The sequence below is a fragment of the Siphonobacter sp. SORGH_AS_0500 genome (assembly GCF_031453245.1).
GTDB lineage: Bacteria > Bacteroidota > Bacteroidia > Cytophagales > Spirosomataceae > Siphonobacter.
This window is the reverse complement of sequence record NZ_JAVIYT010000001.1, coordinates 3,377,103-3,433,400: the sequence shown is the minus strand read 5'-3', so window position 1 is coordinate 3,433,400 and position 56,298 is coordinate 3,377,103. Positions and strand designations below refer to the sequence as shown.

The following is a 56,298-nucleotide window of genomic DNA, read 5'->3' as shown; positions in this document are numbered from 1 at the left end:
AACGACTGCGGCTTCCAGATTCTGAGTGGCAATTTCATTGTAATAAGCGGGGTTTTTTCCTGCCTGTACGTCAGAGTCCATCCAAGCAAAGGTTCTGTAACGACTAAAGTCCGCTTTTCTACTTTTATCAACGTTGACCGAAGAACAGGCTGATCCAATCCAGATCAGGCTGACTAGTGCGAAGAGATTTATTAATGGAGTTTTCATGGTTTATAGCATAGTGTAGCTATAACCTTTAAAAAACGGTGCCATATGCGACAAAAGAAAAGCCCTGCTTCCGTACGGAAGCAGGGCTTTTCCTGAGCACGCTCAGAAAAATTAGATTTTCTTAACGTTAACGGCGTTCAAGCCACGTTTGCCTTCGATTGTATCGAAAGACACACGGTCATCCTGACGAATGGTAGCTGAACTCAGACCCGTCGCGTGCACGAAAATATCTTGCCCGGAAGCGTCATCAAGAATAAAGCCAAAACCTTTCGTTTCGTTGAAAAATTTTACAGTGCCTGTTTGCATTGTGAACAAAAAAATAAATAAAACAAAAATCTCCTGTACGTCAGGAGTCAACAAAGGTAATCGGATTCTTTAGAGTTTTTCAATACAAAGTACGTATATCGAAAAAAAAATGTGTAAAATATAGCCTGCGGCAAAAAATTAGTAGTTTTTCAGGTAATATTTTCACTGATTTAAGATTATTAAACAGTTTTTAATAATTGCAAGTACTTTTTAAATGCTTTTTAATGCAGTACTTCGAACCAGATCCATTAGATGATAATTCAAGCGGGACTGTTTATCTACGTAAACAGTCCCGCTTCACTGGAGATTCAATCCCTACCGGGGTCGCCCGCCGGGGGCTGTGCTACCTCCTGCCGGAGCACCGCCCTGCATGCCGTCACCACCGCTCTTCACGTCATCGTTGTTAACCGATTTACCTTTCTTACGCGGAGCCTGAGCCGTCATTTTGCCAATTTTATAGGAGAACGTTAGGCGAACACCCCGCATAAAGAGGTGGATGTCAGACACCTGGGTAAACTGGGAATTGGAAAGGTTGGTATGAATGTTAAAGCTTTTGGTAAGGAAGTTTTCTCCAGCCAGACCAATGCTCCCTTTCTTATTTTTAAAGTCTTTCTTCACACCCGCCGAGTAGAAGGCAAATCCGCCCCGGCGACCCTGTAACTGTACCTGAGAACCCTGAATAAAGGCAAAACCCTGAGCTCCCCAGCCGTTTTTAAACTGAATCTGGGAATTAAATCCACCCCCAATGTTTAGACCGGAATTCTCAACGAATTCAGATTTACCGCCGCTAATAGGAGCCATCCCACGCAGGCTATTGTAAATGATATTTGAGAAAATACCAATGTTCCATTTAGAGGTAATGGCAAGGTTACCGAAGAGGTTCGTGCCCACGGCCCGCTCGCTACCAATGTTCTGGTAGGTGGTCAGCACGCCACCGGCCAGCGTATCATTCGCTTGGACTACCTGAGTGATGGTTCCATTGGTAATCCGTCCAAAGAAGGCTGCATTCAGATAAAATTTCTTGAAGTTCTTGCTATAACCTAACTCTGCGTTATCCGTCAGTTCAGGACGAAGCGAAGGATCCCCGATCATGATGTTCTGGGGGTTAGCCGCGTTAATGTTGGGGTTCAATTGCTGAATTCCGGGACGTTGCAGACGACGGTTATATCCCACTTTCCAGGTAGCTCCCTTGATGTTTTTCGAGATGTTTACACTGGGGACCAGGTTTCCGTAATTAGGAATCTCAATGTTACCTCCTTCACGCGTGCTGGCTTCAATAGTGGTGTATTCGTAACGAGTACCGGCCTTGATGGTGTACTTGTTTTTGGTGGTAAGTGTGTAAGAGGTATAGGCTCCGACTACGTTCTGGTTGTAATCCAGGGCTCCAGAAGGTTGCTTGGGGCTCTGAGTAAGGGGATTATTCCCATTACCAAATAAATACTGATAATCACTGTTTACCGTCCGCATGATGCCTTTGCCACCAAATTCAATCATCTGATTTTTCTTGATTGGTGTCTGGTAATCCGTCTGAATGGTAAATTCCTGATTCAGGTTGTGGTTAATATTTTTCTGCCGAAACAAGAGCTCATTTGTGCCAGTACGATCATTAGAGATGAAATCGTTGGTTAAATCATTCCGGCTGTATTGTGTGGAAACGCTCCATTCCTGCTGTGGTTTTTTGTACGTATGAAGGTAATCTACGTTTACGTCAACCGTTCCAGAAAGGTTTTTAGTATCAACATCCCGATAAACCGTTGAATTAATAAGATTATTGATATACGAATCCGTTTTGTAATCCAGAGCATTGAGCATGTTCCGGGCACCGTACCGAACCCCGGCAGTGATCGACTGATTCTGAGCAAGATCATAATCAAAACCCAGGTTATAATTCCCGAAAAGGCCCGAGTTTACACCTGAAAAATCCTGATAGGTACGAGTAGTTGAGCCGTTTGATTCAAAATTAGTCTGATCGGTGAAGCCTTTCAGCTTTACATTGTAGTTGGCCCGACCGAAACCGCCGAGGGTAATACCCATTTTACCTTTGCGATAATTTCCGTTCAGTGACAAGTTCGAACCCCGGTTTCCTACGCCTGAATCTATTGTCAGGTTTAAGCCCTGAAGGCTGTTCTTCTTGGTGATGATGTTGATAATCCCGCCGGAACCTTCGGCATCGTATTTGGCGGAGGGAGAGGTAATCACTTCAACCGTTTTAATCATATCGGCTGGAATTTGTTTCAAAGCATCCGCAACGCTGCTGGCTACGATTGTACTGGGTTTATTATTAATTAAAACCCGCACATTCTGATTCCCACGTAAGGAAAGGTTCCCCTGCAAATCGACGGATAGCATCGGAACTTTACGCAGCACGTCAGAAGCATCGCCTCCTTTAGCCATGATGTCTTTTTCAGCATTGTAAACCAGACGATCCACCTTCTCTTCGATTAAATCCTTCTGTCCGGTTACGGTTACTTCGTCCAGCGTTTTGGTTTTTGAATTAACCTTAATTACGCCCAGATCAATGTCCTGACCTTTTTCGACTTTAATGTTATCAATGGTTTTGTTTTCATACCCAATGAAAGTGACCAGGATTTTATATTCGCCCACGGCCACGCGACTAAGGGTAAATTTGCCTTTATCATCTGCAACGGTACCATCAACGGGCTTGTTGGTAGCTTTGTTATACAAGGCAATGTTCGCAAACTCTACGGCTTTCGTGACCGAAGAATCCACCACAAAACCAGTGATTTTCGAATTGCCTTTGGGTGTATTATCGTCGGCTGTTCCGGGAAGGGCTTTCCGCTGAGGAGTAGCTCCGCCCATAGGAAACTGAGCCTGAGCCGTTTGTATAAGCAGACAACAACTAAAAAGGAGTAGTAATTTTTTCATAAAGAAGGGTGTTCAGTAGCTCGTGTTGATTAAGTGTACGTGGGTTGGAGACAGCCGGCAGGTGTGCCTTACTGATGCCTCAAAATTAAGGGGCTATTGAAGGTGCTAACTTCGAAAATCGGAACAGAGGTAACAGGAATAGATGTGTGGCAATTTTAGCCGTGATGAGCGGAAACGAACGAATAATAAAAATGCTCTGGCTTATCAGACCAGAGCATCGAGTATTCATGAGAAACGGGTTTCAGCCCCACAATCGACATTTACCAGCGTGGCAATGAAAAACAGTCGCCAGAAATGAGTCGGTTAGATACAGTATTTTCTAACTAAATCAGCTTCTAATCCCTTTTTTCGTCCGAGTCTTGCCAGTATTTTAACTAGTGGTGTGGTTACTAGACCGGCTATACCAGTTAGTCGCATGTCACTCATCACGGCACATATTCCCATATGGTAAATATTACTGGGAATATTGGCTTTGGTGTATAATCCGTCTTCAGCTAGGCCACACAGAATCCTTAACGTATTCTCCAAACCTGTAGAACCTGGGACGACCTTATTGGTAAAGGTAATTCGCTGGCCATTCTGATTAAAAAAGCGATGGTTTTCGCCCATTTTAACTAAACAAGATTCGCCGGGCTTTAGCATTACTTTCTTACCACCCTTAAGTTCCAGGCCCAGCTCACCGTCCACTGCCGTAAATAATTCACTATAAGCTTTATGATAGTGCATAGGATTACCCCCACCAGGTTCCAGTGAGATTTCCAACTCAGAGTACGCACCGTCGGTTTCAATCGATGTCTTATTGAAAACGATTGTCTCTTTTAAAGCCGGATTGTAGATGGTTTTTTTCATGTATAGCGTAAAAAGGTGAGGATGAGTAGCAAAGCTACTAGTATCTGACTTTTTTGAGGTACATGGGATAGTAATAATCTTGTGTACTAAGTCAGTTTGCGACAAGTGTAACGGTTAAAGGGAAGAATGATTTCTCCTTCTATGCAAAAACAGAAGGCTAACTGGTTTTGCCCTGATTGGCCCGAACCACCCCTTTTCCCAGAAAATAAACCTGATTTTAAATGCGTCCGGGCCAATACAGGTGCTGAGTGACCAAAGGCTTGATTAACGCCAAACTTTCTTTGGGTAAGGTAGAGACGGAGCGAAGAATGGACATTAAGCCAGGCAAAGAAATGAGGTGAGTGAAAGCTAGGTTCTGCGGCAAATAAATTCGCCATTACCAATCGGAACGGTTACGCAATCGAAACGTTCATCGGCCAAAGCCGCGTCAATCATGGGTTTAATGCCGTCGTATTGATCAATGGCGTTGTCGGCTACCAGTAAGCCATTGGTGACTAATGTTGTAGCGATGAGCTGGAAACAGGGCTCATACAATTCCTTTTCGGCATCTAAAAAACAGAACGAGACCGAGGATACCTCTAATCCGCTTTGCAGAAAGTCGCCGGGAATAATCTCAATATATTCTTCTAGTCCCGCGAGGTGAAAGGTTTCCTGAGCCAGAGCTATCTTTTCGGGATCAATCTCGAAGGTCTTTACTTTCTGTTGGCGTTCGCGGGCTGCCAGAGCCAGCCAAAGCGTAGAATAGCCCGCACTGGTGCCTATTTCAATGAGTTCTCCTGCCGGAGCGTTTACCGCCAGAATGGATAAAAACTCGCCCGTTGCCCGATTAATCTGCCGCAGACGTTTGGAACGGGGCGTGCCATCCGTGCGATCCTGCTGGTCGAGTTTCTCCAGATAGGCCATTCGCTCCAGGGCCTGTGAACTTAGCTTTCGAAACATAGTATGCCTTTAAAAAAGAACTTCCCGAAAGTTTTTACACTTTCGGGAAGTTGTCATGTATTATAAAGCTCCGTTTTTAATCTCATCGACTACTGCGGGATCGAGCAGCGTAGATGTATCGCCTAAATTAGAGATATCTCCTTCGGCAATCTTCCGCAGAATTCGACGCATGATTTTACCCGAGCGAGTTTTAGGTAAGCCCGTTACGAACTGAATTTTATCCGGTTTCGCAATCGGCCCAATCACGCGGGAAACCGTAGCCAGAATGTCCCGACGGGTCAGGTCGGCGTTATCCAGCGGTTCTTCCGTAATGATATAAGCGTAGATGCCTTGGCCTTTGATGTCGTGCGGATAACCCACCACGGCACTTTCCACCACGCCAAGGTGCATGTTAATGGCATTTTCTACCTCAGCCGTTCCGATTCGGTGACCCGATACATTCAGTACGTCATCAACCCGACCCGTAATGCGGTAATAACCGTCTTCATCGCGGAGACAGCCGTCGCCCGTAAAGTATAAATTGGGATACGTGCTGAAATACGTTTGCTTGCAACGTTCGTGGTCGCCGTAAGTAGTTCGGAGAATACCGGGCCAGGGGAATTTAATGCAAAGGTTACCCGAAACGCCGTTCCCTTCAATTTCCTTCCCGTTTTCGTCCACCAGAATCGGTTGCACACCGGGTAAGGGCAAAGTCGCATAAGTTGGCTTTTCGGGGGTAATACCCGCCAGTGGCGAAATCATGATTCCGCCCGTTTCGGTTTGCCACCAGGTATCGGCAATGGGCGTTTTTCCCTTACCAATATGATCGTGGAACCAACGCCAGGCTTCTTCATTAATCGGCTCACCCACGGAACCTAACTTCGTCAGGCTCGAAAGGTCTTTGTCTTCGACATATTGTAAGCCAAAGCCCATCAGCGAACGAATGGCCGTTGGAGCCGTGTAGAGAATGTTAACCTTATGCTTATCAACGATATCCCAGAAACGTCCGGCATCGGGATAGGTCGGTACCCCTTCGAACATTAAGCTCGTGGCACCGCAGCAAAGCGGACCGTAAACAATGTAACTATGTCCGGTAATCCAGCCGATGTCTGCCGTACAGAAATGAATGTCGCCGGGTTGGTACTGAAAGACGTTGGCAAAAGTGTACGAAGCGTACACCATATACCCACCGCAGGTATGCACCACGCCTTTGGGCTTACCCGTAGATCCCGAAGTGTAAAGGATGAACAGGGTGTCTTCAGCGTTCATTTCTTCGGCGGGGCAATCGTTGGTAACGTATTTTTCTTCCTGCTCCCACCAGCGATCCCGGCCTTTCAGCATGAAGACTGGCGTGCGGGTACGGGTCATGACCAATACGGTTTCTACCGAAGGACAGGTTACCAAAGCGTCATCCACGGTAGCTTTCATGGCAATTTCCTTCGAACCCCGGTAGGCCCCATCCGAAGTGACGACCACCTTACACTGAGCATCATTGATACGGTCAGCAATGGATTGGGCCGAGAAACCACCAAAAACGACTGAATGGATGGCTCCGATACGGGCACAGGCCAGAACGGCTACGGCCAGCTCAGGCACCATGGGTAAGTAAATACAAACGCGGTCACCTTTTTGCACGCCCTGTTTTTTCAGGACGTTCGCAAAACGGCAAACCCGCTGATGCAATTGTTTATAGGATATTTTAACCGATTCTTCCTGAGGATCGTTGGGTTCCCAAAGTATGGCCGTCTGATCGCCGCGTTCTACTAAGTGACGATCCAGAGCATTCTCAGTAATATTTAATTTACCACCCGTAAACCACTTAATATCCGGGTCGGAAAAATTCCATTGAAGCGTTTTAACCCAGGGTTTCCGCCAGTAAAAATGGGAAGCAATTTCAGCCCAGAAACCTTCAGGGTCCTCAACTGATTGCTTATACGTTCGTTGATAGTCTTCAAAGCTTTTCAGTTGAAATGGGATGTGACTCATAGCTAACAGCTCGTTTTAGAGGACTTGAAAAATACGTACTTAGTCCGGCTAAAGTACAAGCAATCGCGGAGGTGATCAAAAAAACGCGATTTTTCTAGCTAATTTAATATAGATAAAAGAGTACTATTCCATTGCTTTTTTGACTGGAACGAAGGGAAGAAATATCATTAACAGGCCGTAAGTTCCTGAACTTTGGCCATTAAGTTACGAGTAGAGAAGGGTTTGGTCAGGTAAAGATCAGCTCCGAAGGATAGGCCCTTTTCAATGTCGCTTTCTTTACTCTTGGCACTCAGAAAAATGATTTTGGTTTCCTGTAAGGATTCGGATTCTTTTACCTGTCGGCATACTTCATAGCCATCTACGCTGGGCATCATGATGTCCAGCAGAACCAGGTGTGGCGTTTCCTGGCGAATGATGTCCAGAGCCTCGGCTCCGTCACGGGCAATGTACACCTGGTAACCTTCCTTTTTCATCAGGAATTCCAGCGACATGACTATGCCCGGTTCATCGTCAACAATCAGAATTTTCATAACACACATCAACAAAATCTCAATGGTTGGGTTGAGATTCGGTTCGTTTTATAGAGTCAAGGAGTTACGGATTGAATTCAAATATACGCAAGTTTGTTCACTAACGAGGGGCTTCACCACGCATCTGTACGTTAGGAAAACAGGAAAAGCCCAACAAGGTTCATTCATTCATCCCTGAAAGCAACCTTGCGTAAGTACTCAGGATAATCACTCCGAGCGAACGGGTAACTGCACGATAAATAGGGCTCCGTGACCAGATTCGCTGTGTACTGCAATCGTTCCGCTATGCAATTCTATGATTTTTTTGGTAATGGCTAAGCCCAAACCGCTGCCTTTGGGTTTGCGGATGGTTTGATTTTCAGCCTGATAAAACTTGTCGAATATAAGTTTCTGATAATCCAGAGCAATGCCGGGCCCGTTATCCTGTACCTCAATAGTAATCTTCTTATCAGTGGTGTAGGCCCTGAGTTGGATTACTCCCCGGTGGGCTTCCGTATATTTGATAGCGTTGGAAAGCAGGTTAATGAGTACCTGCATGATTTTATCCCGATCTGCCTGCGTAGTGGGCAAGTTTTCATCCAGCGTCACCTCCAGTTTGACCGACTTATCCAGAGCCAGTTGTTCAACCGTCTCAATGGCTTCCCGAATCACTTCTCGCATCTGAACGCTTTCCGTGCGAAGGGATTGTTTCCCGGATTCGTATTTTTCCAGATCCAGCACCTGACTAATGAGACGGGTTAATCGATCCGACTCCCGAATAATGGTGTTTAGAAAATGATCCCGCTGGTCGGTTTCGAGTTCAGGATTATCCTGTAAAATTTCACTTAGAGCCTTGATTGACGTAATAGGCGTTCGTAATTCGTGGGTAACGGTGGTGAGAAAATCATCTTTCAAACGATCCGTCCGTACCATCTGTTCGTTAGCTTCACGGAGTTGCGTCGTGGCTCGTTCCAGCTCGGTTTGATGCTGGCGAAGCTGGCGGTTGGTGAGGATTAACTCCTGCGACTCCTTCAGAATTTCTACGACCTCATCCACCGAAATTTTCTCTTCCAGCGTTACCGAGGCAACCATTAACCGAGCCGAAGCCGAACCCACCACTCCGGCCAGCAGGTTTTCAGCGTAGTTCACCAATTGGGGCGAAGCCCGTTGCCAGTTGAGGTCAATTTCGTTCTCACTGGCAAAGCGTTCGAGTAACTGAGCCGTTCGTTCTTTACCAAAAAATTGACTCAACAAGCTTTGTAAATCAGGAATATAAGCCGTTCCCCGCCAGATGGTAGAGCTTTCGATTACTTCGGAATATTTGAAAATGTCCACGAATAAAATCGCCTGATTGTGTTCCATGGAGGTTTGTGGAAAGCGAATCGAAAGCAATATATATGCCAGCACATTAACCAGTAAACTCCAGAAAATGGCGTGGGATATTCGGTCGAAACCCTCCAGCCCAAACAGAGCTGAAGGCTTCAGCAATTCCACGCCCCAGGGGCCGTGCGTGTTCAACGAAATGGGGAAGAAACCCGCTTCCGCCAGCATGGGAATCACGAGGGTATAAAACCAAAGGGTAAAGCCCAGAATCAACCCAACGGTGGCTCCGTATCGATTCCCCTGTTTCCAGAAAATACCTCCTAATACAGCCGGAGCCAACTGAGCTACTGCGGTAAAGGACACCTGACCAATGGACACCAAGGGGTAGCGTCCGGCGAGTTTGGAGTAATAGAGATAAGCGGCGACGAGCAAAAACAGAATACTAATCCGGCGGGAGCGGGTCAGGAAGCTTCCCAGATTGGGCCCGATGCGTCGGCGAAGGGTGGGTTGCGTCAAGACATAAGGCATCAACACGCTGTTACTGAGCATCGTACTCAAGGCAATGGTTTCTACAATGACCATCCCCGTAGCCGCCGAAAAACCACCCAGATAAGTAATCAGAGCCAGCCATTCTTTATCAAAATACAGCGGAATAGCTAAGACATAATTATCTGCATTGACGGCCTGATTCTGAAACAGGATCGCTCCGCCAAAAGCGATGGGTAAGACGAAAAGGTTGATAATCAGCATGTAAAGCGGAAACGACCAGATCGCCCGGTTGAGGTGACGCTCGTCCGTATTTTCAACCACGGCTACTTGAAATTGGCGGGGTAACAACAGAATGCTGAGGGTAGAAAGCAACAAATGCCAAAACCAGGAACCATAGCCGCCCTCGGGATCGATGGTAAAGAGCTTTTGAAGTTCGGGTTTGTGAGAAGCCTGCGTGAAAATGTCGCCAAAACCATTAAAAACGCCGAAGGTAACGTAACTGCCTACGAGTAAAAAGGCCAGCATCTTTACCAGCGACTCGGCAGCAATGGCCGTTACCATGCCTTCGTGTTGTTCGGTAGCTTCGATTTTTCGCGTACCGAAAAGGATCACGAACAAGCCTAATCCAACGGCCAGATATAAGGTTAAATTACTGGTAAGTTCTTCTTTTTGAGGGAGTTGTGCTAGTACAGCAAAGCTCGTAGAAATGGCTTTAAGCTGAAGTGAAATGTAAGGGACGATCCCTACCAGACAGCAAAGTGCGACCAGAGCCCCCAAATTGGCGGATTTCCCATACCTGGAAGCCACAAAATCGGCCAGCGTGGCGATGCGTTGTACCTTACAAATGCGGATGATTTTGCGTAAAATAATCCACCACAGGGGGGCCGTCAAGGTAGGGCCTAAATAGGTGGAGAGGAATTCTACGCCGTTGGTGATCACTCGCCCTACGGAGCCATAATAGGCCCAGGCGGAACAGTAAACGCTCAGCGACAGCGAGTAAATCCAGGGATTGGAAACCCAGCGACGGGCGGGTTGAGAACGTTCAGCCCAGTAAGCAATGCCGAAAAGAAGTCCCAGATACATGACCGAGACAATAACTACCCAGCCACTATTCATGATTTCTGCGAGTCCAGTACCAATACATCAAAATTACCAGCCCCAGCCATACGATAAACAGATACCAGTAGAGCAGGGGAATGCCGAGCCAGAGGATGGGTCGGTTAAAAAGCGATAATAAAGGGAAATTGAGAATGAGGGCAAAAAGTAAACTAACGATAATCAGGTACTGACCCCGCAATCTTTCGTTCATGAGCTGCGATTTAAACCGCAAAGGTACGCCAGGATCAGTAAGAGATTGCCGACGAAGGGTAAGGGAAAGATTGATAAAGTTAATCCTTGAACCGTTCCCAGCGAATGAGCATGAATTTATCGCCCAGTTCGGTAACCAGTACGCCAGAGCTTCGCAGGTTTTCGCGGTTGGCAAAGTAATCAGCCAGCTCCTTATGATTGAGGATTTTGTAAGTGGGTTTATACTCAGAATTCTTGGGGATTTTGATCTGGTACTTCTTTACCCAGTTCATCACTGAAACGTGACTGACACCGAGTAGCCGCTCGATTTCTCGGTAGCTAACTCCTTCAATATAAAGTTGCAAGGCCTTAATGACGTAATACGTACTAATCCCTTTTCCTAACTTGTCTACGGTGAAGTGATACTGACAAGCTTTACAAAAAAAACGTTGCCGATCTTTAATAACCCCCGATTTGGTAACGTCCGAAGAATCGCAGCGGGGGCAATCTGGATGTTGCGTTGAATCCATTCGCTTACAATTGAGTAGCAAACATATAGCTAATTAGCAGAGAATGGAGAATAAAATGACATTTTTTCAAGAAAGGTATAAATCATGGAATTAAAACTACGTATGAAAATGCTTTATTAAATCTTAGGTAAGAATGACTGGAGACAATACCGGGTAGTATCATAAGACTTATACTAGGCATCTCTGTGAGATTCACGTCAAAGAAATAGCTCTTAGCAACTGATGACTCTTGCGTAGGTTCTGGGTTGGTCAACTCGCAGACTTTCAGGCAGATAGGATATAGGAGTAACACGATGAATAATTATGTTTAGAGTATATGTACTTATTTTATAGATACATGATTATTAAATTCGTTGGCGATACGAGAAAGAATTTAAGAAAATATACCATTTTTGCGAAAATCTGAACAAGCAACTTACATGGCAACCTTCTTTGATTTATTGATTTCATCAGGAGAATCACGTGCTCTTGAGCCCATTCGTGCGGGTCTTCAACACTGATGCCAGTATATTTATATGGACTACCTTATCTTTGATAAGCGATAGGTCTCTTCCATTATACCGTTTTAGGTTTTCTTGTATAATGTACTGAAAGACAATAGATAACATATCTGTAATGCTTCCATTTAAGTAAATGATAACTACTTGAAAAGGGGATAAAAGCACCTATTATAAACTTTATGACGGAAGTAAAGTCACCGAAACTAGGCAAAAATATCAGTAAGGCTTTAGTCAGTGTCGGATGGATATTTTTTGATCGGATTTTCCGCATGGCGGCAGGCATGGTTATTGGCGTCTGGCTGGCTCGTTACCTGGGACCTGAGCAATTTGGGCAGTTAAACTATGCCATGGTGTTTCCTGCTATTCTTTTACCCCTGGCAAGCTTGGGGCTGACCTCAGTGGTGGTGACAGAGTTAATAAACCCTAAAACTGCCTCCAGACAAGAATTACTGGGCACTGCCTTTGTATTGAAACTGCTGGCTGGGTTGGTTGCGTACCTGCTGGTGGGTGTGGCTGCTTATTACTTTTGTAAAGAGCTCACCCTAGTCTACATGATTCTTTTCTCCGCATCTACGCTGGTTTTTCAAAGTTCAGATGTCATTGATCTGTTTTTTCAGGCCGAGGTGCAGGCCCGCCGCTCCGTATTAGCAAAGTTCATTGCTTTTATTCTTTCAACGTTGCTTCGTACGTACCTATTAGTCTCACAGGCTAACCTTATTGTTTTTTCGGCTTTAATATTTCTGGAGGCTCTATTAGGAGCGTTGTTCTTGTTGTTTTTTTATAGCCGATACCGTTCAGAGTCTTTATTGCAGTGGCGTTTTGATCTTTCTCTGGCCAAACATTTGTTGTTAATGTCCTGGCCCTTGATCGTAAATGAATTTTTTATTTTTATTTACATGCGGGCCGATCAGTTTATGATTGAAAGCCTGGCAGACAGTGCTGAGTTAGGCAGGTATAGTGCTGCCTTACGTTTATCTGAAGTCTGGTATTTTATTGCTACCGCATTAGTATCCTCCTTTTATCCTTCCATTCTTCAACTAAAGAACAGCGACGAGGCCGCTTTCCACAGGGGTTACCAGCAATTACTTACCTTACTCGCTTTCATTAGTATCAGTATATCTGTAGGGACTTGCTTTTTTGCGGATACACTGGTTAATCTATTGTTTGGCAATCAGTATGAAGGCGTAGCTCAAATTTTGATTGTGCATATCTGGGCAGGCGTATTTGTCTTTCTAGGCGTAGGCACTTCCAATTGGTTTATACTATACGGACATCAACGCTTTATGCTTTATAAAACGCTGATAGGAGCTCTTGTAAATGTGATCTTAAATCTGGTCTTGATTCCTACCTATGGAGCAGTAGGAGCTTCTGTAGCCACATTAATCGCCTATATGTTATCAGCTTATTTGCTAAATTATTTCTCTGTACCTGTGCGACTTATCTTTCGTATGCAAACGTTGGCGATAGTGGACACGTTCCGTCTAAAGGCAGTACGCGATCTAGTACAGCGTTTTAAAATAAAAAGTTAAATTCTACGGTCAATAAACCCTCGTTTACTCAATCCCTTACCTTTCTAAAAGCTTGCGAACATGTCGAACTTCAATCAAGTGAAAGTACTTTTTAATTATTTGCCTTTTCTGGACGCCTTACAGATGTCTACTTTTTATTTTTTCAGAAAGCTGTTCAGAAACGACGTATTTTTAAGTTACTCTCAGATGGGAGAGGATCGGATTATTGCCAATATGCTCCCGGAGGTAACTACAGGATTTTATGTAGAGGTAGGTAGTAACGAACCTGTACATTTTTCTAATACGTTTGGCTTTTACTGCAAAGGCTGGCGGGGAATTACCATCGATGCGAATAAAAGCCTCGTAGAAAAACACAGAAATCTTCGCTTAAAGGACATTCCATTATACGCTGCGGTTTCTAATACGGAGACTGAAGTGGTCTTTACCGAGTATAACATGCATGAGCTAAATACGATTGATCAGCGAACGGTAACCGTGTTGGAAAAGGATCAGAAGGTGAAGGTAGTGGCTGAACATCGACTAAAAACCCGTACGCTAACAGATCTTTTGCAGGAAAATTTACCAACAGGGCAAACCATAGATTTTCTTTCTATTGACGTAGAAGGCCATGACTGGGAAGTATTGCAATCCCTGGATTTATCAATTTATCGTCCCAGACTTATCGTCATTGAAATGCATAGTTTTGATCTGGAGAAGTGTGCTGAAAACGCCATATACGCGTATTTGACGGCTAATGGATATGTTTTTAGCGGGTACGCCGTCTGGAATGGGTTCTTCCTTGACCAGCAATACCACAAACGTTCGGACCGTCATTGAAATGATTTTTTCGAAAGCTCCAGCTAACACTAGCCTGGCTAGTGTTGGCTGAAGCTTTCTATGATCGCAAGAGCAGTTGGAAGAGGATCGCTAATGTAGTAGATGATACGCGGGCATGATAGAATACTAATGATGCAGAGATCCGTGGATCAAAAGGAATGTACCTCTTGGCGGACTATTATAAAATTACTTCACTAGAACCATTCAGGTCAATATATACGCATTTAGAAAGCCGACGTTTCTCAGTCATTCATACGCCAGGAGCTATAGGGTTTACAACCGATAGGTATGCTTCTTTGCCAAACATAGATCAATACGGGAGGTCGGATTAAAGCGGATTATTTTAGGTACGCTTTCGTTGTAATGAATGAATAGATAAGAAGATAACATCACTGGAGGAACCACGTTGGCTCAAACTGTAAACTTTACTCGTGGTTATACATACCTGAAAACAGGGAAATGATCACAAGACAGGCCCTATCGAATTCTATCGTTAGTTCCACCCTTATTGCCGGCAACGAATGAAGGCTTTCCTGAGTTTACTAATTTCTTTAATGCCCCTTGCCCTGTGGGCACAGTTGACCATTACCACCACCTCCAGTACCGCGTATAGGAAGGATCGTGGAAATGCTATTTACCCGGCTTTTGTAGACCATTTGCCTTACCAGAGTTGGACGGAAGCGGGCAGTAAGGATTATTTTCAGCTTCGGGCGGAGGGAGGTAAGTACTATTCCTGGATTCTCACGCAGGGCCACCTGCCGGATGGGTTAAGCCTGAGTACAGAGGGCCGGATTCAGGGTACTCCTGAAAAAGAAGGTACGTACACGTTTACGGTACAGGTAACTTCGGGGAACCGATCCGCCTCTAAAAAGCTAACAATGGTAGCGGAACCCTACCGAGCTCAGTGGTATGAACGGGCCAAATTTGGCGTGAATGTGTCTTGTGGGTTTTTATCAGAACCGCGAATCGTGGGTGCCTGGACGATGCCCAAAGACACCATTCAGGCTAAAATAAGAAAATTGGAAGCCCGAATGTCTGCCTTTGATGCTCAAACCTGGGTAAATGAAACGGTTAATTTGGGAGGTAAGTTTTTAAACTATGCCGGACATTCGTTTGATGCCTGGCGAATGTGGCCTTCGACTACGCCCACGAATGGGGAAATGAAAACGACCCGAAATTACGTGGGTGAGCTAATAACTGCCTGCCATAACAAGGGAATTAAGTTCATCAGTTACTTTGCTCCTGATAAGGGAGGCAATCCAGATAATACGGATTATGCCGCCTGGGATCCCAAGATTGCTACTGATTTTGACGCTTGGGGTACAATGAATATAGGTTTGTGCCGGGAACTCGTAGACATGGGGGCGGATGGACTCTGGGTAGATGTGGGAGCAACACCTGAACTATTTACCGTAGACCCTCGCTGGTTTGACTGGCAGAAAATTGTTGCCTATGCTCGGACTAAGAACCCGTACTTTATCTTTCTATCGAACCCTGGTATTCGTGCGTTTGGTTCAGTGGTAAACTACCCTTATAATGATGTAGCTGTTTTTGAGGGAGAAGCACGGATGGAAAGCGTGTTGATTGGCGTCGGGCATCTTCCGGCGGCCAGGAAAAAAATGGCGGCGGAAACGAGTATTTTACTGGATAAGGAATGGGCCTGGAGTCCCAGCCGGGGAACGCCTAACGTTCCGGCTAAAGACCCTGAGGTAATAATCGATTTTATTAAACGAAACTGGGCCAATGGGGCTACCGTATCCCTGAACTGGCCCGTGCGAGTGGATGGTACTTTCATTGTTCCCGAGTACCGAGCAGCCCTTACCAAAATCGGGGCCTTCGTCAGAGCTAATCAGCCCTGGTTGCCCGCTCCCGAGCTGCAAGAAGCGGGAGGTCAGGTGACCCTAAAAGCCGTGGGGGGTACCCGAATTTTTTATACGACAGACGGGAAAACACCCGGAAAGAATAGCCGGATGTTCACGGGTAAGCGCCCTGTCTCAAAAATGATCAGAGCCGTTGCTATTGGTAAAAACGGAAATAGTAGTCGTGAAGCCCAAAGACCAGCCAGGGTAGTCGAAAGTCTGGAAGGATATAGCACCGGATTTGCTTCCTCAAAAGACTATACATCCCGCATCGATACGCTGGGGTATTTTCGGGGAATGCGGGTGGTGGTAGGAGCTTCGGACCTAACTCTGGCCGCAGTTGGACATCCTGATGCTGGGCAGACCAGCCACGAAATACTGATTAAGGAATACGCGACGGATAAGCCTGTGCTGGTCTTTAAAGGATCAGCCGTAGTCAAAGAAGCGGGCTTTAATTATCTGCTAATTCCTGAAACGCGGCTGGAAGCTGGGCATTCTTACCTCATTGCATTTAAAGAGGCCGGCTCCTACAGGGCCCATACCCTTACCGTGGTTCCTCAAAACCCGGATGTACGGATCGTAGAAAAATACATTCTCAACGCCCAGGGGGATCGCATCCCCGTTAAGAAAGATGGCTACGGAGCACTGCTGGCTCTGAAATACAGGCGTGATTCAGAAACCAGTAAAAATCTGGCCTTAGGCAAGCCCGTGGCCTTTCTGTCCAATAAAAATGGAGCTCTTCTGAATCCGAGTGCTGAAATTCTATTTCCTGAAAATGGCGTGGATGGCGATATGAACACAGTAGCGATAGGCGGGGGAGAATATGCCTATACCTACCGGATTGACCTGTTAGAATCGACGGAGATCCGGCAGATAAAGCTGTTTTTTTATCCCGAAAACATCGCTACTGAGCTGGAGATTTATACCTCGCTGGATGGAAGTGATAAGACCAGAAGGCTAAGCATGGACAACGCGAAGTTAAAAACGGAATTATCGTTGCCTTTAGGAGTAGTAAACGCAAGGTATATATACATTAAAGCCCTTAAACCCGATGGACCAGAACAGCCCGGTGCACAGATGAGTATCAGGGAAGTTCAGGTGTTTAAGTAAGTAGGTGTTGTGTAATTCTAGTATGTTTTGAAGGTTTCTGTATTGAAATTTTAGGTAAAAGAGGATAATGGACAAGGACAAGATACTGTAATTGTAGGAGATGAGATTGCAAAATATGGACTTAATATAGCTGGCAGTAGTATGTTGTTCTTGATAGACTTAAGTAATATATAGGAGTCAGGCTAATTGTATTAAACGCTTAGCCTAACTCTTATTGTAAATGTAAACATACTATTTTATCAATGTTAGTCATATACTCAACTAAAGAATCAATATGTCTTAGAAGATCTTGATTGGAAATGTCAGACGCCTCATCATTATGGTGTAGCACTTTGTTTCTTTTATTAACAATATTATTAACGCTTTCCTTTTGAATATTAAAAATATCATTTTTATCCAAATCAATTCCAAATTTTTTAAATAAGGACTTGGTTCTAAAAGGATTGCCTGATATAAATTCATCAAGCTGATTTTTTTATACCTATTTTTAAATTCTCATATTTTATTTCATTTTCTTTTAATTCTTTATCAATTTGAAAATGCCATCTTATAAGATTATGAGGAAGTTTTGCTGTGATTAATCTTGAATTTATTTCATTTATAATGACCATGAGTGAATCTTTTAAATATGATTCTAGGTATGCACACATTGTGACTAAAAATGATTTATTAAAAAAATTAGAGTTTTCGTAAATTAAATCATCAACCGGTTCGCTAATTATTCTTTTATTAATTGAGTTAATTATATGTTTTAGTTGTTGAAGCTGCTTTAGATAGGTATCTAAATAGGGTGTTTTTATCATAGTAGTGTAGATAGTTTTTCTTTCCAAAGTTCTCTTCTTTTTAAAATAGAACTTTTTAGTTGGGTTCCTCCTGATAATGACTTTGTGAATTTTGAATCATTACATAGTTCATTAAATTTAATAATAACTTCACTTTTATTTTTCTTAAGGAATTCTAGATCTAAGTCTTTGAAGCTCCACATTAGTAAATCATAATAGACTAAACTTTGTCGTTTTTTGCTTTTAGTTGTATCTACAAATGGATTGTCTTCAAATACATATAGGCATTTCTCAAGGGTTGAAGTAAAACTCTCTTTTAGTACATCAATATCTTCTTTTGGTAAATTTTGATTGGCTTCCATGTAGTTATCTAGATATTTAGATAACTTATCTTCATAGTCAGATAAATTAGTCTGAAGAGCAAAAAATCTTAATACCATTTCTTCGGGCTCTCGGCTGTCTTTTTCGGTAACCCCAGATACGCCATTTCCGAAAGTATTGACATAATCTATTTTAGATAATTCTGTTAGTAATATATCCAAACTGCCTGGAAATATAGCATGTCTTATTTCTTGAGGTGATAATTGAACAGCACCTTGATTTAATCTAGCAAATATTTCTTTAGTTAGTTCTTTTGGATTTTCCTTTCTTAAAATGATGCATCTAATTGTAGTGCTTTCCAATTCACTTCTAAATTCTCCAAGTTCAGAAAAATACTTGTTATTCAATTCTTTAAATACTGTTAATCCTTCAAGTTTAAATTCATCATTGAAAAACCTTTTTATAGTTGTTATTCTTTGAACTCCATCAATAACATCATGATTACCCTTTTCATTTTCAGCAAAATAGCATGCTGGTAGTGGAATTCTCATTAAACATGATTCTATAAATTTAGATCCTCTTTCATTTCCTTCTTTATCCCATTTGTATTTTCTCTGAAAATCAGGGTTTAATATTAATTTAGGTGGATTAGTATTAGATCTTGAAACTAATGTTTCAAAAGGATAATCAATTGGATACAGATTTAATGTTTTGATATCTGGCATGAATTTCTGAATTAATTTGTTATAGGTGTACTTATTGACAGAATATAGTTTTTTTATAAAACTATCAAGTAGTTCGTGAAATAAAGTTTGTTATGCCTTGTAACATTAAATATACTTGGTCTTTAGTATATTCTGTAAATTTCCCGTGTGCTGCTTTATTTCTTAAGTCAAGCCATGATACTATGCTTTTTTGGTCAAGTTTGGTATATACATTAGTACTTCCAAGTTCGGAATTCATTAGATCCGCTTTTTTATGTATAGGTCTACCATCTTTTACAATTTCTGTTGGGATAGAATTTTTTATACATAGTTGACGAAGATGTTCTTCTAATACACTTCCGGCCATTACTGCGGCTGGATCTTTGTAGTTCTCTTGCAGTAAATATTCGGACATTTCTAAGAAATCTGAAAATATTTCTGCTGATACTAGCTCTTTTACAGTGAACAACCATCCTCCGTATATTTCTTCTCTAGCAGCTCTTAGTATACCTTTACCAACTTCTGTGTAATATAAAGTGGAGTCTCTTACATCATTTTTGAATTCTTCAAAAAAAGGATGCTCTATTCCAAAAACATTTTTTAAAAAAGATAATGAAGATGACCTGAATTCATTGTAGAGTTCAGTAGAAACGGATGATCTGAAATCATCTGAATTTGTAGTAGATAATAGATTATTACCTAAACTAATTAATTCATCAATTCTTAATTTAATACTTTCAATTTTCATATTATAATTATTTAATTCATGATACAGAACTGTTTTCCAAAGATGTGATTCTATTATTTAGGTCATTGGATATTTTATTTAAAACTAATAATAAATAACCTTTGGTATTTTCTAACGTCAAATCATCTGCTAAAGAAAATCCATGATACTCATGAAGGTGCTGCTTTATATCTTCTATCTCATGAGGCTTTAGATTAGAAAAGGGGTTTTCATCTTTGTAGATTGCTAAAGGAGAAAGATGGATAAATGCACAACCTAGTTTATATACAGATTGAGTCCAATAATTTAAGTTATTTGCAAAATCTACCATTTGTTTGTCAGTTATTTTGGCTGAGGAATTAGGTCTAGTCCATCTTTCATTACATAAGGTTTGATTAATATAGTGTTCTCGAGTTTCTGTATCATTATTTGCTATAAAAATAATTCTAACTTGAGAGTCAAGTTCTTGCCTTATGATTGACAATAGTTGACCATATAATTGTCTTTCAAATAGTATCTGACCTGCTTCTCTATTTTCCAACGACCTATCTCTTAAAATTTTGCAGAACTTTTGAATTGATGTCATATTGTTAGTATTATATATATGATTTGGGTTAATTCAACCCTAACTTACTACATTTTCCATTTGATATAGTAATAGTCCCACCCCATTGAGCTGATCCGTTTACAGCCTTTGCTGTAACATTGTATACTCCGGCCGTTTTATTAATAGTTACATTACCATTATCCCCGCAGTCAGGAGTAGAACTGCTGTAATACACGGTAATTCTACCTTCATAGGAACCGCCGATATACACATCTACGGTACCTAAACCATTTCTCGTCAGATATATAATTCCCTGACCAGTTGTAGAAATATTATTGATCTGAACGGTCTTATAACTGGTAGATTGACCGCCAGGGCCTGTTGCCGTTAGCGTAACTGTATAGTTACCATTATTCTTATATGTATGATAGGGGTCTGGTCCTGAACCTATGCTACCATCACCAAAATTCCACTGATAGGTTGTTGAGCTGCCAAACTTGCTTACTAATCTTACTTCTCCATTGGCCATATACTCTACGCCAAAATCAGCACTTGGTTTCGAAATACTAGTAATTGTTACGGTCTTGGTGGCTGTGGATTGACCACCTGGTCCCGTGGCCGTTAGGACGATTGTGAAAGTGCCGTTTGCTTTATAGGTATAATTTATTGTCGAGCCAGAGCCCGTGCCTCCATCACCAAAAGTCCATTGATAAGTAGTAGACGATTCTCCTTTACTACTTACCTTAATTTGGCCTTCGGTTAATTATTGAATGTCGAAATCGGCATTGGGTTTAGAATTTTTAATAGTAATGGTATCTGTAAAAGTCATGGTACCACCTTTTCCAATAGCCGAAAGCGTTACTGCATATTTCCCTCCCTTTGCATAGGCATGACGTGGATTCTTATCAGTAGATTTAATACCATCGCCAAAATCCCATCCAAACTGATCTGCATTTTCAGACTCATTAATAAAGGTTACCTCACAAGGTCCTTCACAGTTGTTATTGGCAAATGTGAATTTGGCGACAGGTGGCTCAGGGTCTTTTTTACAGGAAAAATGAAAGCAAAAGAGAAAAGTAGAAGTAATATATAAATACGCATAGGGTTATCAGATTGAACTTTTAATAATATGTCTGAACAGTGGGAGAGGTTATCAGAAAAAATGAGAATTTTTTAAATACAAAATCGTAATAATAAAACCCTGATAGATCTATCAGGGTCATACCAAGCTAATAGCCTTGTAACAGCAGTTTATCGGTATACAAAGCTGATGTCACCATGATGACCCCAACCCAGGTAGTCAAAATTCTTCCAGACTTTACGACGCTTAATTTTACCTGCTTCGTTTTTGTAGCCGCTTTGATAACTTCCGGTTTTCCAAAGTTCATGATCTGGGTACATTAGGTTTTGTTCCTTGGGAGGAGTGGATGAAGTAGCAATAGCTGTAATTAAGCCTCCCACTCGGATAGAAGAAAAGTGGTGAGGTACGTGCCTGTTCCTGCTCCTTTCTATGCCTTGTAATACTGATAAGCATCCTGAGTGACTGAATTATACAAAGCATTTTGTCTTTGGGTGCGTTATCGCTGAAGTAAGTTACTGGCGGAGCTTCCTGTGGTTTTGCTTCTGTAGAGGTAACTATCTTTCTGCTTTTCAGCGGCGGTAAGGGGCTAATTAACTGGAAAGGGGCAACGCATGGTTTGAATCTAGCACCAGATGAAGCGTTAATGAGTGGATTTTATAGGGCTTCTTTAGCAAACGACGTGCGGACGGGTAAACCTGAATCTCTAACACCTGAAATCTCTCTGGAAGGTGGGAAAACGTGGGTAAATAACGATGAACTAACGGCTAAACAGAACCGTCACCCAATTGTACGAGTTTGCCAAAATGCAAATGGAATGGAACGTTCGTCGTTGGTCAAAATACAATAATGGATGCCAAACCTTTGGATGTGACTTTTAAAGTAAAAGGATTGCAAAATACGATTCGGTTACGCGACCGGGAAATCTATATGGGAAGAGTACAAAAAAACTGATTTTAGTTGATAACCTTCTGAAGAAAAGGCAATTAATCAATGTAAACTAATTATAACATCTTATGTCAAATCGTATCACTCACATCAGAAAGCCAAACGTAGACAGTAGCGTAGAACACATAACTCATGTAAAAGGGACTAATTCAAATGGTGTTTTTGAATATCCTGTATCTACAGTTATCTACTACATAAAGCAAGGCTACGAATTTTATGTACAAGCCGGAAGTGAAAAAGCTATTGTCACTTATCAAAAAAGTGCATATGGAAATGAATATATAAAGACAAAACCTGATTCTACTCGAAGAGACAATTTGCTAAGTCTTCCGCAATTTTAAATAGTTGTACGGAGCTATATTAATCGCGATGTATTATTAAAGTAGAGTGACTAAAGCGTGACCAGAAATGAAAAAAGCCTGATTATCTAATTGATAATCAGGCTTTTAGCAGAGGGTGAGGAGCCCTGAGGGTAACGGTTAATTAACTGAGTAAGACCATATTAGCCACGAAGACTAACGGGGGTGCCTGTAACTATGCCAGTGGGAAGGCCCAAAAAAAAAGGGTTTCCAACTGGTAAGCGGTCAAACAAGACACCCTCAAGCTTTCCCATGTCACCGCTACTAAGTAGCCGCTTTTGCAATTCTACAGTGTATTGCAAAGCTTCGATAGTTTCATTTTGAAGCTTAATTCTTTCCCTTAGTTCAGATTCCAAATCACTGCCGCCGTTAGCCTTAACCGTTACAGGCTTTTGAAACATTTCGCCGGTTCCTTTCATTAACCAAGTCGGGTTAACTTCCGGGTACTTATTTAAAATATCTTCCAGAATTTCAAAACCGGGTTTGCTTCTTCCTTCTGTAACATTTGTAATAGTGGTGCTATTTCTGCCTAAGCTTTTTCCGAACGAATTGTTATTCATTCTCAACGCTTTGACCAATTCGGCGATTCTATCGTTTACTGTCGTCATAATAATTGAAATTGAGACGTTATAAATGCCCTCTATTGGGTAGAAATTCAGTTGAAAAATTAAATAATTAAGTAATTGAAAATCAAAATATTAAAACTTAATTTTAAATATTTGATAAAATAATTCACTTAAAAATTGGAAAATGGTTTTCGTTTGCCCTACATTTGGGTAGAAATCAGGCAGAAAAATAGCTGATTTACGGTTCAAATATAGCTGAAAAGAGGTAGAAATTTCAAGTTTAGAGTAAGTGAATGGCAAATTCAGCGTTTGTCTGGTTTCTACAGCTGACGAAAAAACCCCCTCTAAAGCGGTCCTATGCTGGTTTTTATTAAAAGATGAAGTTTGTAACCTATTGGTCCTGACTTAAAATCAATCATCCTGAATTTTTCCCGTTGGAATGGCTACGTATATACAAAGCCGTTATGAATTATATTTTTATTAATTATGGAAGAAATGGTACAGCGTTTAAACACAATTGCAGCAATCTGGAACGGCGGTCGCATTCCAGATAAGCAGAAAACCCTCATTTTAAGAAAGTACCGGGACAAATTCGGTATCAGTAGGCATACGGCTAACAATACCCTAGTAGGCAACGGAAAGCGTAGCCCTTCAGCCGTGGACCCCAAAGAGCTGCGGTTCTTAGAAAAGGAGCTTTCTAACGTAATAAAGGAGTATAAAGCCATTGAAAAAGAGCCCTCTATACTTGAACCCCTGCTAGACGACTAATGCAAGAAATTGGAGTTCTCGTTTTCGTGGCCTTGTGGGTTTTGTCGTTGCGTGGTGATGCTAAAGCCCCCCTAAAATGAGCCCGGCCTTTTATCTGACCAGCTTTATTTTTATCCTGGTTGTCCTGCCTTACGTTTTCCGTTCCAAACATTCGGATACGTACCGAAAGAATTAAGTTTTAACCCCCTCAAACGTCTTAAAAATGCTTTTCCCCCTCTTTATCGCCCTGCCAGGTGAACAGGTCACTATTTGCCTAAAAAAAAGGAATTACAGCGGCCAGGTAACCCACGCTTCAGCCGTAGACACTACCGGCGACGGTGCAAAAACGCGGTATATCGTCAAGGTCGCCGGGCACGATCTGGAACTAAACGAAAACCAAATTCAACCCAAACTATGAAAGCCTCACATAAAAGAAAACCAGTTCATTACGCCAATATGCAGGGCATGGTTCATAAGATTAATCTAGCCCCTCTATGCCTGGAAGAACTCGAAAAAGTCCTGGATTCTAAAGGTTCAGCTTCATTGACTTACCGCCAAGTCGTAGCAGGAATAGAGCTGATTCAATTGGAAAAAACCAAATACGAGAAAGGTTCTCCTGAGTATGTTAAGTACTCCGTTATGGAGCTTATTCTATCTGGCCGGAAAATGGAAATCATTATTGTAATGCAAAAATTTAACCGACTCCTCCATGCAGCTATCTGAACTAACAAACTTCGTCCAAATTGGAGGCGTTTCTTTACTCACTACGCCTAAGCTTCTGGAAGGCAAAGAATTGGTTAATACCAAAGTCACTTCCTTACAAACCCGCCCAAGCCCTTTAATGGATTTTCAAGCTAATGAGCTTGATTTTCTTATTCGAGTTCTCAACGCGATCCAGCAGGAACTCGATAGCCGTAACCCTTTCCTGCAATAAAGTAATGAGTGAATATCCTTTCAGATTTGAACGTAACAAGAAAAAAGGCACGTGCCCGGCTTGCGGACATAAAGGCGTTTTTAGGCATTACGAAGACTTACAGGGCAACCGCCTAAACGAAGACTGGGGTCGTTGCGACCGCTCCAGCAAGTGTGGGTACCATGCCGCCCCGAGTGGGAAAGTTTTCGAGAAAGCCCCGAACTACGTCCCGCCGCCAGAACCTACTATTATTTACCCAGAAGGCCCGGAGCTGGAACAAATAACTAAAAGTTTAGTAGATTTAAATTCTAACTTTCATCAATTCGCTCGTACCCTTCAGGTTTCAGACGAACACTTAACCAAGTGGCTGGTCGGAACCAACAAAAAGAAAATGACCGGCTTTGTTTTCAAAAATCAAAGCGGCCAGATTATGAATGTGAAGTGGATTCGCTACAACGAAAACGGAAAGCGAGGCCACGGCGAATTCGACGAATACAGCTTAAAACAGCCCAAGGCTGAAGGCTTCCGGTACGCTCAGTGTCTCTATGGTGAGCACTTGTTACCCGAAGACAAAACCGTCCCGGTTATCGTCGTAGAAAGCGAAAAAACCGCCGTTTTAGCGTCGTTCTTTTATCCAGCCTTTGCTTGGGTTGGTTGCGGGTCTGCTAACGGCCTGACAGCGGCGAAAATTACGGTTTTACTAGGTCGGAAAGTGTACTGGCTGGCCGATGCTGACATCGACGGCAGACAGAAAGCCTCAAGCTTAAAAAACCTTTTCAACTTCGCTATTAAACACAAAATCGTCGATCTTTTCCCAGATCGGACGGATGGTTGGGATATTGCCGACGCCCTGGCCGCTGGCGTCCGTCCTGAGTTAGCGGAAGCCTGCGAGGCTGCCGAATGGGTGAGCCTGGTTATTCCTGAGCAAAAGCCCGAACCCAAGCCAGAAGAGCTGGAGGCGGTGGCGGAAATCATCACGGACCCGGAAGAAATGGCTCGTATCACGGCGGAAAAGAAAGCCGCCGCCGCCGCCCTTCAGGAAGAGTTGTACGCAAAAGTTCGGTACAACCTGGACACGTACGAAATTGAAGTAAGGGCGGGGAAATTTTTCGAGACGGTAGCCGAAGACTTTCTCTTATATATCAAGTATAAGACCGAAGACGAGTACGAACAAATTACTTGGATTCTGGAGCTAAAAACGCCCAAAGGAAGCATATTCGTTGAAGTCATTCACGAAGACTTTTGCTCGGCTCGCAAGCTTAAAAATTTAGTGGCCGCCAAACGCCTGAGCCTTAAAATTACCGAGGCACACCTGGACGAACTTCGCAGCTACTTATTCCGTAAAACCGAGTTTTCGTCGGCGGTGAAAGTGTTACGCTATGGCTACCACGTGCCGTCAGGGGCTTACTTCTTTGCAAACATCGCTATTCACAACGGCCAGACCGTACAACCGGACGAGTTCGGTATCATCAAAGCCGGTGACGAGTTTTTGTCGATACCTCAAAGCTCCAAATCAAAAGCCGCCAGGTACCTAACCAGTGATTTAGCTATATCATTTAACCGGTTCTTTTCTAAATATGCTGAAGCTCACCGATTTGAGAACGCATTTTTACCTATATGCTTCTATATTTTTAGCCTGTTTCGCGATCATGCACTCCGTTATAAAAACTTTTCGCCTATTCTATTCCTGAAGGGTGGAGCCGGGACGGGAAAAAGCTCGATGGTTCGCGTTCTTACGTCAGCATTTGGACGAAAACAGGAAGGGGTAAACCTAAAAAATAAGAACACCGACGCTTCCCTAGTTAAAATCATGGGTCAGACGTCTAACATGATTGTATGGTTTGACGAATACCACAACGAGTTAGGCAGTACCGAGGGTTTGCTGCAGGCCGCCTACGATAATGACGGGTACCACCGTTCCAGCGACAACACCACCAATGAAACAAATACGGTAGATATTCACTCAGCCTTGGCTTTAACTTCCAATTACCTGCCGGACAATCCTATTTTCTTTAGTCGTTGCGTTTTTCAGCCCATTACCAGCCAGGACAAAACGGAGGCTCAGCGGATGGCATTCTATCAGCTGGAGGAGTGGCAAGAAAAGGGGCTTAGCTGCCTAACGGTCGAATTACTCCAGCACCGTGGACACCTGGTCGCTAATGACAATTACGGCACCGCTTATGACCGACTTTACACGGCATTTAAAAACCGTTTTCACGGCGAGAACCTGCCGGAACGTCTCTATGCGAATTTGTCGCAGATTATGGCCGCACCGCTTCTTTTTCAATCGCTCGGCCTGATTCAAATACTCGAATTTGAAACCACCGACGAAAACGAAATACTGGAAGCATTCGTCGAGATCGGCACCGCCAGCATTCGCAGACAGCACCGGATTCATTCGGAAAAATCAGAGCTGGCCGCCTTCCTGGAAATCCTGCAAACACTTTACGACTCGGCAGTTCTTCAGGACGAGATCCACTTTAGAATACAGGGCGACGAAATCAGCCTATGGTTCCCGCAATTGTACAATTTGTACGCACCACGCTATCGGCAGATATACATGAAAGCACCCGCTGACAAGGATACACTTCAAAGCGAACTAGCAGCAGCAGTCGGCAAAAGTGAGTGGTCAGAGATTACCAAAAGCATACGATTCCGTAATGATGGCGAGGGAAACTCCGCCGCTCCAACTACTCCAAGAAAGAACTCATGTATAGTGAACTACAGGACTTTACAGGACAAATACGGGTTAGATTTTGAGAGCAGACACCCCCGGTAAATCAAAAAAAACGTCTTGTTAACAGAAAAAAAATTCAAAGAAACTACCTGAAAAAGTGACTACACGACTACAAAAGTACTTAAGTATCTGATTATCAATTAAAATAGTGTAGTAAAAGTGTAGTCAAACTGTAGTCAAAGTGTAGTAATGTAGTTTTTGTAGTCACGGTGACTACAATTTGACTACAAAAAAAATGAGTTAAGTTTCTGAAAATGAGATAATTAAAATTTTGTAGTCGTGTAGTCAGGAAACAAGGGCCAAAACTCAGAAACACATTGAAAAATTAACAACACTTTTTTTATGCAAAACGGAATAGTACAAGAACCCGAAAAGCTGGAATTATCCGAAAATGGCCGCTTAGGTAGCCGCTGGCGGGATGAAAAAGGCAGAATGTTAGTGGTATTCCAGAAAGAAAAAAACTGGGTATCGTCGCCCGTACCATGTTGGCAATGCGTAAACATTACCCTACTGGTTCTGGAGCAGGAAGACTTCGAAAAAATGCCTTTTGAAAGGTTTGTCCACCAGGTCGCAACGGGTAAAATCAAACGCTACATTCCTGAAGCACCACCCAAGCAAATACTCCCTTTTTAATAACTTTTAATTAACCCTTTCACAAGTAACAAAATGGCAGATTCCAATTCAGTAACAGGCAAGTTTTTAGGAGCAGGAACAACCCGCGAAGTAGGTCAAAACGGTTTTTTAGTTCGCTCGTTCTGGGTAGATATTACGACAAACCCAGAGTACCCCAACACCCCCGAGTTTCAGCTGAAGGGAGACAAGGTCGCCCTGGTCGATAATCTCACCAAAGGCCAGCAGATTAAGGTTTCCTATAATCTTAACGGTCGCAAGGTGAAAGGTAGAGACGGGAACGAAATAGTTATTACCAACCTGGATGCCTGGCGTATTGAAGTGATCAACACTACCAGTGCCGCCACGATCAACACACCCAAAGCCGAGCCTGTAGCCGCTGGCGGTGACGATCTACCATTTTAAAAACCCAAGCCCCGCCCGGTTGGGTGGGGCTCCCTTCAGATGAACATCGTAACAAATTGCCTTATACTGGCCGCTCAATTTGCTGGAGTCTGGCTGATACTAAAAAAGCTTTTTACTCTTATTCAGCACACCACACAAGACTAGCTAAATGAATATGTTAACGAGTATCACAAGGGTTTCTTTAGCACTTCTTTTCTGGGGTCCGGTTGCCCTTTTGGTTTCCATTTTTGCCATAGTTGATTTTATCCTTTCACCCGCTAAATACTTCCAAAAATGAACGGAGCAATGATCGCCACCAGCACAAAAGAAAAAGCTTTGGTACGCTGGTTAAATATGCAGGTAGCCCACCGCTTATTGTCAAAATCTGAGCTAAAGGGCAAGCTGGGTCAGGAAGTGGAAGCCGCCCGCAAAAAGGCAATGGCTGGACTAAATGAGGCTGATTTAGGCCCGATTAAGTTAACCAGTACCATACTTGAAACCCTGGCTTTAAAACTCATTCGCTGCAAGGATGTGGCAACACTGGAGCAAGCGGTTTCCTATGCCGAAAGCTTGCTAGTTGGCGAAGTCCTAATCGTTCAGGACGACGACACCTTAAAACAGAATCTCTAATGCCTTTCGACCGGAAGAAATACCACCCGAAATGGTCGCTTATTACTCGGATGGTACGCAGGCGGGCCGCCAATTGTTGCGAAGAATGCCGGGTCAAAAACGACCGCTTTGTCATACGAGGGAAGGGCAAACAGAAAGGAACCTACCGATACGCCACCGGTTGCGAAATAATCGAATTTCAAGGCTTACGACTGGAAGGCGTCGGGTACTGGAAAGCCGCTAAACAGCTAGGAATGGTTCGGGTGGTGCTGACGATATCCCACCTGGACCGGGACCGGAAAAACAACCGTTTCGACAACTTGAAAGCCCTTTGTCAGTATTGCCACCTGAACTACGACCGTCCCGTTAATAATTGGCTAAAAGCCTACGGGAAAAATGAATCTACATTACCACTCTTTAACTAACTCAACTATGTTTTTTGTTGCCCTAGGGGCTCTCGTTACCGTTTTGATGGTAGCAGGCTTGTACGTTGACTTTTCGAAAATTTTAAGAAAGAAAGGAGGTAAAAAATGAAACGTTATAAAGTAGAAGTAACCCGCGTCGATGAGTATGTCATTGAAATTGACGAAACCATAATTAACCAGGAATGGATCTCCGAATTTGAAAAGTTTTTTTGGGACGTTAATGACTTAAAAGACCTGGCCTCACACCTGGCGATAGTGCAGGCAACCGAGGGAAAAAACAGCGGAATGATTGAGGGATTCGGCCACATTACCCGAGATGGTGAGCTGCCGTTTTCGTGTGAAGACTATGATTCTAACGGTGTATTACTGCCCGAGGAAGAACGGCGTAAAGCAGAACCAGGCTTTAATATTAAAATAAGGTATGAGGAAGAAATTGACACCTATATAACCGAACTAAAATGAGAATGATAAGTACCAATGCCCGCCAGCCACAGACTGATTGCTGGTGTGTGGTGTACGTTCCCGGATGGTCAGAAAGTGGTTTCGACGTTGCCGAGTTTCGGAACGGTTTCTGGTTCAATCAAAACGGCCAACTAATCACCATAGGCGTAGAAGCTTGGGTATATTCTGACGACTTTAAAACCCCTTAGTAATATGACTTTAGAGCAGTTTCTCCAGAAAAGAACAAACTTAAATAAGATGAGCGAAGAGTTTGAGAAAACCATGAGTTCAAACCTTCGTGACCTTGAAAATGAATTTATAGAAGCCAATGCCAGGACACAGAAAGGACTGGTGTATGAACTAGCAGATAAGGAAGTACACCCTCATTACTATAAACGTTTTGTAGTTGATAGTTTTACTCTTTACCAAGGCCCAAAACCTACCATATATGTTTCTGGCCGTTGGATGAATGAAGAAGACAAGCCCGCAGAACAAGCCTTCCTGCCTGAATGGTGGTTTACTAATCCTGCAATTTTTAAAATTTCAGACAATCAAACGATTAGAAAAAAGGCACCAATCATACCAAGAAGTAAGTAGTATAAAACGCCCGGCCATGTAAAGGCCGGGCGTTTTTTTCGTCCTATCGGGGGTGAGTACCGGGTATCAGTTTTGCATCGATCAAAACACTGTTATCAATGGCACAAATTCAAAACACAACGGCAAAGGCTGGAGGCGTAGGCTTTTTACCACTTTTATTCCTGGTCTTTTTAGTACTCAAACTTACTAGTGTCATCGACTGGAGCTGGTGGTGGGTTACGGCACCGCTTTGGGGGGTAATGGCTTTGTTAGTTATTGGCTTCTTTCTTTGGTTTTTAATTATGTTCATTCGGGTACTAATCCGAGTAACAAAAAGGGAGGCGAAGAAATGACCGAGCTAGAAAAACAAAACCTAATTGTTAGTCAGATTGAAGTTTTACGAAAGGTCGTAGAATCTTGTCGAACATTAGGGGAACATAATCTTGCCACGCAAGCAATGGACAAAATGCTAACGCTTATTGCTCGTATGAAGTAAAAAAAAGCCGCTCAACTATCACAGCTGAGCGGCTTTTTTTGAGTCCTTCTGGCCGCCAGGCCGATGGCTGAATTTTGGGGTATCAATTTAAATACCCTATAAAAGTGGACCCTATTATTACCAACACTTACCAAATTTTCCATGGCGATTCCCTGGAAGTTCTTCGTTCGATGCCTACCGCTTCCGTCGATGCGATCATCACCGACCCGCCGTATTCCAGCGGTGGTCTGATGCGTTCCGACAAAATGAAAAGTACCACGGCTAAATATCTGGGCAAAAATGGCGGTGGCCGTCCGGCCTTCAGCGGCGACAACCGCGACCAACGTAGCTGGATTATGTGGTGTATTCTTTGGATGAATGAGTGCCGGCGAATCTTAAAGCCAGGCGGTTACTTCCTGGTATTTACCGACTGGCGACAGCTACCTGCTTGTACGGATGCTTACCAGGGGGCCGGGATGATCTGGCGAGGAATAATCAGTTGGGACAAAGGACGGGCCGCCCGTGCCCCGCACAAAGGCTATTTTCGTCACCAGTGCGAGTATGTGATTTGGGGAACCAACGGACCCCTGGCCGTTCCTGAAGCGGACGGCGTACACCCTGGACCGTTCGACGGCAGCTACACCATTCCCGTAGTTCAGTCTGAAAAACTTCACCAGACCGCGAAGCCCGTTTCATTCATGCGTAAACTCGTGAAATGCGTGCCGGCTGGAGGTGTCATCCTAGACCCCTTCATGGGTTCCGCAACTACCGGCGAGGCTGCATTAGAGGAAGGCTGTAAGTTTTGGGGCGTAGAAATGGGGGAGGACTATTTTGATATTTCCGCCTTTCGATTGAAGACCGTAGCTGAAGCCTTAGCCTAACCCCCAAAAGCCCCTTTCTAAGTCCTTTTTGGGGTAGGGGAGGGGCTAAATATTTGCACCATGCTACTAAAAATTATTTCCCTTTTCTCGACAGCCTGGCAATTCATCAAAAGCAACAAAACTCGCTTTTTCGTTGAAATTGCCCTAGCCGTTTGCTCGGCTGGTATTAGTTGGGGAGTAACCAAACTAACCAGCGGCAAAGACCTCAAAGCTTGCCAGGACGAACGCCTGGCGATGCTAGAGGAAGCCCGCCACAACCAGGCCACTATCGAGGCAATCAAGTACGCCGGTATTATTTCCAATCTACAAACCCAAATTACCCAGGCTAATGAAAAAAATTTACTTCAGCGGCAGAAAAACGCTTCTGATACTATTCGCCGTCTGTCTGAGTTGGAGGCTATGCGGGCAATCAACGCACACATTCGACAGCCTTCAGGTAATGAAGGAGTACGCCCGAAACGCTAAGGCCGTCCTGGATTCGCTGAGCCGCTTTGAATTCACGAAAGCCCGGTACGCCAACCTGCTAAACCAGTACGCCCAGGAACAACAGCGGCAGCTCACCCTATTGGTTCGCATTGAACAGCTGGAGCGGCAAAACGAACAGCTGAGCAAAGCCCTAACCAAAACCGAAACCCAACTGGCTGAAGAGATCAAAAAGCGAAAGGGCAAAGGGTGGGAAAACTGGTTTTGGCGAGCCCTGGCCGCTGGCTTCATTTACGAAAGGTCACGCCACTAAAGCGGTCCTTTCTATGGCTATTCAAACCCGCCACTTTTGGCAAAAAGAATGGCAAAAAAGACAATTAAACGGCGGGCTATGTTCGCCGAAATTCACCAGGACACGGTCGGCGATAAGATTCACATCTTTTCGGTTCTGTACCGGAAGAAATCAGACGGTACGCTGGGGTATAAGCCCCGAGTAAGTAAATCACTTCAGCGATTGCCAGGCACTTCCGGTTACCGCCAGAATGTTAATACTAATCACATTTTGTTGCTACATGACCACGACACTAAACGCCCCTTCGAGGTCTTAATCGATTTGCTAGTCGAGTACAACGAAATGATAATCGACCACACAGTTTAACCATGTATCAAATTTCTGAAAATCTATTAATGATCGAGGCCAGGGGCGGCGGGGCACTCGTAGAACTTTCCGGGCGACGAGATGCCGCCTATGGCGTTACATCGTCTTTTCAAGCTAAAAACGACTATCTCGACCACGTCCGGTGGGGAGCTGCCGACAACCAGCCCAACACCATAGCCCACGTGATCGAGCGAAACAACCAGGTACGCGGCCAGCTGGACACCTTACGGGATATGCTCTATGGTACAGGTTTGGGCTTTTTCAAGCGAGTGATCGAGAACGGAAAAGTTAGCTTGGTCCCGTTTACCGACGACCGCCTGGAGGAATGGGCGGACGCTACCAACCTGCAAGCCTACGCAATCGCCAGCATTAACCAATTTGTCCAAAATGCAAACAGTTTTACTCGCCTGGTGTACGACCCGGTAAACACCTGGCATGAGCTGGAGGTTTCGGATTGTTTCGTGACTCGAATTGGTAAGCCAGGGCAATACGGCGTCTTTGAGTATCATACCAACCCTTATTTTGGTGAAGGGACATTTTTCGATAAAAACGCCACCGAAAAAATCCCCGTTTTCGACCCCAAAGCCCTGCCTGGCGAGCAGGCCATTGTGACCATGTACCACGGCAAGGCCGATATGCCCGGCAACCCCTTTTATTCCTATCCAAGCTGGTGGTGTGCGATTGACTGGATAGAACTCGCTAACCTCATTCCCCTTTTTCACAAAAGCGGCTTAAAAAACGGGTACAACATTAAGTACCTTATCAAGATGCCGCAAGACTACTTTAATAAGGAAGGCGAGCGGACCCTGGACGCCAAAGAGGTGAAAAGTAAGTGGAGTAATTGGGGTAATAACCTGAGTAGCTGGATGAGTGGGACGAATAACGTTAATAAGAGCATGATTATTAAGTATCTCCGTGGACAAGACGGAAAAATGCTCGATAACATCGACGTTATACCCATGAAAAACGAAATGAGCGACGACGCCTATTCTAAGGTGTGGGAAATGTCGAACGTTTCTATTTCCAACGCTATGGGCTTAATGCCTACGCTTTCCGGTGTCAATCCGGGCAAGGGCAACGACTCAGGTTCCCAAATACGGGTAATGGCCGATTATCAGCAACACTTCCGCACGGCAGTTCCCCGCCACGTAATTACCAAACCCATTCTTTTGGCGTTGCGGGCAATGGGATACAAAGACGTTGTGCCGGCCTTCAAAGACGTACAAATAACGACGCTAGACGCAAACCCCAACGGCGTAGCAGCTACGGTAAATCACGGTGCCGCATGATCTTAACACAACCCCTATTTAAAGCCCGCTTAGGAGCCGTGCAGACGGCAACCACTTGGGCAACGGTTGAGCCCTTCATTCTTGCCGCTGAGCGTGGTTTTCGGGAGCGAATCGGCAGCCCCTTATTTAACTATTTGGAGGGGCTGTCTGACATCGAGGCGACAGACTACCAGCTGCGAGTACTGGCTGAAGGAGCAATCGCTTGGGCGTCTTTGTTTCGTGCCCTTCCACACCTCAAATTCCGTATTGGTGATCTGGGTTTAATGAAAAACAGCCCGGCCAATACGATAGCCATCACGAAGTGGGAATATATCGACAGTAAAGAAGCCGTTCAGCAAGAAGCCGACGATTGGCTGGAGGATTTTTTCCAGTTGCTCGAATCATTACGGCCTGCCGTTTGGACCGCTTCCATAGGCTACCAACGCCGGCAAGCTCATTTCATTCGTTCGACAGACGAACTCGCCCGGTTCGTTTCGCTCGGAGGTGGCCGAAATGGGCGGTTCTTCGATATGCTGGTGCCCTACATTGCTAAGGTTGAAGAGCTTTACATTTCGCCGGTGTTGACAGATTCCGACTTCGAAGACTTGCTGGAGAAATGGAAAGACCCCGAGGCGAGCTGGAGCAAAGAGGAAACCAAAGCCATTGAATATATTCAAAAGGTCGTCGCCCCAATGTCCTACTATGAGGCTTTTCCTTACCTGCCTTTGCAAGTAGACTACAAAAGTTTTTCAAGCCCCCGCGTGAAGGATGGTCTTGTCGATGAACGGGAACCCGAAGCCAACGACGTAAACACCCTGAAACGCCAGCTTTTTATGGACGCTGAGCTCTATACAGCCAAACTAAAAAAGCACCTGGATAAAGTAGCCAGTTCAACCCTTTTTCCCGGCTATTTCGACGCCTATAAAAAGGCAGCCCCCGTCGAAAAGCCGGACGATTTTACCGATACTCCACACGTAATTATTTAACCCCCTAGATGGAAATTCTAAACGAAAAGCAGCAATTAGAGCGGGAAATGGAAGCAATCAAGGCTCGTCAAAGCCAGATTGCAGAAGAAGAACGCCAGGCCGCTGAAACCAAGCGGAACGAGCAACTCATCATTCACGCGAATTTAAACCAACAGGCCCAAAGCCTGCGAGCAGAAGCCGCCCAGGCACCCGAAGAAAAAACCAAGCTTTTGCTGTATGGTCAGGCCGCCGATATTACCACTGAGGCCAACCGTCTGGCAGTTGAATTAGGTTTACTTAAGGCCGATGAACTGGAAGAAAAGCCCCGTTTTGCCATTTCCAAAAAGGCAAAACCTTTTATTCAGATAGGCGGCCTCCTTACGGTTTTGGCCTGGCTATATCTGCGATTCTATGGCCTGAAGGACGCTATAGACGTTAATAACTTGAAAGTAGAACCTTTCTCACAGGTCCGCCCGTACGGCCTGGATTCGATGCAAAAACTAGTGTATGAAAAATTTGCACTTGGCGTCGACGCCCTGGCCGCCTTTGGTCTGTTAGCTCTGTTTGCCCCGGTAATTTTTTCATACGTCGTGCCCTTTTCCGGCTCCCAAAATGACTTATCAACCGACTTTAAAACCGAGCTAACGGCATGGCAAAGGATTCTTATAAGCGTATCGCTTCTATTGGGCTTGTTTTTGCTTTTGGGGCTTTCGCATTCAGTCAAAGCGTAACCCCAAAACCACCCAAAAACAACGACCCCGAGGAGTTCTGGAGGCAGGCGTGGTTTGATTCAGCTCGGGCGGAAGCTTGGGTACGAGAAAAAACGAACCGGAATGACCACCCGAGAATTAAGGAGTATAACCGCTTTGCCCACGTGCCGCTTAATTCGCCGTATTGTGCTTCAGGCTTGTACTTTACCGCCTATAAAGCGGGTCTTACCCTGGACATCAAAGGCCCGGCAGCCGTGCGTTCCTGGTTCACTAAAAACCGCGTTATTTATGACCACCGGCAGCCGGGCCGCTTTCAGGCTACACCCCGCAGAATGGACGTGATCTGGCTTTTTCAGTCTCATATCGAGGCGATAGCCGACCCCTCAATCCCGCGAGACATTGACGACGACGACGTGATTAATACCGTCGCTTTTAATTCCCGAGGCAGCAACGTAAAAGAGGGCGTTTATCACCCGATGCGTCGGAAGTGGCGGGATGTGAAGCTGGTAGCCAACCACGTAACCCCTTTTGTAAAACGGAAGGAGGAAAAAGAAAAAGAGGCGAAACCCGCCGCAAAATAGCCCCCAATGATTGACTTTATCTTTGAAGGTGAAGCCAAACAGTTTCCACAAAACTGGCAGGAAGTCAAGCCCAGCTTACTGCCAGTTTTATTAAAAAAACTGTTTGTCGAGTCGGAAAGCCCGACCACTTACCACGAGTTACTACGCTTAAATCTGGAGTATTCAACCCGCCAGTGGCGTAGGTTCTGTAAAAAGTATTTTTCCGAAAGCCTCACCGATGAGAAACGGGAAAGAAACGCCGAACTTTTGGCCTTTCTTTTGGGGCGTTTGTCCTGGATGTGGTCAGACCCTTTGAGCGTTCAGCCTTTTGAATGGGTACGCATAGGCGGTAAGCCCTTTTTACTGCCGGATGCTCAGCTTAAAACCATGACTTACGGCGAGCTGACGGATTCCTATATTCACATGAGAGCCTACGTCGATCAGCTGGAAAAAGGCGAAAAGCGGTTGAATTTGTTACTTTCTACGATTTGCCGCCCCGAGGTATCCGCTTTCAATTACAAAGAAGATCCATTCTGGGATGGTGACCCCCGCGAAGCCTACAACGAACACGTCGCCGAAGGCCGGGTCGAATTGTGGGAAGGCGTCGGATTAGAAAAGAAAATTCCTATCCTGCTTTTTTACGTTTCTATCTTAAAAGACCTGGTGGCCGCGTATCAGATATACGAGGAAGACAGCGAACAGCCAGCCATCGAGGAAGAGTACCCCGGCCAAGGCTTTGTCAAGAATACGTATCTGCTCGCTGAAAAAGGAGTCTTTGGGAATGTCAACCAAACCCGCCAGGCTAACGCCCACGCCGTTTTGTTATTCCTGGAAGAGTATAAAAAGGATGAAGAATACAAGGAAAAGTTACGCCAGGAGGCAGAAAGGAAAACCAGATGATGCAAACCCCTACTAAAAGATTCCAGAGCTATTTAACGCCCATTCTCGAAAGTATTCCAGACGTTCAGAAAGTGGGAATGTCAGACGGTGCCCGTATCGATAGATTCCTGGCCGCTAGTGTGAGCGAGGCCGTGTATCCGGGTATCTTTTTTATCCGGCCAAAGTACGTCGGTTATGATGTACGGTCGGGGATTTTATACCACCGTTTCCATACGATTTTATACGTTTTTACGAAAGCAGACCAGAACGACGACGACGGCCAGGATGAAGCCTTCATGAACTCTGAATGGATAGCAACGCAAGCCGTTGAAAAGATTTTTCAAGATTCCTTAACGTACAAATGTTTATTCGATTTTAACGATTACCAGGCCGAACCAATCGACTACGTAACGACTGACGCTGCCTATGGATATGAGGTTAAATTAGTAATCGGGATACAAGTAAACGACATCTATTACCCATGAAAAAGTTAATTTTTTGGATAGTCTGGCTTATCCTGGTTATCCCTGTTTTTCTGTATTATTTATTTTCAGATATTACAAGCCGCTTTCCGCCGTCCTGCCTGTTAAAAACTCAGCTTGTGTATAATAATGTTTTCGGCAGATTTATACTTGGCAAAGCCTAGCAAACCCCGGCCAATTGGTCGGGGTTTTACTTTTGTTACGTCCTTTCTCTCATCATTATACCTGTTCACTTTCGTAAAAAATTCACAAAGTGATCTATGTTCGATTCATCAAAGAAAGATATTGTATTTCTGCCGGTCCGCTTTAGCCGTAATGAGCTTTCACACATTATAGATGCAGCCGACCCGGACCTTACCGACCGGTCAAACCTGAAGTACTTTCTTGAAATTTTAATTCCTAAATTCCCCCTTTCTACCGAGTTTATGGCTTTGCACCGAAGCGAGGGTCGAGAACGCCCGGTGGGTACCAATGGCAGCGTTAGTTTGTACGAGGGGGCGGACTTTACCTATAATGACCGCAAGGGCAAATTAGACGGGCAATTAACCTTAGTAAAGCCCGAATTTCGTCAGACAGCCATGCGGCAAAGCGTGACGCAAACCATGCCTTACAAGTTGCGGGAAATCGTAACGGGTGGGGTTGATACGGATAAGACCGGACCGACGCAGTGGATAGCCAAGGCAGGTGTTTCTCCGGAGCACGTCTACGGCTATGAAAAGGACTTTTTTAGCGAATACCAGCAACGAACCCGAATGTTTCTAACCTGGTCGCCGGACATTCGTACGGTCGGACTGAGTGAAGAGATTTATTTGTCGTTTATGCTGAACGTTTTCCCGGTCCCTCAAACGCTCAAGCTCCGTCTCAAGTGTCTGAGAACGGACGGCAACTATACCGAGACTGTAACGGTTGGGGAGCTGGCCGGCCTGACGCAATACGGTGTTATTACGTGCCCGGTAGGGCCTGCCGTTTTGGATTTGCCCGAAGACTGCGAAAGCTACCAGGTGTGGCTTTCCGACGAAAACGACCTTCGTATTTCTGCTATTCGTACTTATGTACTCGACGATGCCTACCGACCTTTTGAACGGTATATTTTGTTTGCTAACAGTTTGGGCGGCTGGGATACGATTCGTTTCACCGGCGAAAGCATGGAAAAGTTGAAGGTTTCCCAAGTCGCTGCCGAGCGTAACAAGCGGGCTGGTGAGGCCGTGGATTACCCTGAGCGGTTGATTGTATCGACGGAAGCGGAAAGAGAATTAACCGTATCGACGGGCTACTTTGAACGAGGCTCCGAGATGTGGCTACGTTATCTGGATGAGTTAATCCTTTCAGAAGAAATTTACTTAGTTTCGGAACAAGGACACGAACCACTCCAGCGAATCACTAATGAGCTAACCGACTGGCAGGATAACGTATACTTACAGTCGCGAAGTTTTACGTTCGTCAAGCAATCTAAAATTCAAAACTTCAGTCAGCTACCCGCTAAGGTTCCTGAGTCAAGGGCTACAACCTGGCAGGGTCAGGACTATAGGCACGTTTTAGACGCCCAAGGCAAGCGATCTGGCAAAATGACTGCCACCCGTTTACGGAAGGTTTATGCAGATGATAACACGGATGTAAAGCCCTTAACGTTGAAACCAAACATGCCGGGTGATGTGGATTATCAAAAACCCATTTTTTCGCCTGAAGTAGTCGTCGGCTTTACGCCTTACCCGTCTGCCGCCATTTCCAGAAAAACGAGCTTTAACCGGACCACGTGCGGAAATGGGTACTACGGCGGGCCGGCTTTGATAGTCATTGAGGCGGGAGCCTATGGCGGTGAATCCCCTGGAAACGGCGACGCCCTGGCAGAAGCCGAATACCAGCGAAAAAATACGCAGGAGTACACGAATGAATGGGGTGTTTGCGACAACAGCCCACAGAATTACGCTGCCGACGTACCCGTAGGAAACTGGCGGTATCGGTCTAATAAGCCAGATCCAACGCTGGTATGTGATGGGAGTATTAATCCAACCCAGGGGAATGCCTGGTTTCTGAGTGGTAGCAATGCCTATAAATACCCTGCCTGGTCTAATGATCTAAATTTTCCAGCACCAGCGACCGGATGGCGGTTCGGCTTTTATCATGCTGGGCCAATCACGGTAAAAATTTACGTTAACGGCCAGCTCACCGATACAAAAACCCAGAATCCAAATCAAGAAAACTATTCACAGTTTACGTACGCAGGCACCCTGCAAAGTGGCGACCGCTTGTACCTAGAACGTTCCGACGTATAATGAACTACGAAATTCGTATTAACGGCGAGTCGGTGGACCTACCACCAGCCGTGGCCGTCAAACTCGACTATCAAAGCCCGTTTTGGCTTTATGACACGATTCCTGGCAGCCAAGACAATCTGCCGGCATTTCCGCCCACCGATAAAAATAAACGCATTTTTAGTTACTTCCATGAGCCGCAATCGGGCGGCAGGATACGCGAGTATGAGTGTCAGCAGTTCTTCGGCGGCGAGCTGATGAAAGAGGGGTATTTTTTACTGACGGAAGCTGACGAAGTGAACGGATTTAAGGGCGTTTTTTCGGACTTGCTCGGCCTGTTTTGGGGCGATTATCAAAAAGTTCTATTGTCTGAGCTGGAACTAGGCAAGCTACCGCTTTCCGAGCCTGCTAGCGGTGAAGTATACCAGGGCGGCCAGCTGGCCTATGTGCTGCCTACGATCTTAAACGCAGACTTTTACGGCGGTAATAATCCGGCAGGCTTTGAGGGGCGGATGAACGAGTATAAAAATGGGGCTTACGTCAGCACGTCACCCCGCGTTCCTATGTTTATGGTGAGTTTTATACTAAATAAAATTGCACAGCTAACGGGCACAACCCTGGAAGGCGAGTTTTTCCAGCATCCAAGCTGGAGCCGGTTAATTCTTTACAATGCCAGGGCGACCGATGCCGCCAGCGGCGTGCTGGTATCCGGACACCTGCCTGAGTTGACCGTTGAAGGTTTTTTTCTGGAGCTGCGAAAAATCCCTAATCTAGCTTTTGTATTCGACTCGGTGCGAAAACGGCTCAGAATTGATTTTTGGGAAAATAAACTAGGTTTACCCGTCGAGCTGGACTGGAGCAGCAAAGCCGTAAAGGCCGAAAGCAAAACCGCCGAACGCAACGCCCGGCTTCAGTTGGCCTTTGAATTGGATGGAAACGACGCTTTGCAAAAGGATAAGCCCGCCGATGTAGCCGACTATTTCAGCCCCTTGTTAGGTGATGATGGCCGCAACGGTTTAGCAAAAATAACCTGCAAATTTTCGACCCTTTTAGTTGACCCTGATACTGGCCTAGCCATTACCAGGCAAAAGGGAAATACTAGCGTTTACGGCCAGGGTTCCGAAAAGACGAGTCCCCGGCTCCTATTTTGGCACGGCCTAGTCGATGGCCGCCCGCGTGCCCTTCCAAGCCACGGCAGCGTTTCCCTGTTTTGGCATGGAGTTAATGGTCTGGCTGCAAAAAGCTGGAGTAAAACCGAGGCAATCCGGCAAAACTGGTTTTATCTGAAAAAGGATTTTATCATCAATGAAGCCGATCTTTCGACGCTGGATTTTTCCCGAAAAATTCACGTGAACGGTATGAATTACTTTATTGTGTCGCTTTCGGTTACGTTGCCGATTAAACAGCCGGCAGCTGCCCTGTTAGTATCCTGTTAAACGTCCTTTCCAGTCCCTAGTGGGCCTGCTTTCTTCGCCATTGAACCAAATCTAATACAATGGCACAGGAGGCCTCCTTTGAGGAAAACCCCGCCTTAGCGTTAATGCTAGGGCGTTTTGTTAAGTACGCGGAAGGCGTATTTGTGCGGGCCGTGGAGTCGTCGGGGCTGGTCGTTTCGGGCGAGCTGCGAGACTCCATTCGAGCCCAGGCCGTTGAACACGGCAAAGGCTTTATTCGCGGCTCCGTGGTCTTTTCGGAGCTGATGCGAATAAAGGATATGAAGGAGCTGCGATATACAACCGTACCGCCTCTTACGGCAATGGTCAATTTCGTAGAGAAGGTAGGGATTGGAAAATTCCACTTCGTGCCCGGTTACGGCCACGGCGTCCGGCCTGTTTCCGAGCACGCCGCCGTCATGCGAGTAGCCAGGGGGCTGCAATTCCACTTTAAAAGTTATCCGAACGTTACCCGTCGTTATCGCGGCATCTACAACGAGCAGCTTAAAAACGAGATTTTGCCGACTTTCTTTTCGGAAATGCAACTGGCTGCCAGTCAGTTTGTGCAGCAGCAGACCAAAGAACTATTTGGCAAGGCATTACTTGCCCCGCTGGCTGATAATTCCCGGAACTGGGCACGTATCATGGCATCAAGAGGCAGTTACGAAGAAGGCAAAATCAATACGTCTACCCTTCACCTGAATTTTGGTAAGTCGTAATGATTCAGGATGAAATTAAGATTCAGTTTACCGGCGAGGCCGCAGGACTGAATAACGCAATCGGTGGAGCGACTAAAAGTGTAAAGACCTTTGCCGACACGTGGGAGGAAGCCGATAAGGCCGCAAAGGCTGCCGAAAAAACGGTAGTGCAATTAGAGAAAGCAGGTAAAAAGAATTCGGAAGAATGGGAGAAAGCAAAGAAAGCCGCCCGCGAATATCGAGAAGAAGCTGACAAAGCAGCCCAGGCAATCAAGAAAACGGACGCCGCCACGCTGACCTATCAACAGCTGGAGAACTACGTTAAAAAGGTCACTAAAGAACTCAAAGGCTTAACCCCCGGAACGGAGGCATTCATTGCCAAAACTGCCGAGCTGCAATCGGTAAAAAAACGCCTGGACGACGTTAAGAATAGCGTCGCCGGTACCACTACCGAGTTAGGCAAAGCCAGCAAAGCCACCCAGCAAGTAACCAAGGATTTACTCGCCACGAATAACACCTCTTTAACCTTTAACGAGCTAAAGGCTAAAGTCGAGCTATTGCGTAAAAAAATGGCTGAGTTGCCGATTGAATCCAAAGAATTCGTAACGGCTTCCAAGCAGCTAACAATTACTGAAAAGTATTACGAAAACGTCAAAAAGCGGGTAAATGAAGGAACGCAGGCCATTAAGGAAAAGAGGGAAGCCGTCGAAGAAGCCCAGCGAAAGGAGCTACTGGCGACTAAAGACAGTGAGCTAAGTTATTCCAAACTAAAGGAAAAAGTCGCCTTGCTACGGGCTGAAGTCGAGAAGCTACCACCCAAAACGATGGACTTCACCAACGCCAGCAAAAAGCTTCAGGAAACGGAAAAACATTTTGCTAGTGTAGGAAAGGAAATTAAAGGCGTAAAACAAGGAGGGGAAGATCTGGCAAAGCCCGGAATTTGGGATAAAATCACGGGTGGCGTTAACGGCGTAAAGACGGCGTTTGCGGCTTTTTTCGCTTTGCAAGTCGTTCAGTTTTTCTGGGATATTGGAAAGGCCATTTTCGAGACGACCGGCAAATTTGAAAAGTACGAAACCACGCTCGGCAACCTGTTAGGTTCTCAGGAGAAAGCCAAAGGGGCTATGCAAGCCCTGAAGGACATTGCCGCCAAAACGCCGTTTGCGGTGGATACGCTGACCGATTCGTACGTCAAGATGGTAGCCAGGGGCTTAAAACCCAGCGAAGACCAGATTAAGCGGATGGGCGACGCGGCGGCCAAAATGAACAAGCCGTTCGACCAGCTGATGGAGGCCGTTCTGGACGTCAGCAACACCGAGCGGTGGAACGAAATAGGAATTAAGGTTTCCAAAGTCGGGGACAAAATCAAGACGAACATAGGCGGGAGTACCCGCTATTTTGACGCGACCGAACAGGGGGCGTTGGAAATGGCCGTCGCGTTCGGATCTACCACTGACGCTATGGGCTTAATGGAAAAACAGTCGGGGACACTTTCGGGCCGGATGGACTCCATTAAAGACGTTTTTGAACAGGTATATGGAGCCTTGGGCGAACGGTTGCGACCAGTCTTTAACGCCTTTTTGCTGGTAGTCGGAAAGCTGGTCGGGTTCCTGATGGAATGCGTACAAAGCAGTAAACCCCTGGTTTTAGTATTCGAGGACTTGTGGGGAGCTGTGACGCAACTTTTCGACGTCCTGATGGGGCTAGTTTACGATATGTTCCCAGGCTTGAAAAATCAGACTATTTCGGCTTCTGGCTATGTAAAGGCACTCGCTCAGGTATTTGCCGGCGTGGTAGCCGTGTTTAAATTGGCCGTTGCTGCAGTCCAACTGGTAGTCGACTCGTTTTTCATTTTAGGGCAAACCGCTAAGGCTATCGGGAATGTTGTCGAAATGGCCTTAACGGGTGATTTTAAAAACATTGGCAAAGTTTGGGATGGCGTAAAAAATCAATTTACGGCCACTAAAAACCACTTAATTGGAAACTTTGACAGTATCAAAAATGGCATTCAAGCCGCTTTGGTAGACTATCCGAAAGACAAGGCCGCCAAGGGGATGCTTCCGGTCAAAGATGCCCATGATAAGGCACACAAGGAGATGACCGAGACGCAAAAAAAGGAGCAGGAAAAGCGGGAAAAAGCCGCCGACGCTTCCAGAAAACGCGAGCTGAAGGCCATCGACGAAACCTACAAACAGCAGCAGGAGGCACACATTGCCACCCTGTCAACGGAGATTGAGCGGGAACGGGCGAAAGTGGAGCTGAAGTACGAACTTTTGAAACGTCAGGCCGAACGCGAAACCAAAGCCGGCCACGAATTAACCGTAAAGCTGAAGGAGATCGAGGAACAGCGAAAAGCGGATTTGCAGGAAGTCGAAGCCAAACACCTGGCAAAAGTGAAGGAGGCCAACCAGAAAGCACTCCAGCAACTTGCCGAACTGGAAGCAGAAGCCCAGATCAACCGAATTTCTGACGAATTGCTAAGAGAGGAAGCTAGGATTAAAGCTAAAAAAGACAAGCGAATTGCCGAGATCAACGCCACCCTGGCCGATGAAGTTCACAAGCAAAAGCTCCGTGCCGCTGCCGAAGATGAAGCGACTGCCGAGATTGAACGCAAACGGGAAGAACACCGCAAAAAGGAAGCCGAAAAAGAAGCGGCTAACCTTCAGAAGCAACTGGAGTATAGAAAAAATATCATCAACCAGCAGCAGCAGGCGGAGATGGCCCTGTTTGATCTGAAGGAATTGCAAGCGAAAGGGCACGCCGGCAAGCTGGCGGAAATCTATAAGGACCGCGTTGATAGGGAGCTTTACTGGACCAAGGAAAAACTGAAGGCTGAAGAAGATGCTGAACTGGGAAAAGCCGCGTTAACCCTCAAGAATACGGATGAATTAAAAGCCGCTCAAAAGGCCATTTCTGACCGTTACAACAACGAAGAAATAAAGGCCGAAGCCGAAGCCGCCGAGAAGAAAAAGAAGATTGCTAAAGACCTTCAGGACTCAAGGGAACAACGCTGGAAGGCGGGCTCTGATGCCATAGGGGCACTACTCAAAGGTGACGTAATGGCCTTTGCAGATGCCACGAATCAAATATTTGATATGGAAGCCCAAGGCTGGCAAAAGCGGCTACAGGCTCACATGGGCGGCATTCAAGCCATTGGGCAAATGGCAACGCAGGCGGTGGCTTTCCTTAACCAACTGAGCCAGCAACGCCTGCAAACAGAGCTTAACAACCTGGCAAAAGAAACCGCCGCGAAAGTTGAAGCCGTCAACGCTCAGAAAAACGCGGTAATTGATGGTATCCGGGCCGAAGAACAGGCCGAATTAGACCGGCTCCGTAGGGAATATCTGGCAACGCAGATGTCTGCTAAGGACGTGGAAACCGTAGAAATCGCCTTAGCTGATGCAAAAACCGCCGTTAACCAGCAGTACCAGGTATGGATGGATTCGGCCCGAGCTGCCGGCAATGCTGCCGAGCTGGAACGTTTGGACACGGAGCGACGCGAAGAGCTAAAAAAGGTCGAAGATACGGTTCTGGCTAACCAGATGGGAGCGATTAAGCTACGCGAAAACGAGCAAAGCCTGACCGACCAAAAACAGGCTATTAACGCCCAATACAAAGTTTGGATGGACGAAGCCAGGGCGGCGGGTAATGCTGCCGAATTGGCCCGCCTTCAGAACGAGCTGGCCGCTGAACAGGCGAAACTTTCCAGCAGTGTAATGGTGAATCAGATGACCGCTGACCAGCTTAATTCGATGGAGGCCCAACTGGCTGATGCTAAACAGGCTACCAATGCGAAGTACAAAGCTTGGATGGATGCCGCCCGGGCGGCGGGTAATACTGCCGAATTGGCCCGACTGGAGAACGAGCTAGCCGCTGAATTGAAAAAGGTTGATGAGACGATCCGAGGCAATGAATTGGGAACCGCTACGCTTCAAAAGATGGAGCAAGACCTGGCGACCAAAAAGACGTCGATTAATACGAAGTATAACGCCGAGATTACCAAGAAGACCAAGGAAACCACTAACGATATAGCGAAAATTCAAAATGACGCTGCCGTTAAGGAAAGGGATTTAAAACGGGAACAGTGGAAGCAGCAGAAAAAAGCCGATACCGCGACCGCAATTATTCAGGGGTCTATTGCAGCCCTGAAAGCCCTGGCGTCTGGCTTCTTTCCCGTCAACCTGGTTTTTGCTGGTATCATCGCCGGAATGACGGCTCTTCAAGTTGCTAAAATTCAAAACCAGCCCGAGCCTACCTTCGCCCAGGGTGGATTTATTGCCCGTGGTGGCAAACACGGCCCCCGCTACGGCCAGGGCGGTATCGCGTTAATTGATCGGGGGACCGGAAGAGAAGTCGGCGAAATGGAGGGCGACGAAGCGATCATTTCAGCCGATCAGACGGAAGCTAATAAAGATTTGATTCATCAAATGTTTTCCAACGCCCGGACGCCTTCGATGCGGAAAAAGCCCGTTTCAAGAGCGAACCGCCCGATGGCCTTCAGAGACGGCGGCCAGCTTTTCGAGTCACCCTACTGGAAAAAGGAAATGTACCTTTTCGGCTCACAAAAAAGAAAGCAGGAACGGGCCAAGGAAGAAGCCCAAAGGCAGGCAGACGAAGCCGCCCGCCAGGCTCAGGAAGAAGCCGAAGCATTGGCAGGAAGTTACTCTAGCAGCGGTAGCGTAGAAGGGGGCCCCGATGCTGAAGCCGCCTATGCTGATGCTGCCGCCCAGGGCAAAGAACAGCTCAGACTTTTGCAGGGTATCATAGATTCCAACGACGCCAACGGCGTAAAAATCGACACTTTAATCGGAGCGGTCAACGGCGTGAAAGATGCCGCAAACGGCACGACAGGGGCGACTTATAGCGTACGCGATGCCGTCTATGGAGCGGTAGGGGATGCCCGTAATGGCATTATTTCAGCCCTATCTACTCTAGGGGGTTAGCATTTACTTTGTTGCAGTAAAATTTTCTTACGGCATAGTTTTTATAATGAGGAAAATTTTACTGCAATTGAGTAAAATAGTAGAATAATTTACTGTAAATTGTGTAATATTTGAGTTAATCACACCGTCCCCCATGCAAAAAACTATTACTCTGGAAGTACAAAAGCACATTAAGAAATTTTTTGAAAATGGCGAGTATGGCCTAGCTAATGGTAAAGGATACGTAGAAGTAGCTCGCTGGAGTGAATTAGGCAAACTTTTACATCTCGTTTCCCGAGTAATACCCTTTACTCAGAAAATCCGTGAAACGTCAGGGGCTACGTTAACAATTGCGTATAATTTACGCGAAAAGGCGTACGAAATCCCTTACGAAAAGATTCCCGATTTAACCCGCCAGCTTGAGGAGATTTTTAGACGGTCGCTTATTAACTACGTAGCCGCCGCCCAGGATGTGACCGGCTCAGATAACTACTCCGAGTTTATACGGAAGTTTTTAAGAACCTACGACATTATTCCAGATGTCGACTGCGATTGGGAAGTATTACGCAAAATTTACCGCGACCACCTGGAGCGAATCGAAAAGTGCAACGCCAAGCGTAGGAAAGTGTCAGAAATTCGCTCAATTCCGCAAAAAATTTATGCACAAAAAGTCCGGGAAATGGCATAGTTCGTCCCGATTTTTCAGAAAAAGTCCGGGTTTTGTATAGGTAGGTCCGGCTACACTTTTTTAAAAAAACCCCTTAGCAAGCCGCTAAGGGGGTTTTTTATTTTTTTCAAAATTAGACCCCTATAAAAAATGGGTCCTTTAAAAGCGAAATTCAGGCGGGTAGTTTTGACCTATGAATGAACTAGATTTACCCCTAACGCTAGGCTACTCCAAGGGGCCAGCAGGTTTAAAACTGGCCCGGCTTCAAATTGTGCCGAGATCGCAATTAAGTTGGCGTGATCAGGCAAAGGGCTTAATGGAATTAAAAGAAGGTGGGCGACTTATTGAAGTGGACGTAACTACAAATAGCTCCAGCTTTTCTGAAGACAGTACGCCAGACGCCAATGGTCTGGCGTATGCCTACGACTTCAATTTCTCTCTAAAAAAAGTTAGGGGGGAAACCCTATATTTTATTCATCGACATCTTCGCCAGGGCTGGGTTGTGATCTTTCAAACCGTGGCGGGCGACTGCCGCCTCGTGGGTTCACTGGAGTTCCCTTTGCTCATGCGGGCGGCGGCTCAGATGGGCGGCGGGGTGAATGTTACCACTTTTAGACTTACCGGGCTTTCCCCGAACCTGGCCCCCTTTGTAGATTCAATGGGGGAAACGGCTTTATATAGTTTCTCAAAAAAAGGAATAATGACTAACCTTTCTAGCAGTGCAACAGCTGCCTACGTTGAATTTGAAAGCCGTCGCGGGGATACCTTTTACCGTCGCCTGGCTTTTACTAAAAAAGGTCTGGACGAATCGCTCGAAGACTCCAGCTTTAAAATGCAAATCAGAAAGTACAGTGGAGCTGTATTACTGGAGCTTACCAAAGACAATTATTTGCTGATTGAGGGTAATTTGATTCAGATTGAAATTCCCGCCGATATAATGAAAGACTTGCCCGTAGGTGAGTACCAATTCGATTTGCAGCAAACGAAGGGTGCCCAGGTTAAAACCCGATTAGAAGGTACTTTTATTATAACCCCCGACATTACCCATGACTAGACTTATTATTCCCCGCGAAGACACGGGAACCATTACCATTTTTACAGAAAAGATCGTTAAACAACCGCAAACGATTACATTTCCAACAATTACTGGCTTGACCGTTGGAACGACTGGTTCGTTAACAGCTCGGTCGACTAGCGGGTTACCCATTGTGTATGAGAGTGCCGACGAAACAATGGCCCGGATTGAAGGCAGTACCATTATTCCACTCGAAGACGGCCAAGTAACGCTAATTGCCCGCCAGTTAGGTAATATTTACTATTTACCCGCTGAGCCGGTTTCTATTACCGTTTCCATTACCTTAAACGAGGTGTTACTACCAAGCAGCCCAATTCAAGTATACGAGCCTGAATCCCTGGCGTATTTTGCTGCCGATGGCGTGCAAACGCTTAAAACGAGGGAATCCCTGGACAAACTCATCAAGCGTTTAAAAATCAATAACCTATGGAATGATGTAAAGGCGTTGTGGGTAGGAGCGGGTTATACGCGGCGATTCAACGTGAAGAATCCACAGGATACCGACGCGGCCTATCGTTTGACCTTTCCCAATGGTGTCGGTAATAGCGGTGTCGATGATGCTATGTACTTTTACGGCGACCGGCACGCTAATACGCATTTACCCTTAAATGCTTTGAATCCAAACGATTACTGTTTGTTTGCCTACGTAAAAAACCGGGCAACGACGGAAGTAAACGCCACCGGCACCATTTTGGGAGCGGCTGATTCGAAAGGAACGTTTGCCATTCAAAAGAACGGGCGTAGTTTCCAAGCTAAAACGGGAACCCAGACGCTAAGTATGTTCTCAGAAAACCCGACGCCGTTCACCTATACGGATGCTACCTACGTTTCCAACGTTCGTAAAGGGCTGGCTACGTACATTGTCGGCGGGGCGAAGAAAACCCAGGCGGTCAGCACTTCAGACGCCCTTACGTCAACTCAGCCGCTCTACCTGGCTGGGCTTAACCAAAACGGCCAGCTTGCCGGTACGAGCTTAACCGATATCACCCTGGCGGGCGTTACGAGTAATTTATCCCCTAAAAAGGTCGAAATTCTCTATAAAATCCTCAATACCTATACGTTAGAAATGGGCATTCGTCAGGAGAACGAGAGTATTAACTACGGGGATTCGATTAGTTACGGAAATAACGCTTCTGACATCAATACGAAGCCCTGGCGGGTACTCGTCGCTCAGGCGATGGGATTAAACCACATTGGTTTCGTCAGCATTGGGGCAACGCTGCAAAGTATTAACGGAGCTACCAACGCCGCCCAAGATCGCTGGTACCCTGACAATTATCAGTACAGCGGTTTCATTCCCTACAATGATTCGGTACGCTTTATTTACCTGGCACTAGGGATCAATGACGCGAAGAACTTTACGAATGCTCAGAACCCGCTGGCTGATTTTGATAACACGTATAGGGCTTTAATTGGGAAGCTTATGGCCCTAGGATGGCCCCCGCGTAAAATCGTGGTACTCAATACGGGCTTAGTAGATTATACGAAAGAGTCTACGAATCAGCCGCAATTACCCGTACGTCAGGCTGCCATTAACGCCTACATCAAACAGATGTGTACGGATTATAATTTGCGGTTTGTGGACGTGTATACGGCCATGCAGCAAAACGGCGGATTGAACTTGGTTAATACGAACGGCGGGGATGGTTTGCACCCCAATGACGCGGGTCATAAAGTGATTGCTGACGCGGTTATATCGACGCTGGTTTTAGGATAATCAAAAAGAAGAAAAGCCCTCAAATCTGCATAAGATTTGAGGGCTTTTTTATGTCCTATCTAGGCCGAAAATACAGGGCGATGTTCGCAAAGTCAATTTACGACTAGCACGAATAAACCCAGTATGAACTTATTATCCTTTTCCGGGCCTACTTCCATTTTGGCAATCGAAGAAGCCTACTTTACTAACATTTTATTTCCACAGCTGAGTCAGGGCGGGGCACTGTCAAAGGCGTACGAGGTACCCACTTTGGCAGGTATCAAAGCCGGCCCTGATTATACAATGGCTTATTTGGATTACTACCGGGTGCCAAATGAGCAGGGCGTGGTTGTATTACCGTTAAAAGGGGCCATGTCTCGGAACAGTTCCTGGTATAATGCCTATGGAAATGCCTTTCTGACTGCGTTAATTCAACGAGCAGCAAAGGAAGCCAGCATTAAGGGGATTGTAATAGACGCCTTCACGCCAGGGGGAACGGTAGATTCGACCGCAGCACTAGCCGACGCCATTTATAAATTTCCTAAGCCAATCGTCGGACAATCCGCGTTTGTGGCTTCAGCAGGCGTTTGGGCTTTAGCTGGCTGCGATTTGATGCTACTTGAAAAGCAGAGCACTACGGAAATGGGTAGTATTGGAACCCTTTGCTTTCACACCGATCTACGCAAAAAAGCCGAACAGGCCGGTGAACAAATCACAATCTTCCGGGCGAAAGGTTCGCCCGATAAACTCAAACAAAACGCTTACGAAGAGCTTCAAGAAGACACGATAATCGAGATTCAGCAGCGGCTCGATGCCAGTCAGAAAGAGTTCGTCGCCGCCGTTCGGCGTGGGCGTGGGTCGAAGGTGACAAGCAATGAGGTATTTACTGGTAAAATGTATTCGGCTGCCGATGCTATCCGTCTGGGGCTGGCGGATGGCTACGGCACGCTAGCCGACGCGGTTCAGCGAGTGCTGGACCTATCAAAATAATCATTTTATCATGCGTTAAACAATGAGTAAACCCCCAAAAAAGGGAAGCTTTCTAGCGAGAAATTTCCCTAAACTTTTCAGCCTTATTAACGAAAAAGGCGTTGACCAGGCACAGCTTGCCGAGATTGAACAGGAAGCCGACCAGGCACTCGCTGCCGGCATTGAAGCAGGTTTACAAGGTGAAGGCGAAGACCTGGAAGACCCCGATACCGAAGCCAGCGACGACGACGACGAGCAGACTAAGTTAAAAGCAGAAGTGGCTCGGTTGACCGCTGAAAACGCCACACTGAAAACGCAAAACGGTAAGTTTAAGCAATCCCATAAGCAGCAGGCCGCCGCTGGCCGTGCGTTGCCGAAAACGGATGCCAGCACGCTAGGTCAACAGGAGCAACCCCAATTTGCCGCTAATAGCGTAATGGGCTTAGCTATGAAAGTAGTAGGCACCAAAAAGCAGTAAGCAACCTAACACCATTTTTCGGTAGTCTGGACCTGAACCAGCCAGACTGCCGCCTTTTCCCTCATTCATTTTCCTAATACGATTACTTCAATTGTATGATTGATAATAACTTAGTTAACTCTGTAGACATTAGTAGCTTACCCGCAGAATTGCAGGAAGTTATTAGTTCTAATCCCCTGGTATTTAACCAGGCACTTATTGACGGTTTCCAAAAAATCCGTGACGACTTCGAGGTGATCGAATCGGACGAAAAAACCCCTTTAGTCTCTTTTGAAATTCAGGATATTCTCCAGCCTGCAAAAGACGAATTTAACCCAACGGAAGGGGCGGTAAAGTGGGGGGCTCGCTTACCTGAGTTCCACGACATCGATATCGACCTGAGCCTGAAACGTTCAGATATTCTTTCGTTCGTTCGTAGTTACCTTAAATACGTGGCCGGGGTGAAAACTCAGGAAGAAGCCCTAGCAAACCCCTGGCCGCTTTTCTTCCTGCAAGAAATTTTGCAAAAGGCTGGCCGTGACCTAGCGTTAATTTCAGCGTACCAGGGTGTACGGGATGACAACGGCAGCGGAGCCAAGTCTGTAATGAACGGCTTACTCTTTAAACTGGCGATTGGCCGGGCAACGGGCGGCGACATTAAGTCGGCTAACGTGTACCTTTCAACCCGTACGGCGGCAGAGTTTGACGCTAACGTATACGAGGAAGCGAACAAAATTGCCCAGCTCACAGAAAACGACCCCGACATCGCAGGGCGTGCCATGACGCTGGAAATGTCAACGCGGACTTACCGTCTGTATAAAGAAACGCGTCGGGCTAAGTCACCTAACACGATTAGTATTTCAGAGCAGCCTACCACCCTGGACGATTACCCTAATATCAAAATTAAGGTTGAGCCGGGCTTAGGCAGTAAGCGGTTTATGTGGGTGACGCTGGATGGTAATAAGTTTTTCACCTTCAACAAAAATTACGAAAACTTCAGCGTGAAGCTGATCGAGGACGTAAAAGGCTGGAAAGCAAATATTATGTTCTCGGCTGACGTAAACTACGGAACGGGCCGGTATTTGTACTCAAACAACCGCAACGACTAACCGCGTTTAAAAGCACTTTTCCCCCTGGCAGGGTGGCAAGATCCGCCCTGCCTTTTTACCTAATATAATTCCTTCATTTTATTAATTACCCTCAATGGAAATTTTCAAAAAGTTAGGTTTGGTCGGAGCCTCTTTATTATCCGCCGTTTTGCTTTTTCTGGGTACGGGCGATCTTTTCGCCAGTGCTTTGGCCGTTCCCGCAAGCTCAATCATTCTGCAAAAAGTCACCGGCATTTCTTTGGTTGAAGCTGGTTTCTCAGGGCTGGCGTTTACCGCTCCGTTGATCGGTTTACCCCGTAAGGCTCAAAACCCACAACTCGGCGGCTCAAAACGCTTGTATCTGGTCTTGACAGAAGACTTAGAAAAGGAATTCATACAGTATTCTGACGTCCTAACTACTGGAGAATATAACGCACCTATTCCCCTGTTAGCTGGTAAAAAGTTTGTAGAAATTGAAGCCTGGTACGATACGACCAAGTGGGATACTGGGATGAAGCCGGGGGCCGGCTTTACGCAAAGCGTTGAATTCGAGGTTTTAGGTTATAACAAGGACATTGCCAAGTTAATGGCTCTGTTATATGAAACAGGGGTTAACGTTATTGCCCAAGGCAATGACGATACGCTGATTTATCTAGGCCAGAAATACGTACCGTTAATGTTTGAAGTGGCCGCACAAAGCCCCGTCAAAGGGAACGCTCAGAAAAAGGTAACTTTCAAAGCAGCAAACGAAGGTTTTATGGTTCCTGCCATGCCGCTTGGGCCGCTGGCTACGTTCGCCGTCACCCCTTTGGTTGCGGCTTAAAAACTCTTTTAAATACCGTTACGCCACTGAACCCAGAGGCGTAACGGTTTCTTAATACCATGCTTAAAAACGTTAAAATCCTTAATAAAACGGAAGCCTCTAAGGTGCTACTATTCATCAATGGTGATACCAAGCCACTGACGGCGGAAGCCCTTACCGACGAAGAAGCCCGGCTGATTGCAGTGCAATATCCTGACAGCTACGGCCTTTACTTCGAGGATAAAAAGAAACCCGCCGCTACGACGCTGGAGGCTTCCAATAACTAATTTTTATGTCTGACGTAGTACGATTACAAGCCGACTTGGATGTCGCCAAAATTCGCCACCAGGCGAAGCGTTCAGAGGCAACGGCTGAAGCTTTAGAGAAAGCCCAAAAAGCCTATGACGATGCGATTAACCCGCAGGAGCCCGAGCAAGAAAGCCCGGAAGCTCAAAACGTAGAAAGTTCAAAGAATGAGCAGTATACCATACCAGACGACCAGACCATTCTTGATCGACTTACCGGATTTACACCTGAAGAACTGGAAAAGTTTAAACGCCACGTACAAGACTTCTTTAGCGGACCTACTGCCGCAGCCACCCGTAAAAATGTTGTATTTGAAGGAGGTAGTGACCTTGAACGTATTCAGCCACACGTTGCCCCCCCTTCCTTGGTGGCACAACTTGCCGGAATCTCTGCTCCTGCCAATGAGCCCGCAACGTCCGAGCCTAACCTTAGCGAAGTTAATGGAGCTGGCGACACTTCCAGCCCGGACGCGGCCAACGATAGTCTGGGAAAAGATGATTCTGGAGCCGCCACAACCGAGCCCGCTTCTGAGTCAGCTAGTAACCCCGTTACGCCAGTATTATCCCAAACTCCAGAGCCCGCCAAAGCTGCAGCAGCACCTGCCAAACCCAGCAAAAAACCGGCTCAATCTGGACAAAAAAAAACGACGAACCCAGCCCAATAGCTGAGTCCAAAGAAACCGTATTAGAGCGGCTCATGGTACAGGCGGATGGCTTGCACCGTGAAGCCGCTTTTTTGTCGAATCAGCTTCACACGTTCCGCCCTGAAGACGTCGAAGGCGTTATGCCTCTTATTCAAAAAATCATCGAAAAGCGGGCGGAATGGAAGGAGGTACGACTGAAGCATGAGCACCTGAAGAAGTTCGGAGAAATGCCACCGGAGGAAGCCCCTAAACCGACCATTTCCCAAACCGTTGAAACCAGCGGCAGCCTGGCCGATCTTCAGGTTTCACTTTCCCGCCTGAACGTCAATATTTCTAAGTACTCCAAGAAATTAGAGGACAACCCTGACCACAAAAAGGCAGCGTTTTGGACGGCTGAACTCGACAAAATGAACGCTTTAAAAAGAGAATTACAGCAACAAATAGTAGCCGCGAAGTATGCGAGAACATAGCCAATATTTAGTAAAAGTGTCAGAAGAACTTGACGTTTACCGCCGTCACTTACTTTTTGAGCAAGAATTAACCTACCAGCAAACACAGGTTTTTGAAAAGGTGAACATCGCCCGAGCGTGGCTGAAGGAGGGGTATTCGGATAGTAAGGTTTTAGACTTGCTCAGAACCGACGAAAAAACCCGCCTTCAGGAACGCCGAGCCCGCGAGGTGATGGCAATCGCGTACGAATTGTACGCCGATATCCGCCTGAATCGCAACCCGGACGGCTTAAAACTTCTTTACGCGGAAATCTTCAAAGATGCCGCTCAGCTGGTTTTATCCGAGGCTCAAAAAGCCTTTAAGGAGGGGGACCGGAAGGGCGGCTCCGAATTAATGAAAACGTTTAAAGCCCTGAACGCGGAAGCGGCCCAACTCGACGGAGCCTACGACGCCAAAGTCAACGACTTGAGCGGCAAAAAGAAGCCTACAAAAGTGGTCATTAAGCGAGTTTCCAAAAATGTGAATGGGCAAAAACAAGATGATTTTACCGAAGAAGCCCACTTTGAGGTGAAAGAATAACATGGAAGAACTCGAAATAACGGTAAACGATAAACAGGCCGCTTTTTTGGAGGCGGTCATGTTTGAGCTGGATTCTCAGGACGTAAAAGGAGCTGGGATGGTGGGCGGCATTGGTTCGGGTAAATCCATTGCCTTGGCTGATTTATCCGCTACCATGATGGAAGAACTACCCAAAGCCAAGGGCCAGTTTGCGTGCCCGGTCGTTAGCCAGGCAAAGCGGGCATTAACACCAGGGTTGCGGGCTCGCTGGAGAACGTCCTGGAACTTAACGCCCTACAACGCTGCCACCGGCAACGGGGACTACGTGCTTTGGAAAGAGCCGCCCGCAGGATTCGACCGCCCTTACGAAGAGCCCGACGACT

At 45.7% G+C, this 56,298-nt stretch carries 63 protein-coding genes and 1 pseudogene (2 of these 64 running past the window's edge); 44 read left to right on the top strand and 20 right to left on the bottom strand.

The genetic code is table 11. The annotated features are described in order from the left end of the window. From QE357_RS14775 to QE357_RS14765, 3 genes are all read right to left on the bottom strand, one after another. Window positions 1-207 carry the 5' end (the start) of a DUF4136 domain-containing protein gene (locus tag QE357_RS14775; RefSeq protein ID WP_309708900.1) on the bottom strand. Its footprint begins 381 nt before the window's first position, so 207 of the gene's 588 nt are visible here — the first part of the coding sequence; the start codon lies at window positions 205-207; the stop codon falls past the left edge of the window. 111 nt (window positions 208-318) lie between these two features. Beyond that, a complete protein-coding gene (locus tag QE357_RS14770) occupies window positions 319-513 on the bottom strand; it encodes a cold-shock protein (RefSeq protein ID WP_106635940.1) in 195 nt (64 codons plus the stop codon). A 315-nt stretch (window positions 514-828) separates the two neighbouring features. After that, window positions 829-3,399: a TonB-dependent receptor domain-containing protein gene (locus QE357_RS14765; protein WP_309708897.1), complete on the bottom strand. Its 2,571-nt coding sequence runs from the start codon at window positions 3,397-3,399 to the stop codon at window positions 829-831. 142 nt (window positions 3,400-3,541) lie between these two features. Between QE357_RS14765 and QE357_RS14760 the strand changes: the two genes are divergently transcribed. After that, window positions 3,542-3,697, top strand: coding sequence for a hypothetical protein (locus tag QE357_RS14760; RefSeq protein WP_307140760.1), 156 nt, complete (start codon window positions 3,542-3,544; stop codon window positions 3,695-3,697). Window positions 3,698-3,702: 5 nt separating this feature from the next. On the opposite strand, the gene QE357_RS14755 is transcribed toward QE357_RS14760, so the two are convergent. The 7 genes from QE357_RS14755 to QE357_RS14725 form a co-directional block, all read right to left on the bottom strand. Next, a complete protein-coding gene (locus QE357_RS14755) occupies window positions 3,703-4,248 on the bottom strand; it encodes a cupin domain-containing protein (protein ID WP_309708894.1) in 546 nt (181 codons plus the stop codon). Between the two features lie 348 nt (window positions 4,249-4,596). Beyond that, window positions 4,597-5,187 (bottom strand): O-methyltransferase, encoded by a 591-nt coding sequence (locus QE357_RS14750; protein WP_106635714.1) that lies wholly within the window; start codon window positions 5,185-5,187, stop codon window positions 4,597-4,599. Window positions 5,188-5,247: 60 nt separating this feature from the next. Further along, on the bottom strand, window positions 5,248-7,152 hold the full coding sequence (gene acs, locus QE357_RS14745; RefSeq protein ID WP_309708890.1) for an acetate--CoA ligase: 1,905 nt from the start codon (window positions 7,150-7,152) through the stop codon (window positions 5,248-5,250). Window positions 7,153-7,319: 167 nt separating this feature from the next. Next, window positions 7,320-7,682, bottom strand: coding sequence for a response regulator transcription factor (locus tag QE357_RS14740; protein ID WP_106635715.1), 363 nt, complete (start codon window positions 7,680-7,682; stop codon window positions 7,320-7,322). Window positions 7,683-7,889: 207 nt separating this feature from the next. Next, on the bottom strand, window positions 7,890-10,589 hold the full coding sequence (locus tag QE357_RS14735; RefSeq protein WP_309708887.1) for a sensor histidine kinase: 2,700 nt from the start codon (window positions 10,587-10,589) through the stop codon (window positions 7,890-7,892). Next, window positions 10,582-10,782, bottom strand: coding sequence for a hypothetical protein (locus tag QE357_RS14730; protein WP_307140754.1), 201 nt, complete (start codon window positions 10,780-10,782; stop codon window positions 10,582-10,584). The genes QE357_RS14735 and QE357_RS14730 overlap by 8 nt, the downstream gene beginning before the upstream one ends. Before the next feature lie 79 nt (window positions 10,783-10,861). After that, window positions 10,862-11,290 (bottom strand): helix-turn-helix domain-containing protein, encoded by a 429-nt coding sequence (locus QE357_RS14725; protein WP_106635717.1) that lies wholly within the window; start codon window positions 11,288-11,290, stop codon window positions 10,862-10,864. Between the two features lie 679 nt (window positions 11,291-11,969). Here QE357_RS14725 and QE357_RS14720 point away from each other — a divergent pair. The 3 genes from QE357_RS14720 to QE357_RS14710 all read left to right on the top strand — a co-directional run bounded on the left by QE357_RS14720 (window position 11,970) and on the right by QE357_RS14710 (window position 17,104). Next, window positions 11,970-13,319, top strand: a complete 1,350-nt coding sequence (locus QE357_RS14720; protein WP_106635718.1) for a flippase — start codon at window positions 11,970-11,972, stop codon at window positions 13,317-13,319. Window positions 13,320-13,379: 60 nt separating this feature from the next. Beyond that, window positions 13,380-14,135, top strand: coding sequence for an FkbM family methyltransferase (locus tag QE357_RS14715; RefSeq protein ID WP_106635719.1), 756 nt, complete (start codon window positions 13,380-13,382; stop codon window positions 14,133-14,135). Window positions 14,136-14,656: 521 nt separating this feature from the next. Further along, window positions 14,657-17,104, top strand: coding sequence for an alpha-L-fucosidase (locus QE357_RS14710; RefSeq protein WP_309708881.1), 2,448 nt, complete (start codon window positions 14,657-14,659; stop codon window positions 17,102-17,104). A 211-nt stretch (window positions 17,105-17,315) separates the two neighbouring features. On the opposite strand, the gene QE357_RS25045 is transcribed toward QE357_RS14710, so the two are convergent. The 9 genes and pseudogenes from QE357_RS25045 to QE357_RS14680 form a co-directional block, all read right to left on the bottom strand. Next, window positions 17,316-17,558: a HEPN domain-containing protein gene (locus QE357_RS25045; protein WP_409050269.1), complete on the bottom strand. Its 243-nt coding sequence runs from the start codon at window positions 17,556-17,558 to the stop codon at window positions 17,316-17,318. Window positions 17,559-17,565: 7 nt separating this feature from the next. After that, complete coding sequence (locus tag QE357_RS14705; RefSeq protein WP_309708877.1) at window positions 17,566-17,907, bottom strand: HEPN domain-containing protein; 342 nt, start codon at window positions 17,905-17,907, stop codon at window positions 17,566-17,568. Next, window positions 17,904-18,932 (bottom strand): DUF262 domain-containing protein, encoded by a 1,029-nt coding sequence (locus QE357_RS14700; RefSeq protein ID WP_309708874.1) that lies wholly within the window; start codon window positions 18,930-18,932, stop codon window positions 17,904-17,906. The genes QE357_RS14705 and QE357_RS14700 overlap by 4 nt, the downstream gene beginning before the upstream one ends. A gap of 64 nt (window positions 18,933-18,996) precedes the next feature. Beyond that, window positions 18,997-19,659 carry a hypothetical protein gene (locus QE357_RS14695; RefSeq protein ID WP_309708871.1) on the bottom strand — a complete coding sequence of 221 codons (663 nt, stop codon included), beginning with the start codon at window positions 19,657-19,659 and terminating at the stop codon, window positions 18,997-18,999. A gap of 16 nt (window positions 19,660-19,675) precedes the next feature. Next, window positions 19,676-20,224, bottom strand: a complete 549-nt coding sequence (locus tag QE357_RS14690) for a hypothetical protein (protein WP_309708868.1) — start codon at window positions 20,222-20,224, stop codon at window positions 19,676-19,678. 28 nt (window positions 20,225-20,252) lie between these two features. Next, window positions 20,253-20,714 (bottom strand): PKD domain-containing protein, encoded by a 462-nt coding sequence (locus QE357_RS14685; protein ID WP_309708865.1) that lies wholly within the window; start codon window positions 20,712-20,714, stop codon window positions 20,253-20,255. A 51-nt stretch (window positions 20,715-20,765) separates the two neighbouring features. Next, window positions 20,766-20,933: pseudogene (locus QE357_RS25040) on the bottom strand (PKD domain-containing protein); the annotation flags it as partial. 15 nt (window positions 20,934-20,948) lie between these two features. Next, on the bottom strand, window positions 20,949-21,272 hold the full coding sequence (locus QE357_RS25035) for a PKD domain-containing protein (protein ID WP_409050268.1): 324 nt from the start codon (window positions 21,270-21,272) through the stop codon (window positions 20,949-20,951). Window positions 21,273-21,414: 142 nt separating this feature from the next. Further along, window positions 21,415-21,573 carry a hypothetical protein gene (locus tag QE357_RS14680; RefSeq protein ID WP_309708862.1) on the bottom strand — a complete coding sequence of 53 codons (159 nt, stop codon included), beginning with the start codon at window positions 21,571-21,573 and terminating at the stop codon, window positions 21,415-21,417. A gap of 706 nt (window positions 21,574-22,279) precedes the next feature. On the opposite strand from QE357_RS14680, the gene QE357_RS14675 reads away from it, so the two are divergent. Continuing rightward, window positions 22,280-22,552 carry a DUF3892 domain-containing protein gene (locus QE357_RS14675; RefSeq protein WP_307140750.1) on the top strand — a complete coding sequence of 91 codons (273 nt, stop codon included), beginning with the start codon at window positions 22,280-22,282 and terminating at the stop codon, window positions 22,550-22,552. A gap of 161 nt (window positions 22,553-22,713) precedes the next feature. Here the strand turns inward: QE357_RS14675 and QE357_RS14670 are convergent, their stop codons facing one another. Next, the gene (locus QE357_RS14670) at window positions 22,714-23,178 is read right to left on the bottom strand and encodes a hypothetical protein (protein WP_309708854.1); all 465 of its coding nucleotides are present in this window, start codon (window positions 23,176-23,178) and stop codon (window positions 22,714-22,716) included. A gap of 453 nt (window positions 23,179-23,631) precedes the next feature. On the opposite strand from QE357_RS14670, the gene QE357_RS14665 reads away from it, so the two are divergent. The 39 genes from QE357_RS14665 to QE357_RS14475 all read left to right on the top strand — a co-directional run. Further along, entirely contained in the window at window positions 23,632-23,904 is a 273-nt protein-coding gene (locus tag QE357_RS14665) for a hypothetical protein (RefSeq protein WP_309708852.1), read from the top strand. A 202-nt stretch (window positions 23,905-24,106) separates the two neighbouring features. Beyond that, window positions 24,107-24,301 carry a hypothetical protein gene (locus QE357_RS14660; RefSeq protein WP_309708849.1) on the top strand — a complete coding sequence of 65 codons (195 nt, stop codon included), beginning with the start codon at window positions 24,107-24,109 and terminating at the stop codon, window positions 24,299-24,301. Continuing rightward, window positions 24,298-24,606 carry a hypothetical protein gene (locus tag QE357_RS14655; RefSeq protein WP_309708846.1) on the top strand — a complete coding sequence of 103 codons (309 nt, stop codon included), beginning with the start codon at window positions 24,298-24,300 and terminating at the stop codon, window positions 24,604-24,606. Before QE357_RS14660 ends, QE357_RS14655 begins: the two co-directional genes overlap by 4 nt. Beyond that, window positions 24,593-24,817, top strand: a complete 225-nt coding sequence (locus tag QE357_RS14650) for a hypothetical protein (RefSeq protein ID WP_309708843.1) — start codon at window positions 24,593-24,595, stop codon at window positions 24,815-24,817. Before QE357_RS14655 ends, QE357_RS14650 begins: the two co-directional genes overlap by 14 nt. 4 nt (window positions 24,818-24,821) lie before the next feature. Next, window positions 24,822-27,575: a DUF6371 domain-containing protein gene (locus QE357_RS14645; RefSeq protein WP_309708840.1), complete on the top strand. Its 2,754-nt coding sequence runs from the start codon at window positions 24,822-24,824 to the stop codon at window positions 27,573-27,575. A gap of 300 nt (window positions 27,576-27,875) precedes the next feature. Continuing rightward, window positions 27,876-28,166 carry a hypothetical protein gene (locus tag QE357_RS14640; RefSeq protein WP_309708838.1) on the top strand — a complete coding sequence of 97 codons (291 nt, stop codon included), beginning with the start codon at window positions 27,876-27,878 and terminating at the stop codon, window positions 28,164-28,166. 33 nt (window positions 28,167-28,199) lie between these two features. Beyond that, window positions 28,200-28,568, top strand: coding sequence for a DUF3127 domain-containing protein (locus tag QE357_RS14635; protein WP_309708835.1), 369 nt, complete (start codon window positions 28,200-28,202; stop codon window positions 28,566-28,568). 273 nt (window positions 28,569-28,841) lie between these two features. After that, the gene (locus QE357_RS14630) at window positions 28,842-29,177 is read left to right on the top strand and encodes a hypothetical protein (RefSeq protein ID WP_309708832.1); all 336 of its coding nucleotides are present in this window, start codon (window positions 28,842-28,844) and stop codon (window positions 29,175-29,177) included. Further along, on the top strand, window positions 29,177-29,581 hold the full coding sequence (locus QE357_RS14625; RefSeq protein WP_309708829.1) for a hypothetical protein: 405 nt from the start codon (window positions 29,177-29,179) through the stop codon (window positions 29,579-29,581). Before QE357_RS14630 ends, QE357_RS14625 begins: the two co-directional genes overlap by 1 nt. Window positions 29,582-29,686: 105 nt before the next feature. Then, window positions 29,687-30,043 carry a hypothetical protein gene (locus QE357_RS14620; protein WP_309708826.1) on the top strand — a complete coding sequence of 119 codons (357 nt, stop codon included), beginning with the start codon at window positions 29,687-29,689 and terminating at the stop codon, window positions 30,041-30,043. Then, complete coding sequence (locus tag QE357_RS14615) at window positions 30,040-30,231, top strand: hypothetical protein (protein WP_309708823.1); 192 nt, start codon at window positions 30,040-30,042, stop codon at window positions 30,229-30,231. The genes QE357_RS14620 and QE357_RS14615 overlap by 4 nt, the downstream gene beginning before the upstream one ends. Window positions 30,232-30,235: 4 nt before the next feature. Further along, on the top strand, window positions 30,236-30,619 hold the full coding sequence (locus QE357_RS14610; RefSeq protein WP_309708820.1) for a hypothetical protein: 384 nt from the start codon (window positions 30,236-30,238) through the stop codon (window positions 30,617-30,619). Between the two features lie 98 nt (window positions 30,620-30,717). Then, complete coding sequence (locus QE357_RS14605) at window positions 30,718-30,951, top strand: hypothetical protein (protein ID WP_309708817.1); 234 nt, start codon at window positions 30,718-30,720, stop codon at window positions 30,949-30,951. 247 nt (window positions 30,952-31,198) lie between these two features. Next, window positions 31,199-31,954 carry a DNA methyltransferase gene (locus QE357_RS14600; RefSeq protein WP_309708814.1) on the top strand — a complete coding sequence of 252 codons (756 nt, stop codon included), beginning with the start codon at window positions 31,199-31,201 and terminating at the stop codon, window positions 31,952-31,954. Window positions 31,955-32,014: 60 nt separating this feature from the next. Beyond that, window positions 32,015-32,419, top strand: coding sequence for a hypothetical protein (locus tag QE357_RS14595; RefSeq protein WP_309708811.1), 405 nt, complete (start codon window positions 32,015-32,017; stop codon window positions 32,417-32,419). Continuing rightward, window positions 32,394-32,690, top strand: coding sequence for a hypothetical protein (locus QE357_RS14590; RefSeq protein WP_309708808.1), 297 nt, complete (start codon window positions 32,394-32,396; stop codon window positions 32,688-32,690). The genes QE357_RS14595 and QE357_RS14590 overlap by 26 nt, the downstream gene beginning before the upstream one ends. Before the next feature lie 48 nt (window positions 32,691-32,738). Continuing rightward, window positions 32,739-33,035 (top strand): hypothetical protein, encoded by a 297-nt coding sequence (locus tag QE357_RS14585; protein ID WP_309708804.1) that lies wholly within the window; start codon window positions 32,739-32,741, stop codon window positions 33,033-33,035. 2 nt (window positions 33,036-33,037) lie between these two features. Beyond that, the gene (locus QE357_RS14580) at window positions 33,038-34,324 is read left to right on the top strand and encodes a hypothetical protein (protein WP_309708801.1); all 1,287 of its coding nucleotides are present in this window, start codon (window positions 33,038-33,040) and stop codon (window positions 34,322-34,324) included. Next, window positions 34,321-35,289, top strand: coding sequence for a DUF6712 family protein (locus QE357_RS14575; protein WP_309708798.1), 969 nt, complete (start codon window positions 34,321-34,323; stop codon window positions 35,287-35,289). Before QE357_RS14580 ends, QE357_RS14575 begins: the two co-directional genes overlap by 4 nt. 8 nt (window positions 35,290-35,297) lie before the next feature. Continuing rightward, complete coding sequence (locus QE357_RS14570; protein WP_309708795.1) at window positions 35,298-35,999, top strand: hypothetical protein; 702 nt, start codon at window positions 35,298-35,300, stop codon at window positions 35,997-35,999. Beyond that, window positions 35,918-36,559, top strand: coding sequence for a hypothetical protein (locus QE357_RS14565; protein WP_309708793.1), 642 nt, complete (start codon window positions 35,918-35,920; stop codon window positions 36,557-36,559). The genes QE357_RS14570 and QE357_RS14565 overlap by 82 nt, the downstream gene beginning before the upstream one ends. 6 nt (window positions 36,560-36,565) lie before the next feature. Then, entirely contained in the window at window positions 36,566-37,438 is an 873-nt protein-coding gene (locus QE357_RS14560) for a hypothetical protein (RefSeq protein ID WP_309708790.1), read from the top strand. Then, the gene (locus QE357_RS14555) at window positions 37,435-37,902 is read left to right on the top strand and encodes a hypothetical protein (protein WP_309708786.1); all 468 of its coding nucleotides are present in this window, start codon (window positions 37,435-37,437) and stop codon (window positions 37,900-37,902) included. The genes QE357_RS14560 and QE357_RS14555 overlap by 4 nt, the downstream gene beginning before the upstream one ends. A 257-nt stretch (window positions 37,903-38,159) precedes the next feature. Further along, window positions 38,160-40,172 (top strand): DUF5977 domain-containing protein, encoded by a 2,013-nt coding sequence (locus tag QE357_RS14550; protein WP_309708783.1) that lies wholly within the window; start codon window positions 38,160-38,162, stop codon window positions 40,170-40,172. Next, complete coding sequence (locus tag QE357_RS14545) at window positions 40,172-41,587, top strand: hypothetical protein (RefSeq protein WP_309708779.1); 1,416 nt, start codon at window positions 40,172-40,174, stop codon at window positions 41,585-41,587. The genes QE357_RS14550 and QE357_RS14545 overlap by 1 nt, the downstream gene beginning before the upstream one ends. Window positions 41,588-41,646: 59 nt before the next feature. Beyond that, window positions 41,647-42,303 (top strand): hypothetical protein, encoded by a 657-nt coding sequence (locus QE357_RS14540; RefSeq protein WP_309708774.1) that lies wholly within the window; start codon window positions 41,647-41,649, stop codon window positions 42,301-42,303. Next, the gene (locus QE357_RS14535; protein ID WP_309708772.1) at window positions 42,303-47,225 is read left to right on the top strand and encodes a tape measure protein; all 4,923 of its coding nucleotides are present in this window, start codon (window positions 42,303-42,305) and stop codon (window positions 47,223-47,225) included. Before QE357_RS14540 ends, QE357_RS14535 begins: the two co-directional genes overlap by 1 nt. 133 nt (window positions 47,226-47,358) lie before the next feature. Beyond that, window positions 47,359-47,892 (top strand): hypothetical protein, encoded by a 534-nt coding sequence (locus tag QE357_RS14530; RefSeq protein WP_309708768.1) that lies wholly within the window; start codon window positions 47,359-47,361, stop codon window positions 47,890-47,892. Between the two features lie 172 nt (window positions 47,893-48,064). Beyond that, window positions 48,065-48,925, top strand: coding sequence for a hypothetical protein (locus tag QE357_RS14525; RefSeq protein ID WP_309708765.1), 861 nt, complete (start codon window positions 48,065-48,067; stop codon window positions 48,923-48,925). Next, entirely contained in the window at window positions 48,918-50,663 is a 1,746-nt protein-coding gene (locus tag QE357_RS14520) for an SGNH/GDSL hydrolase family protein (RefSeq protein ID WP_309708762.1), read from the top strand. The genes QE357_RS14525 and QE357_RS14520 overlap by 8 nt, the downstream gene beginning before the upstream one ends. Before the next feature lie 123 nt (window positions 50,664-50,786). After that, window positions 50,787-51,632: a S49 family peptidase gene (locus tag QE357_RS14515; protein WP_309708759.1), complete on the top strand. Its 846-nt coding sequence runs from the start codon at window positions 50,787-50,789 to the stop codon at window positions 51,630-51,632. Between the two features lie 22 nt (window positions 51,633-51,654). After that, window positions 51,655-52,089 (top strand): hypothetical protein, encoded by a 435-nt coding sequence (locus tag QE357_RS14510; RefSeq protein WP_309708757.1) that lies wholly within the window; start codon window positions 51,655-51,657, stop codon window positions 52,087-52,089. A 95-nt stretch (window positions 52,090-52,184) separates the two neighbouring features. Then, window positions 52,185-53,177: a hypothetical protein gene (locus tag QE357_RS14505; RefSeq protein ID WP_309708754.1), complete on the top strand. Its 993-nt coding sequence runs from the start codon at window positions 52,185-52,187 to the stop codon at window positions 53,175-53,177. Window positions 53,178-53,271: 94 nt separating this feature from the next. Next, a complete protein-coding gene (locus QE357_RS14500; protein ID WP_309708752.1) occupies window positions 53,272-53,979 on the top strand; it encodes a hypothetical protein in 708 nt (235 codons plus the stop codon). Window positions 53,980-54,038: 59 nt separating this feature from the next. Further along, window positions 54,039-54,245, top strand: coding sequence for a hypothetical protein (locus QE357_RS14495; RefSeq protein ID WP_309708748.1), 207 nt, complete (start codon window positions 54,039-54,041; stop codon window positions 54,243-54,245). A gap of 5 nt (window positions 54,246-54,250) precedes the next feature. Then, window positions 54,251-54,928, top strand: coding sequence for a hypothetical protein (locus tag QE357_RS14490; protein ID WP_309708745.1), 678 nt, complete (start codon window positions 54,251-54,253; stop codon window positions 54,926-54,928). A 32-nt stretch (window positions 54,929-54,960) separates the two neighbouring features. Then, window positions 54,961-55,377: a hypothetical protein gene (locus tag QE357_RS14485; RefSeq protein ID WP_309708743.1), complete on the top strand. Its 417-nt coding sequence runs from the start codon at window positions 54,961-54,963 to the stop codon at window positions 55,375-55,377. Continuing rightward, complete coding sequence (locus QE357_RS14480; RefSeq protein ID WP_309708740.1) at window positions 55,364-55,936, top strand: hypothetical protein; 573 nt, start codon at window positions 55,364-55,366, stop codon at window positions 55,934-55,936. Before QE357_RS14485 ends, QE357_RS14480 begins: the two co-directional genes overlap by 14 nt. A 1-nt stretch (window position 55,937) precedes the next feature. Continuing rightward, window positions 55,938-56,298 carry the start of a hypothetical protein gene (locus QE357_RS14475; protein WP_309708738.1) on the top strand. Its footprint extends 1,121 nt past the window's final position, so only the first 361 of its 1,482 coding nucleotides appear in the window; its start codon is at window positions 55,938-55,940; its stop codon lies off the right edge, out of view.

What these genes read in the sequence shown, in the direction of transcription:
- QE357_RS14770 (WP_106635940.1), bottom strand. Translation starts at nt 513, where the DNA reads ATGCAAACAGGCACTGTAAAATTTTTCAACGAAACGAAAGGTTTTGGC.
- QE357_RS14765 (WP_309708897.1), bottom strand. Translation starts at nt 3,399, where the DNA reads ATGAAAAAATTACTACTCCTTTTTAGTTGTTGTCTGCTTATACAAACG.
- QE357_RS14760 (WP_307140760.1), top strand. Translation starts at nt 3,542, where the DNA reads ATGTGTGGCAATTTTAGCCGTGATGAGCGGAAACGAACGAATAATAAA.
- QE357_RS14755 (WP_309708894.1), bottom strand. Translation starts at nt 4,248, where the DNA reads ATGAAAAAAACCATCTACAATCCGGCTTTAAAAGAGACAATCGTTTTC.
- QE357_RS14750 (WP_106635714.1), bottom strand. Translation starts at nt 5,187, where the DNA reads ATGTTTCGAAAGCTAAGTTCACAGGCCCTGGAGCGAATGGCCTATCTG.
- acs (WP_309708890.1), bottom strand. Translation starts at nt 7,152, where the DNA reads ATGAGTCACATCCCATTTCAACTGAAAAGCTTTGAAGACTATCAACGA.
- QE357_RS14740 (WP_106635715.1), bottom strand. Translation starts at nt 7,682, where the DNA reads ATGAAAATTCTGATTGTTGACGATGAACCGGGCATAGTCATGTCGCTG.
- QE357_RS14735 (WP_309708887.1), bottom strand. Translation starts at nt 10,589, where the DNA reads ATGAATAGTGGCTGGGTAGTTATTGTCTCGGTCATGTATCTGGGACTT.
- QE357_RS14730 (WP_307140754.1), bottom strand. Translation starts at nt 10,782, where the DNA reads ATGAACGAAAGATTGCGGGGTCAGTACCTGATTATCGTTAGTTTACTT.
- QE357_RS14725 (WP_106635717.1), bottom strand. Translation starts at nt 11,290, where the DNA reads ATGGATTCAACGCAACATCCAGATTGCCCCCGCTGCGATTCTTCGGAC.
- QE357_RS14720 (WP_106635718.1), top strand. Translation starts at nt 11,970, where the DNA reads ATGACGGAAGTAAAGTCACCGAAACTAGGCAAAAATATCAGTAAGGCT.
- QE357_RS14715 (WP_106635719.1), top strand. Translation starts at nt 13,380, where the DNA reads ATGTCGAACTTCAATCAAGTGAAAGTACTTTTTAATTATTTGCCTTTT.
- QE357_RS14710 (WP_309708881.1), top strand. Translation starts at nt 14,657, where the DNA reads ATGAAGGCTTTCCTGAGTTTACTAATTTCTTTAATGCCCCTTGCCCTG.
- QE357_RS14705 (WP_309708877.1), bottom strand. Translation starts at nt 17,907, where the DNA reads ATGATAAAAACACCCTATTTAGATACCTATCTAAAGCAGCTTCAACAA.
- QE357_RS14700 (WP_309708874.1), bottom strand. Translation starts at nt 18,932, where the DNA reads ATGCCAGATATCAAAACATTAAATCTGTATCCAATTGATTATCCTTTT.
- QE357_RS14695 (WP_309708871.1), bottom strand. Translation starts at nt 19,659, where the DNA reads ATGAAAATTGAAAGTATTAAATTAAGAATTGATGAATTAATTAGTTTA.
- QE357_RS14690 (WP_309708868.1), bottom strand. Translation starts at nt 20,224, where the DNA reads ATGACATCAATTCAAAAGTTCTGCAAAATTTTAAGAGATAGGTCGTTG.
- QE357_RS14685 (WP_309708865.1), bottom strand. Translation starts at nt 20,714, where the DNA reads ATGGCCAATGGAGAAGTAAGATTAGTAAGCAAGTTTGGCAGCTCAACA.
- QE357_RS14680 (WP_309708862.1), bottom strand. Translation starts at nt 21,573, where the DNA reads ATGAACTTTGGAAAACCGGAAGTTATCAAAGCGGCTACAAAAACGAAG.
- QE357_RS14675 (WP_307140750.1), top strand. Translation starts at nt 22,280, where the DNA reads ATGTCAAATCGTATCACTCACATCAGAAAGCCAAACGTAGACAGTAGC.
- QE357_RS14670 (WP_309708854.1), bottom strand. Translation starts at nt 23,178, where the DNA reads ATGACGACAGTAAACGATAGAATCGCCGAATTGGTCAAAGCGTTGAGA.
- QE357_RS14665 (WP_309708852.1), top strand. Translation starts at nt 23,632, where the DNA reads ATGGTACAGCGTTTAAACACAATTGCAGCAATCTGGAACGGCGGTCGC.
- QE357_RS14660 (WP_309708849.1), top strand. Translation starts at nt 24,107, where the DNA reads ATGCTTTTCCCCCTCTTTATCGCCCTGCCAGGTGAACAGGTCACTATT.
- QE357_RS14655 (WP_309708846.1), top strand. Translation starts at nt 24,298, where the DNA reads ATGAAAGCCTCACATAAAAGAAAACCAGTTCATTACGCCAATATGCAG.
- QE357_RS14650 (WP_309708843.1), top strand. Translation starts at nt 24,593, where the DNA reads ATGCAGCTATCTGAACTAACAAACTTCGTCCAAATTGGAGGCGTTTCT.
- QE357_RS14645 (WP_309708840.1), top strand. Translation starts at nt 24,822, where the DNA reads ATGAGTGAATATCCTTTCAGATTTGAACGTAACAAGAAAAAAGGCACG.
- QE357_RS14640 (WP_309708838.1), top strand. Translation starts at nt 27,876, where the DNA reads ATGCAAAACGGAATAGTACAAGAACCCGAAAAGCTGGAATTATCCGAA.
- QE357_RS14635 (WP_309708835.1), top strand. Translation starts at nt 28,200, where the DNA reads ATGGCAGATTCCAATTCAGTAACAGGCAAGTTTTTAGGAGCAGGAACA.
- QE357_RS14630 (WP_309708832.1), top strand. Translation starts at nt 28,842, where the DNA reads ATGAACGGAGCAATGATCGCCACCAGCACAAAAGAAAAAGCTTTGGTA.
- QE357_RS14625 (WP_309708829.1), top strand. Translation starts at nt 29,177, where the DNA reads ATGCCTTTCGACCGGAAGAAATACCACCCGAAATGGTCGCTTATTACT.
- QE357_RS14620 (WP_309708826.1), top strand. Translation starts at nt 29,687, where the DNA reads ATGAAACGTTATAAAGTAGAAGTAACCCGCGTCGATGAGTATGTCATT.
- QE357_RS14615 (WP_309708823.1), top strand. Translation starts at nt 30,040, where the DNA reads ATGAGAATGATAAGTACCAATGCCCGCCAGCCACAGACTGATTGCTGG.
- QE357_RS14610 (WP_309708820.1), top strand. Translation starts at nt 30,236, where the DNA reads ATGACTTTAGAGCAGTTTCTCCAGAAAAGAACAAACTTAAATAAGATG.
- QE357_RS14605 (WP_309708817.1), top strand. Translation starts at nt 30,718, where the DNA reads ATGGCACAAATTCAAAACACAACGGCAAAGGCTGGAGGCGTAGGCTTT.
- QE357_RS14595 (WP_309708811.1), top strand. Translation starts at nt 32,015, where the DNA reads ATGCTACTAAAAATTATTTCCCTTTTCTCGACAGCCTGGCAATTCATC.
- QE357_RS14590 (WP_309708808.1), top strand. Translation starts at nt 32,394, where the DNA reads ATGAAGGAGTACGCCCGAAACGCTAAGGCCGTCCTGGATTCGCTGAGC.
- QE357_RS14585 (WP_309708804.1), top strand. Translation starts at nt 32,739, where the DNA reads ATGGCAAAAAAGACAATTAAACGGCGGGCTATGTTCGCCGAAATTCAC.
- QE357_RS14580 (WP_309708801.1), top strand. Translation starts at nt 33,038, where the DNA reads ATGTATCAAATTTCTGAAAATCTATTAATGATCGAGGCCAGGGGCGGC.
- QE357_RS14575 (WP_309708798.1), top strand. Translation starts at nt 34,321, where the DNA reads ATGATCTTAACACAACCCCTATTTAAAGCCCGCTTAGGAGCCGTGCAG.
- QE357_RS14570 (WP_309708795.1), top strand. Translation starts at nt 35,298, where the DNA reads ATGGAAATTCTAAACGAAAAGCAGCAATTAGAGCGGGAAATGGAAGCA.
- QE357_RS14565 (WP_309708793.1), top strand. Translation starts at nt 35,918, where the DNA reads ATGGCAAAGGATTCTTATAAGCGTATCGCTTCTATTGGGCTTGTTTTT.
- QE357_RS14560 (WP_309708790.1), top strand. Translation starts at nt 36,566, where the DNA reads ATGATTGACTTTATCTTTGAAGGTGAAGCCAAACAGTTTCCACAAAAC.
- QE357_RS14555 (WP_309708786.1), top strand. Translation starts at nt 37,435, where the DNA reads ATGATGCAAACCCCTACTAAAAGATTCCAGAGCTATTTAACGCCCATT.
- QE357_RS14550 (WP_309708783.1), top strand. Translation starts at nt 38,160, where the DNA reads ATGTTCGATTCATCAAAGAAAGATATTGTATTTCTGCCGGTCCGCTTT.
- QE357_RS14545 (WP_309708779.1), top strand. Translation starts at nt 40,172, where the DNA reads ATGAACTACGAAATTCGTATTAACGGCGAGTCGGTGGACCTACCACCA.
- QE357_RS14540 (WP_309708774.1), top strand. Translation starts at nt 41,647, where the DNA reads ATGGCACAGGAGGCCTCCTTTGAGGAAAACCCCGCCTTAGCGTTAATG.
- QE357_RS14535 (WP_309708772.1), top strand. Translation starts at nt 42,303, where the DNA reads ATGATTCAGGATGAAATTAAGATTCAGTTTACCGGCGAGGCCGCAGGA.
- QE357_RS14530 (WP_309708768.1), top strand. Translation starts at nt 47,359, where the DNA reads ATGCAAAAAACTATTACTCTGGAAGTACAAAAGCACATTAAGAAATTT.
- QE357_RS14525 (WP_309708765.1), top strand. Translation starts at nt 48,065, where the DNA reads ATGAATGAACTAGATTTACCCCTAACGCTAGGCTACTCCAAGGGGCCA.
- QE357_RS14520 (WP_309708762.1), top strand. Translation starts at nt 48,918, where the DNA reads ATGACTAGACTTATTATTCCCCGCGAAGACACGGGAACCATTACCATT.
- QE357_RS14515 (WP_309708759.1), top strand. Translation starts at nt 50,787, where the DNA reads ATGAACTTATTATCCTTTTCCGGGCCTACTTCCATTTTGGCAATCGAA.
- QE357_RS14510 (WP_309708757.1), top strand. Translation starts at nt 51,655, where the DNA reads ATGAGTAAACCCCCAAAAAAGGGAAGCTTTCTAGCGAGAAATTTCCCT.
- QE357_RS14505 (WP_309708754.1), top strand. Translation starts at nt 52,185, where the DNA reads ATGATTGATAATAACTTAGTTAACTCTGTAGACATTAGTAGCTTACCC.
- QE357_RS14500 (WP_309708752.1), top strand. Translation starts at nt 53,272, where the DNA reads ATGGAAATTTTCAAAAAGTTAGGTTTGGTCGGAGCCTCTTTATTATCC.
- QE357_RS14495 (WP_309708748.1), top strand. Translation starts at nt 54,039, where the DNA reads ATGCTTAAAAACGTTAAAATCCTTAATAAAACGGAAGCCTCTAAGGTG.
- QE357_RS14490 (WP_309708745.1), top strand. Translation starts at nt 54,251, where the DNA reads ATGTCTGACGTAGTACGATTACAAGCCGACTTGGATGTCGCCAAAATT.
- QE357_RS14485 (WP_309708743.1), top strand. Translation starts at nt 54,961, where the DNA reads ATGGTACAGGCGGATGGCTTGCACCGTGAAGCCGCTTTTTTGTCGAAT.
- QE357_RS14480 (WP_309708740.1), top strand. Translation starts at nt 55,364, where the DNA reads ATGCGAGAACATAGCCAATATTTAGTAAAAGTGTCAGAAGAACTTGAC.